Raw genomic sequence first — 56,371 nt, 5'->3', positions numbered from 1 at the left:
CGGCATCCCACGTCGCAGGCACCAGACGCGCGCTCACCTCAACCAGACGCCTGAGGAACGCATCGCCCTGCGCCCCGCGCTTCACCAGCAGACGACGCGCACAGGTGCAGCGCTGGCCAGCAGTAATAAAGGCCGACTGGATGGTCAGGTGGACTGCCGCGTCAATATCATCAGGATCTTCCACAATGAGCGGGTTGTTTCCGCCCATCTCCAGCGCCAGAATTTTTTCCGGCTGCCCGGCCAGCTGGCGATGCAGCTGATAGCCCGTCCCGGCGCTGCCGGTAAACAGCAGGCCATCAATATCACTTAACGCGCTCAGCGCCTGGCCGGTTTCACGCCCGCCCTGCACCAGGTTCAGCACGCCCGGCGGCAAACCCGCCTGCTCCCAGAGCTTCACCACCACCTCACCAGTCAGCGGCGTTAATTCACTCGGTTTGAAAATGACGCTATTTCCCGCCAGCAGTGCGGGCACAATATGCCCGTTTGGCAGATGCCCCGGGAAGTTGTAGGGGCCAAACACCGCCAGTACGCCATGGGGGCGATGGCGCAGCGTGGCCGCGCCGTCAGCCATTTCGGTATGCTGCTCGCCGGTGCGGGTATGGTACGCCTTTACCGAGATGGCGATTTTGTTGATCATCGCCGTCACTTCAGTCGCCGCTTCCCAGCGTGGCTTGCTGGTCTCCAGGGCGATCGTGCGGGTCAACTCGGTTTTGTTCGCTTCCAGCAGAGACGCAAACTTTTCGACAATCCCCTGGCGCACAGTGAACGGCTGTTTCGCCCACGCCGGAAACGCGCGGCGCGCGGCGTGGCAGGCCTGTTCAACCTGCCCGGCGCTGGCATCATTACCTTTCCAGAGCACCTCGTTGCCGACCGGATTGGTCTTCACTCGCTGTTCGCCTTCGCCCGTTACCCAGTCTCCGTTGATCCATAAAGTCATGCTGTTTTCTCCTCAGGGCAGAGTCGCACCAGGCGAACCGTATCGCCGGCATTACATTTCAGGGCATCCAGTTCTGCAGCCGTCAGCACCAGACGTTCACATTTCGGGTTGGTACGCACCAGCATGGCGCGGAAGTTGGTGTAATTTTCGTTCGCCACCAGGCACGCCGGCCAGTCACCCGGCGCGGGCTGACCTTCAGAGACGTCAACCAGTCGGCTTTTACGGATCGCGCGCACGCGGTCGATGTCGCACTCCAGCGTCGGCCCACCGTCAAAGATGTCGACATAGTTACGGTAGCGGAAGCCTTCTTTTTCCAGCACCGCGCGGGCAGGCGCCGTTTGCGGATGGACTTCGCCAATCACCGCCTGCGCTTCCGGGGTTAAGAAATGGGTATAGATAGGGTGTTTCGGCATCAGCTCAGCGATAAACGCTTTCTGCCCGGTGCCGCACAGATAGTCTGCCCGGCTGAACTCCATCGAGAAGAAACGCTCGCCCAGGCTCTCCCAGAACGGCGAATAGCCTTTATCGTCGATCACACCGCGCATTTCGGCCACCACCTTTTCGTTAAAACGATCGCGGAAAGCGGCCATAAACATAAAGCGCGATTTGGAGAGCAGATACCCGTTGCCCTCTTTACGCCACGCCGGATCAAGGAACAGCGTGCAAAGCTCGCTGGCACCGGTGTGGTCATTACAGAGAAACAGCGTCGGCAGCGCGTTATAGACGTTCAGCTCTTTTGAGGCATGAACCATGGTGCCCACGCGGTAGTTGTACCACGGGTCATTAAGACCAACGGCCACTTCGATGGCGCAGATCCCGGCTACGGTCCCCGTGTCGGTATCTTCCAGCACGAACACATAGCCCTGTTCGCTTTTTGGCAACGTCCCCTGCCAGGTTTGCAGGGCGCGCTCAATGCGCGCCGACAGCGTTTTTTCATCGGCAGGAAGCGAGGTCAGCCCGCCCCCCGTCTTACCGGCAAGCTGCATGAGCCCGGCGAGATCGCCGCGCTCAACGGGACGGATGACCATCATGATGACACCCCGGATTTCACACGTTCACAGGCCAGCGCAAAACGGTCTAAACCGGTGCTCACCTCTTCCTCGCTGACAATCAGCGCAGGGGCAAAACGCACCACGTTGGCACCGGCAATCAGCACCATCACGCCCTGTTTCGCCGCTTCCTGTGAAATAAGTTTAGCTTTTCCGGCAAACTCCGGCGTCAGTTCGCAGCCAATTAACAGCCCCAGGCCGCGAATCTCTTTAAACAGACCGGTCTTGCTGTTAATGGCGTTCAGACGCTCCACAAACCAGTCGTGACGCTGTTTAACCCCCTTCAACACTTCCGGGGTATTGATGATATCCAGAACCTGTCCGGCCACGGCCGTTGCCAGCGGGTTACCGCCATAAGTGGTGCCATGCGTGCCCACGACCATTACGCTGGCGAATTTATCGGTGGTCAGCATCGCGCCAATCGGGAAGCCGCCGCCCAGCGCTTTCGCCGTTGAGAGAACGTCCGGCGTTACGCCGTAGTGCATATACGCATACAGCTCACCGGTACGGCCAACGCCGGTCTGCACTTCATCGAAAATCAGTACCGCGTTATGACGATCGCACAGTTCGCGCAACCCCTGCAGGAACGCTTTTTGTGCGGGCAGCACACCGCCTTCTCCCTGCATTGGCTCAACGATCACCGCGCAGGTGGTGTCGTCGATCAGCTCGCGGGCTGACTGCAGATCGTTATACACCCCGTGGCGGATATCCGGCGGCAGCGGCGCAAAGTCCTGCGAGTAGGACGGCTGCCCCCCTGCGCTGACGGTAAAGAGCGTGCGGCCATGGAACGCGTTCTTAAAGGCCACAATCCCGCTCTTGTGCACACCGAATTTATCGTGCGCATATTTGCGTGCCAGCTTCAGCGCCGCTTCGTTCGCCTCCGCGCCCGAGTTGCAGAAAAAGACTTTCTCCGCAAACGTCGCGTCGATCAGTTTTTTCGCCAGACGCAGCGCCGGTTCGTTGGTATAGCCGTTCCCGGTATGCCAGAACTTCGCCGCCTGGTCGTTTAACGCCTGGCGTAGCGCCGGGTGTGCATGGCCCAGCGCGTTAACCGCAATCCCGCCCGCAAAGTCAATATACTCTTTACCCTGCTGATCCCACAGGCGCGAGCCTTCCCCACGAACCGGAATAAAAGCCGCCGGAGCGTAAACCGGCATCATCCATTCATCGAAATTTTCACGCGTAATTGACAGAGACATAGCGACCTCATCCGGTAAATAAAAGGTTATTTGAATGTTAAATAATTGAGTGTTTGCACTGTGAATGTAGATTGCAGCCTTCGTGCCAGCCAGCGATAAAAATGCATAAACGGGTGGGGGTAACAGAATATCAATAAGTTACAATATGGAGTTATTCACTTTTAGTGCATAAAAAGTGAATATTTTTACGACAAGCGGCGCTTTGCCGCATGAAAATCAGAAAGAGTATGCAGAGGCCAAATATAATTCTGGAATTGTGATCGCTCGCGAAATTTATTGGCCATTTACGCCCCTTTTAAGGGCGAAGCGCGTCAGAATGGTGCAAATATTGCACCGTTGGCATTATCTGTCGCAGTTATTGGTCAATCCCCGTAACAGACGACGCAAATTCTGCTACCATCCATGCACTATTCACCTTGCACTGGCAGCGACTATGAAATTTGTCTCTTTTAATATCAACGGCCTGCGTGCCCGCCCTCACCAGCTTGAAGCGATTGTTGAACAACATCAGCCTGATGTGATCGGCCTGCAGGAGACAAAAGTTCACGACGATATGTTCCCCCTCGAAGAGGTGGTGAAACTGGGTTACAACGTCTTTTATCACGGACAGAAAGGGCATTACGGCGTTGCCCTGCTGACCAAAGAGACGCCGGTTTCCGTCCGCCGCGGCTTCCCGGGTGATGGCGAAGAAGCGCAGCGCCGTATCATCATGGCGGAAATTCCTTCAGCGCTCGGCAATATCACCGTGATCAACGGCTATTTCCCGCAGGGGGAGAGCCGTGACCATGAGACCAAATTCCCGGCGAAAGCGAAGTTTTATCAGGATCTGCAGGATTACCTGACCACCGAACTGAAAAAAGAGAATCCGGTGCTGATCATGGGCGACATGAATATTAGCCCGACCGATCTGGATATCGGCATTGGTGAAGAGAACCGCAAACGCTGGTTGCGCACCGGCAAATGTTCATTCCTGCCGGAAGAGCGCGAGTGGATGGATCGCCTGCTGAGCTGGGGTCTGGTGGATACCTTCCGCACGGCTAACCCGGACACCCAGGATCGCTTCTCATGGTTCGATTACCGCTCAAAAGGCTTTGATGACAACCGCGGGCTGCGCATAGACCTGCTGCTGGCAAGCTCCCCGCTGGCGGAACGCTGCATTGAAACCGGGATCGACTACGATATCCGCAGCATGGAAAAACCGTCGGACCACGCGCCGGTGTGGGCGAAATTCAAGCTGTAACCCCGTGTGAACATTCGAAAAATTGTCGTACTGTGCGCCCTGCTGGGCGCCTTTATGCTGACGTGGCTCACTCTTCCTCCGGGCACGCTCTCTCTTGAAACCATCAAAACGCATCAGCAGACCTTGCTCGCCTGCGTCGAACACGCCCCGCAGCAAAGTGCGCTGATCTTTTTTGCGCTCTATGTGGTGGTTTCCGCCCTCTCTATCCCCGGTGCCGCGATACTGACTCTGCTGGGCGGCGCGCTGTTTACGCTGTGGAAGGGGACGCTGCTGGTGTCGTTTGCCTCCACGCTCGGCGCCACGCTCGCGATGCTCGCCAGCCGTTATCTGCTGCGCGACTGGGTTCAGCGACGGTTTGCCCAACAGATGAAAACGGTGAACGCCGGGATGGCGCGTGACGGCGCAGGGTATCTATTCGCCCTGCGCATGATGCCGTTGTTCCCGTTTTTTCTGGTCAATCTGCTGATGGGGCTGACCCGCATTGGGGTGCGTCGGTACTGGTGGGTCAGCCAGCTCGCCATGCTGCCCGCAACGGTTATCTTCCTCAACGCCGGCCGCGAGCTGGGAAAAATCACCTCGCTGCGCGATATTCTGTCGCCGGGCATGCTGTTAGCCTTTACACTACTGGGGTTATTACCGCTGATGAGCCGATGGCTGTTTTCCCGACTCCCCTCTTCGTTTAAAAAGTGAGGCATTATGCGCCGTGTGCGTTTTTGCGCGTTTCTGACCGGTCTGCTGCTGACCACTCCTCTGTGTGCCGCCGACAGCTGGCACGTTATCCAACAACAGGCCAAAGGCCAGACCGTCTGGTTTAACGCCTGGGGAGGCGATCAGGCGGTTAACCGCTACCTCGACTGGGTCAGCGGTGAGATGAAAACGCACTACGCGATCAACCTCAACATTGTCCACCTGGCCGATGCGGCGGATGCGGTAAAACGGATCCAGACAGAAGCTGCCGCCGGGCGTAAGACCCATGGCTCGGTGGATCTTTTGTGGGTTAACGGTGAGAATTTCCGCACGCTGAAAGAGGCTAACCTGCTGCAAACCGGATGGGCACAGACGCTGCCTAACTGGCGCTATGTCGACACGGGCAAACCGGTCACGGAAGATTTCGCCCTGCCAACCGAGGGTGCAGAATCTCCGTGGGGTGGCGCGCAGCTTACCTTTATCGCCCGCAAAGCGAGCATGCCCACTCCGCCATCAGACCCGCAGGGATTACTGGCCTGGGCCATGCAGCATCCGGGTAAAATCAGCTATCCTCGTCCGCCTGATTTTACCGGCACCGCGTTTCTGGAACAGTTGCTTCTCACGCTCACCTCCAGGCCCGATGCGCTGAAACGCGCGCCCGATGACACCTTTGCACTGGTTACCGCGCCGCTCTGGGACTACCTCGACAAACTCCACCCGCTGCTGTGGCGAGAAGGAAAAGATTTCCCGCCTTCACCTGCGCGGATGGATACCCTGCTCGCCCGCGGCAGTCTGAGCCTGTCGCTGACCTTTAACCCGGCACATGCGCTGCAAAAAGTGGCCAGCGGTGAACTGCCTGCCGATAGCTACAGCTTTGGTTTTCACAACGGGATGATCGGTAACGTTCATTTTGTTGCCATCCCGGCGAACGCCAGCGCCAGTGCGGGGGCGAAGGTGGTTGCCAATTTCTTGCTCTCACCTCAGGCGCAGATCCGCAAAGCCGACCCGGCTATCTGGGGCGATCCGAGCGTACTGCAGGCGAACACGCTGCCCGCAGATGAAGCAAAACAGCTTCAGGCCCACATGCCACAAGGGCTTCCGCGGATGCTTGCGGAGCCACACGCAGCCTGGGTTAACGCGCTGGAGCAGGAATGGCTGCGTCGTTACGGCACCCGCTGAGCACACTCATCTGGCTGGCGATGGCGGCAGTGTATCTGCCGCTTGTTCCCGCCGCCGCCATGCTGTTGACGCCGGCGCTGTCGGCAGGAAACTGGCAACGCCTGTTTGACGACCCGCAGATCCCGCAGGCGCTCGCCGCCACCCTGGTATCCACGCTGATTGCCACTCTCGGCGCCCTGTTTATCGCCCTGATTTTCGTCACCACGCTCTGGCCCGGTGAGCGCTGGCGTCGTCTGTGCACCCGTTTGCCGTGGCTGCTGGCCGTTCCCCACGTTGCTTTCGCCACCAGCGTATTGCTGACTTTTGCCGAAGGCGGTCTGTTTTATCAGCTCTGTACACGCTGCTCCCCAATGTTGGATCGCTACGGGATTGGGCTGGGGCTGACTCTCGCCGTCAAGGAGAGCGCCTTCGTGCTGTGGGCGATATACGCGGTGTTACCTGAAACCCGGCTGGGTCGCCAGAATGTCGTGTTGCAAACCCTGGGATACGGGCGGTTCCAGCGACTGTGCTGGCTGGTGATCCCGGAGATCGCGCCGGCGCTGGGTGCAACAATGCTGGCGGTTCTCGCCTGGTCCCTCTCTGTTGTGGATGTCGCCATTATCCTGGGGCCGGGGAATCCGCCTACCCTGGCGGTACTGGCCTGGCAGTGGCTGACCTTGGGCGACGTGCAGCAGCAAACGAAAGGAATGCTGCTCTGCCTGCTGATGCTCGCGCTGCTGGCCGTGCTTTCGGCGCTGGGGTTCGGTATCTGGAAGGCGTGGCGTCGCACGCTGCCTGCGCTGACAGGGGTGCGACGCACGTTCCCCCTCGCGCCGCCCGCCCGTATGCTCAGCGGAATCCTCCCCGCATGCGGCATACTTTGCGCCGGAGTGCTGCTGATGCTGGCCCAGTGGGATGATGTTAGCGCCGTGCGTGCCAGCTTATCGTTCGGCCTGCTCGCCAGCCTGATCGCCCTGATCATGATACTGCTCTGGCTGGAATGGGGGCCGCGGCGTGGTGCGCTGTGGGTCTGGCTCCCTCTCGCCCTTCCTGCGCTGCCGCTGGTTTCCGGGCAATACAGGGTGGCGTTATGGCTGGGTATCGACGGGCAGTACGCCGCCGTGCTCTGGAGCCATCTGCTGTGGGTGTTGCCGTGGATGCTGCTGATACTGCAACCCGCCTGGCGGCGCATCGATCCGCGGCTTCTCCTCACGGCCAGAACGCTTGGCTGGCGGCGGACAAAAGTCTTCTGCCTGATCAAATGTCCCCTGCTGTTGCGCCCCGCGCTGCTGGCGTTTGCAACCGGATTTTCGGTCAGCATGGCGCAATACATGCCAACACTCTGGCTCGGCGCGGGGCGTTTCAGTACCCTTACCACCGAAACCGTAGTGCTCAGCAGTGGCGGCAGCATCCCGATTCTGGCTAACCGGGCGCTGTGGCTTCTGTTGGTGACAGGGGCCGTCTTCGGCGTTGCCGCACTGTTATCCCGGCTCGCAGGCCATTATCGACGAGGATTACGTTAATGCTGAAGGTCAACAATCTCACCATTGCGCCGCTGTTCCGTGAGGTTAACTTTTATGTCCCTCGCGGTGAAATCGTCACCCTGATGGGGCCGTCCGGCAGCGGGAAATCGACCCTGTTCTCATGGATGGTTGGGGCACTGTCTGACGACTTTCAGGCGCAGGGCGAGCTGTGGCTTGACGATCGCCGCTGTGACGGGCTGCCTGTCGAGCAACGCGGGATCGGTATTCTCTTTCAGGACGCACTGCTGTTTGACCAGTACAGCGTCGGGCAAAATCTGCTGCTGGCGTTACCGGCGCGAATAACCGGACGCGCACGCCGGGAAAAGGTGCAACAGGCCCTGGATTCAGCCGGGCTAAATCGCCACTATGCCAGCGATCCGGCCACGCTGTCCGGCGGGGAGCGTGCCAGGGTGAGCCTGCTAAGGGCTCTGCTTGCCGAGCCGCAGGCGTTGTTGCTGGACGAACCGTTTAGCCGCCTTGATAAATCACTGCGGTCGTCCTTTCGGACATGGGTGTTTGATGCCCTGCGCGCACGCAATATCCCGGTGGTGCTGGTCACGCATGACGATGAAGATATTCCGCCGGGTGGCGAAGTGATTGAGATTTCTCGCTGGCAATAATGTGCTAACGCAATGTTTTACCTTTCAGGAGAGACGACAATGCCCCCCTCTTTTAATGACGTCAGGTTATTCGATGAAACGTGTTTCTCAACTGACCGCGCTGGCCCTGCTTTGCGGCCTCGCCTCACTCTCTTGCATGGCCGCTGATATGCCCCATTCGCTCACACTGGCTCAGCTTCAGGAACAGCACGGCGCGGCGATCGATACCCGTGCCAGTGCGTTTTATAACGGCTGGCCGCAAACGCTGAGCGCCCCCTCCGGGCACGAGCCCGCTGCGCTTAACCTCTCTGCCACCTGGCTGAGCGCGATGAGCGACGACCAGATTGGCCGCTGGGCAAAACAGCATCAGCTTACCCCCACAACGACTATCGCCCTCTACGGCAGTGACGCTGACAACCAGGCGGTGAGCGCCCGCCTGAAGAAAGCCGGTTATCCCCGGGTTTCCGTTCTCAGCGATGCCCTGCAGTCCCCTGAGCGTCTGCAGCGCCTGCCGCACTTTGAACAGCTCGTTTACCCGCAGTGGATTTATCAGCTTTCGCAGGGCAAACCGGTGGCAGCCGCCCCGGCCGGTGACTGGAAAGTGATTGAAGCCGCCTGGGGTGCGCCGAAGTTCTATCTGCTGAACCACATTCCCGGCGCGGATTATATTGATACCAACGAAGTGGAAAGCGAGCCGCTGTGGAATAAGGTTTCTGACGACAAACTGAAAGCGATGCTGGCAAAACACGGGATCCGTCACGATACCACCGTCATTCTGTATGGTCGCGATGTCTATGCCGCCGCCCGCGTGGCGCAAATTATGCTCTACGCGGGCGTGAAGGACGTGCGTATTCTTGATGGTGGCTGGAAAGCGTGGTCAGAGGCCAACCTGCCGGTGGAAAGAGGGATGCCTGCTGATGTCAAACCCGCTCCCGATTTCGGCGCGCCGATCCCCGGTCAGCCACAGCTGATGATCGATATGGCGCAGGCGCGCGGGATGCTGCATCGCCAGGATGCTTCGCTGGTCAGCATTCGCTCGTGGCCGGAGTTTACTGGCGAAACCAGCGGCTACAGTTACATCAAACCCAAAGGTGAAATTGCCGGTGCCCGCTGGGGTCATGCCGGAAGCGATGCCACCCATATGGAAGATTTCCATAACCCGGACGGCACCATGCGCAGCGCCGATGACATCGCCGCCATGTGGAAAAGCTGGAACATCCTGCCGGAACAGCACGTGGCCTTTTATTGCGGTACCGGCTGGCGAGCTTCAGAGGGCTTTATGTATGCCCGGGCGATGGGCTGGAAAAACATCTCCGTCTATGACGGTGGCTGGTACGAATGGAGCAGCCACCCGCAAAACCCGGTGTCGTCTGGCGAGCGCGGACCCGAAAGTTCGCGCTAGGGCGTGAGTGAACGCAGCGTCAGATACCCGCTCCAGATGCGCGTTGTGGTGGTCAGCCAGCACAACGCGCCAAATACCCACGCGAGAAGCGTGAAGTGCGCCGGAAACAGGCAGCACAACACAAACAGCACGATGGTCTCCGTCCCTTCCGTTAATCCGCCGATATAGTAAAACGACTTGTGCGCATAGCCGGGGTTATCGATATTGTGTTTCGCCGCCAGAGCGGCAAAGGCCAGAAAGCTGCTGCCGGTTCCGATAAAGGCGAACAGTAGCCAGGCCGCGGCCAGCGCATTCTCAGCGGGAGCCGCGAGGGCAAAACCAAACGGCACCAGCGCGTAGAACAGAAAATCGAGCGCGATATCCAGAAACCCGCCCGCATCCGTCAGCCCTCTGCGGCGTGCCAGTGCGCCGTCCAGGCCATCCAGCAGGCGATTAACCACAATGGCGACCAGGGCCGCCGGATACCAGCCAAGCGCCAGAAACGGTAGCGTCAGCACGCCTGCGGCAAATCCGGTCAACGTTAAACCATCGGGCGTGATGCCGGGTTTATCCAGCCAGGAGGCCAGCCGGTTAAGGGTGGGCTTTACCCGGGGATGAATATGTCGATCAAGCATGCGGCTTTCCTTTAAACGTGTCGCACAGTCCCTGCGCCGGGATATCAAGGGCGGCATTAAAACGGGCCGAAAGGTTTTGAAACGCAATCAGCGCCGTCATTTCGCTAATCGTCTCATCGGTAAAAAGGCGTTTGAGCTCGCTTTTGAGCGCCTCATCCACCTGCGGCGGCGTGGCGGTGACGGCCTCCGCGTAGGCCAGCGCCGCGCGCTCCTGCTCATTGAAAAGCGCGGCGTCACGCCACTGACTCACGGCCTGCACTTTATCCAGCGCGCCCGCGCGTTCGGCAAGACGCAGGCTGTTGGCATCAATGCAAAATGCACAGTGACAGAGCTGGGATACCCGCGTCATCAGCAGCGAGCGCAGCACCGGCGTCAGACGAGCGTTGCGTCGCTCCAGAAACCCGACAAACAGCGCCACCAGCCAGAACAGGCGCGGCATACGTCCCCACCAGCACGTGGGGTTAAGCACTGCGCCAAAGTGTTTTTTCTGCAGGGCGGCAATGGGTTTGAGGCTGGCGGGAAGGGATTCAACCGGGGCAACCCAGGGGGATGTCTCTTTCACGTAATTCTCCTGATGACTGGACTCCTGGAAAGGGCACGATAATATGGTGTTTTTCGCTATCAAGTATTGACGACCATGCTGAAAACACTCGATGTCGTTGCGGCAATCATCGAAAAAGACAATAAAATTTTACTGGCGCAGCGCCCCATGCATGCCGATCAGCCGGGGCTGTGGGAGTTTGCCGGTGGAAAGGTGGAAGCCGGAGAAACGCAGCCCGAAGCGCTGATCCGCGAGCTGCACGAGGAGTTGGGGATCCACGCGCGACCGTCGTACTACGTGGCAAGCCACCAGCGGGAAGTGTCACAGCGGATAATCCATTTACACGCCTGGCACGTGCCCCACTTCAGCGGTGAACTAACGGCGCACTACCACAGCGCCCTGGTGTGGTGTACGCCTGAAGAGGCGTTTGACTACCCCTTAGCCCCGGCGGATATTCCGCTGCTGGAAGCCTTTATTCTTTTACGCGACGCCAGACCAGTGGGTTCGTACTGATGGTGCGTTCATCGCGCTGGCACTGCAGCAGGATGCCGTCCGCTTTCACCACCGCCCCTTCTGAGTAGTTCTGATCCTGATAGATGCAGCACTGGTTACAGGGCTGCGCTCTCTGGCCGCTGGAGCTAAAGACCTCCGGCGGTACGTTCACTTCCACATCCGGACGAATGCGGTCAGCCTGCGCGCCAGCGCTCAGCATCAAACATAACGCGGTCATCACGTAACGGTTCATAGACTTCTCTTCCTGTTGTGTCCTGATAATGACTATAACGGTTAATCATCGCGGAACCTTTAATTTATCTCGTCATCGCTTTTGGTTATGACGCCGCACTGGTCATTAATTTCCCTTTCGACATAAATTTCTGCTTGCTTCGCAAAGCGGTACGGGTGGTATAGTCAAAAAAACAACACAAATCGTATAAGACACATACGGAAATTATCATAAGAGGTTCTTATATCTATGGATCAGACACGCACTCTGGAAAGTTTTCTCACCCATGTTCAGCAGCGCGACCCGCATCAGAGCGAGTTTGCGCAGGCCGTACGTGAAGTAATGACCACCCTGTGGCCCTTCCTGGAACAAAACCCACGTTATCGTCAGATGTCTTTGCTTGAGCGCCTCGTCGAACCTGAGCGCGTGATCCAGTTCCGCGTGGCGTGGGTGGACGACCGCAATCAGGTGCAGGTCAACCGCGCGTGGCGCGTGCAGTTTAATTCGGCCATCGGGCCGTTTAAGGGCGGGATGCGCTTCCACCCTTCAGTGAACCTGTCGATTTTGAAATTCCTTGGTTTTGAGCAGACCTTTAAAAACGCGCTCACTACCCTGCCGATGGGCGGCGGTAAAGGCGGCAGTGATTTTGACCCGAAAGGCAAAAGCGAAGGCGAAGTGATGCGTTTCTGCCAGGCGCTGATCACCGAGCTTTATCGCCACCTTGGCCCGGACACCGACGTCCCTGCCGGTGATATCGGCGTGGGCGGGCGTGAAGTGGGCTTTATGGCCGGAATGATGAAAAAGCTCTCAAACAACAGCGCCTGCGTCTTTACCGGCAAAGGACTCTCCTTCGGCGGCAGCCTGATCCGCCCGGAAGCGACCGGCTACGGTCTGGTCTATTTCACCGAAGCGATGCTGAAACGCCACGGCTTAGGCTTTGAAGGCATGCGCGTGGCGGTCTCCGGCTCCGGCAACGTGGCGCAATATGCTATCGAAAAAGCAATGCAGTTTGGTGCCCGCGTGGTCACCGCGTCTGATTCCAGCGGTACCGTCGTGGATGAAGCCGGCTTCACGGCTGAGAAACTGGCGCGTCTGTGTGAAATTAAAGCCAGCCGCGATGGCCGCGTGGCCGATTATGCCCGCGAGTTTGGTCTGACCTATCTTGAGGGTAAACAACCGTGGGGCGTGCCGGTGGATATCGCCCTGCCGTGTGCAACCCAGAACGAACTGGACGTTGAAGCCGCCCGCACCTTAATCAGCAATGGCGTAAAAGCGGTAGCCGAAGGGGCGAATATGCCAACCACCATCGAGGCGACCGATCTGTTCCTGGAAGCAGGCGTACTGTTTGCACCGGGCAAAGCCGCCAACGCCGGCGGCGTGGCAACGTCCGGTCTGGAGATGGCGCAAAACGCCGCGCGTCTGGGCTGGAAAGCAGAGAAAGTGGATGCCCGTCTGCACCACATCATGCTGGATATTCACCACGCCTGCGTAGAGTACGGCGGTGAGGCCTCGCAAACCAACTACGTGCGTGGTGCGAATATCGCCGGGTTCGTGAAGGTGGCGGACGCGATGATTGGGCAGGGTGTGATTTAAAGTTTATTGTGCGGCCGGGTGCCCTCTCCCACAGGGAGAGGGAGAAAAACGAGGGTATCAGACCGCGCTCTTTTTCTTTTTAAACGGCTTCTTCGCACCACCACCCGGTGCCACCATTCCTCTGAACCGCTTCACCGGCGTGCTGCGCGCCTGATCGATCAGCTGGTACAGCGTCCCCACCAGCGGCTGCATAAAGTCCTGATAACGGCACTGTTTCTCGCTGATTTGCGTCAGCACCGATTCCCAGTGCGCCGTCATATCCGGCCGGGCGGCCAGCTCCGGCAGGGAGTGGATTAATGCCCTGCCCGGCTCGGTGGAGTGAATATAGCGCCCTTTTTTCTCCAGGAAGCCGCGTTTGAACAGCAGCTCGATGATCCCCGCGCGGGTCGCTTCGGTTCCCAGCCCGTCAGTGGCGCGCAGGATCTTTTTCAGCTCTTTGTCCTGCACAAAACGGGCAATCCCGGTCATGGCGGAGAGCAGCGTCGCATCGGTGAAATGGCGTGGTGGCTGCGTCTGGCGCTCTACCACTTCCCCTTTCTCACACAGCAGCTCGTCGTCTTTAGCCACTACCGGCAGCGGAGTGCCGTCGTTCTCTTCGTCACGCTCTTTGTTGCCAAGCAGCGTACGCCAGCCCGCTTCCGCCAGAAAACGCGCTTTGGCAATAAATTTGCCTTTGGCGATCTCCAGCTCAATGACGCACTTGCGGAACACCGCGTCAGGGCAGAACTGCATCAGATACTGACGCGCGATCAGGTTATAGACCTTCGCTTCGTTCTCCGTCAGGTTGACGTTGCTGGCCCGCGCCGTCGGGATGATCGCATGGTGTGCATCGACTTTTTTATCGTCCCAGCAGCGGTTATGGGTATCCGGGTTGACGACCGGCTGCGGCAGCAGATCCGGCGCATGCACGCCGATGGCGTTCATCACCGCGTGGCGTCCGGCAAAGTGCTCTTCAGGCAGGTAGCGGCTGTCTGAACGCGGATAGGTGATGAGCTTGTGAGTTTCGTAGAGCTTCTGGCAGATATCCAGCACGTTCTGCGCGCTCAGGCCAAATCGCTTCGCGGCCTCAATCTGCAGGGCAGAAAGTGAAAACGGCAGCGGTGCGGGTTCGGATTCCCGTTTATCGTTATAGCTGGTGACGATGGCAGGTTGACCGGTGATCCGGTTGACCACGTGCTCCGCCAGCGGACGATGCAGCAGACGGCCCTCTTCATCCTGATACGATTCGCAGGCATCGCTCGGCTGCCAGACGGCGGTAAAACGCTCCTCTTTCGGGGTGACGATGTGCGCTTTCACTTCGAAGAAATCTTTGGCAACGAAGTTTTCAATTTCTTCATCACGGCGCACCACCAGCCCCAGCACCGGCGTTTGCACGCGGCCTACGGAGAGTACCCCCTGATAGCCGGCATTCCGCCCAAGGATCGTGTAGGCGCGGGTCATGTTGATCCCGTACAGCCAGTCTGCGCGCGCACGGGCCAGCGCGGACACGCACAGCGGGATAAACTCGCTGTTGGCGCGCAGGCGCGAAATCGCCCGCTCCACCGCCTGCGGGTTGAGGTCGTTAATCAGGCAGCGCTGCACCTGCTGGCGTTTTTCCGGCGCCAGCTCCAGATAGTCCAGCACTTCATCCACCAGCAGTTGTCCTTCCCTGTCCGGGTCACCGGCGTGGACAACTTCAGACGCTTCATGCAGAAAGCGCTTAATGACGTTGAGCTGTTTGGTGACGGAGGGGCGCGGTTGCAGGCGCCATTTTTCCGGCACGATAGGCAGATCGTTGAGGTTCCAGCGGGCATAGCGGCTGTCGTAGACGTCTGGCTGTGCCTGCTCAAGCAGGTGACCAATGCACCAGGTGACCACCTGCCCGTTACCGCATTCAATAAAGCCGTCGCCTTTGCGATGCGGCTTCGGCAGCACATCGGCGATGGCACGAGCCAGACTCGGCTTTTCGGCAATAAACAACCGCATCGAATTAACGGATCTCAATCATCGGTCGGCCACCGCGCGCGGTCACCAGTTCGCCGATCGCCGTCAGGGTAATACCAAACTCGGCGGCCGTTGCCTGCACCTCGGCTTCTGACTCCGGCGTGACTGCCAGCAGCAGACCACCCGAGGTTTGCGGATCGCACAGCAGGTTACGCCACTCTTCAGGCATTTCGCCCATCAGATGACCATAGCTGGCAAAGTTACGCTGAGTACCGCCCGGCACGGCGCCCTGAGCAATGTACGCTTCCACGCCTGGCAGCTTCGGCACGTCCTGATACCAGACCTGCGCCTGCACACCCGCGCCCTGACACACCTCAGAGAGATGCCCCAACAGGCCAAAACCGGTGACGTCGGTCATCGCCTTCACGCCGTCGATATTGGCGAAAGCGGTACCGGCCAGGTTCATCTGGCACATCACTTCCGTTGCCAGACCTTTATGCTCGGGTTTCAGCAGGGATTTTTTCTCGGCGGTGGTCAGCACGCCAATGCCCAGCGGCTTGGTGAGGAACAGCTTGCAACCCGCCTGCGCGGTGCTGTTGCGTTTGACGCGCTCGGTAGGCACCACGCCCGTGACCGCCAGACCGAAGATCGGCTCCGGCGCATCAATAGAGTGACCACCGGCCAGGGCAATCCCCGCCTGCTGGCAGGCAAAGCGTCCGCCCTCAATCACCTGGCGGGCTATTTCTGGCGCCAGGGTGTTGATCGGCCAGCCCAGAATCGCAATCGCCATAATCGGTTTACCGCCCATCGCGAAGATATCGCTGATGGCGTTGGTCGCTGCGATGCGCCCGAAATCGAACGGGTTATCGACAATCGGCATAAAGAAGTCAGTGGTACTGATAATGCTGGTGCCGTTACCCAAGTCATAAACCGCTGCATCGTCACGCGTTTCGTTGCCAACAAGCAGGTTCGGGTCGACAAACTTCGCCTGTTCACTGTGCAGGATGGTTTCCAGCACTTTGGGGGAAATTTTACAACCGCAACCGGCTCCGTGGCTGTATTGCGTTAAACGAATGGTTTGCTCGCTCATGGACATCTCCTGTCAATGCAATCGCGCTATGGTAGCGCTCATTCCTTAAAGAGGTAAGTATGACTGTCTGAATTCTGCGGCAGATGCTCAGAATCCAGACAGTTTAGCGCGCGTTATCAGAAACGGCTGACGAAAGGCGTAGTGTCCGGCACGCTAATGGTGCTGGAGGCTTTAAGCTGAGGGGTGCCGAGATAGAGGAAACCGACGATTTTGTCATGCTCGCCGCAGTTGAGTCCGTCGCGCACCGCCGGGCTTTTAGTCAGTGGCCCGGTACGCCAGATACCGTTGAAGCCTTGTGCAACAGCGGCCATCTGCATCGCCATCACCGCGCATCCCGCCGACATCTCCTGCTCCCAGACAGGCACTTTATGCTCCGCCTGACACTTCGCCACAACGGCGATGATCATCGGCGCACGGAACGGCGCGTTACGGGCTTTATCGATCCCTTTCTCATCCTGACCGGCGGCAACCGCCCCCTGCTCCAGTAGCTGGCTGAAGCGCTCGCGGCCTTCACCTTCAATAATAAAGAAGTGCCACGGCTGAAGTGTGCCGTGATCCGGCGCACGCATACCGGCACGCAGAATGTTCTCCAGCTGCTCACCCGCTGGCGCAGGTTCCGCCAGACGTGACGCGCTACGGCGGTTAACAAGCAGTTCAAGTGCGTCCATTGGTTAACTCCTTTCTTGAAATTTACTCACAAAATTAACACGACGGCAGATTTTGTTACAGCCTGGCAGGCGATTCCTGCTGACAAGTGGCGGTTGGGTCATTACGATAACCCAACATTACCGTCCAGTGGCGACGGAAACAGTCATTTTCTGGTTAGGGAGAATACATGCGAACCCTTTGGCGAATCTTTGCCGGTTTCTTTAAATGGACGTGGCGACTGCTCAATTTCGTCCGCAACCTGGTGATGAACCTCGTGTTCATCCTCCTGGTGCTGGTTTGCGCGGGCATCTGGATGCACATCAGTAACGCAAACCAGTCACAGCATTCGACGCGCGGCGCGCTGCTGCTCGACATCACCGGCGTGATTGTCGATAAGCCTTCCACCAGCAATCGTCTGGGAGTGATTGGTCGTCAGCTGTTCGGCGCTACCTCGGACCGCCTGCAGGAAAACTCCCTGTTCGATATTGTCGATACCATTCGTCAGGCAAAAGATGACCGCAACATTACGGGTATCGTGCTGGATCTGAAAGATTTTGCCGGGGCCGACCAGCCTTCCATGCAGTACATCGGCAAAGCCCTGCGTGAATTCCGTGACAGCGGTAAACCGGTGATCGCAATAGGCGACAGCTACAGCCAGGGGCAATATTATCTGGCGAGCTTTGCCAATAAAATCTGGCTTTCGCCTCAGGGTACGGTCGACCTGCACGGCTTTGCCACGAACGGGCTTTACTACAAATCTCTGCTCGACAAGCTGAAGGTCACCACCCACGTGTTCCGCGTCGGTACGTATAAATCTGCCGTTGAGCCATTTATCCGTGATGACATGTCTCCTGCCGCCCGTGAAGCGGACAGCCGCTGGATTGGTGAGCTGTGGCAGAACTATCTGACCACGGTTGCCAGTAACCGCCAGATTACCCCTGCACAGGTCTTCCCTGGTGCTCAGGGCGTGCTGGACGGCTTGCGCAAGGTTGACGGCGATACCGCGAAATATGCGCTTGATAACAAGCTGGTTGATGCCCTGGGAACCAGCGCGGAGATCGAAAAGTCCCTGAGCAAACAGTTCGGCTGGAGCAAAGAGGATAAAAATTACAGCGCGATCAGCATGTACGATTACGCGGCGAAAAAACCGGATGAGAGCGGTGACAGCGTTGCGGTTGTCTTCGCCAATGGCGCAATCATGGATGGTCAGGAGACACCGGGGAACGTCGGGGGTGATACCACCGCGTCGCAGATCCGTGACGCTCGTCTTGACCCGAAAGTGAAAGCGATTGTGCTGCGTGTGAACAGCCCGGGGGGCAGCGTCAGCGCCTCTGAAGTGATCCGCGCCGAGCTTGCCGCAGCGCGTGCAGCAGGTAAACCGGTGGTGGTTTCCATGGGCGGCATGGCGGCTTCCGGCGGTTACTGGATCTCAACCCCGGCTAACTACATCGTCGCTAACCCAAGCACCCTGACCGGATCAATTGGCATCTTCGGGGTGATCAACACGGTAGAGAACAGCCTGGATTACCTGGGTGTACATACGGATGGTGTGGCCACTTCACCGCTGGCGGATGTGTCGGTAACCAAATCCCTGCCACCTGAAGTGTCCGAGATGATGCAGCTCAGCATTGAGAATGGCTACAAGCGCTTTATCACGCTGGTCGCTGACTCGCGTAAAAAGACGCCGCAGCAGATCGACGAAATTGCGCAGGGCCACGTCTGGACAGGACAGGATGCGAAGAGCAACGGCCTGGTCGACAGCCTGGGTGACTTTGATGACGCGGTGAAGAAAGCCGCCGAACTGGCGAAGCTCAAACAGTGGCATGTTGAATACTATCAGGATGAGCCGTCGTTCTTCGATATGGTGATGGACAGCATGTCCGTCTCCGTGCGCGCCATGTTGCCGGAAGCGCTGCAGGCTTATCTGCCAGCGCCTGTCGCCACGGCCGCTAAAGCGATGAAAGCGGAAAGCGATAAGCTCGCGGCGTTTAATGATCCACAAAGTCGTTACGCGTTTTGCCTGACCTGCGCAAACGTACGTTAAACCCCGTCCCCTCTTCCGGTGAAGAGGGGATTTTTTTCTTTTGAAGAACAAGAAATCACTACCATGCAGAAGAAATCGATTTATGTAGCCTACACTGGCGGTACCATCGGGATGCAGCGCTCTGAAAACGGCTATATTCCTGTGTCCGGTCATCTTCAACGTCAGCTTGCCCTGATGCCGGAATTCCACCGCCCGGAAATGCCTGACTTTACCATCCACGAGTACGAGCCGCTGATGGACTCCTCCGATATGACGCCGGAAGACTGGCAGCATATCGCGGATGACATCAAAGCCCATTACGACCAGTACGACGGCTTTGTGATCCTGCATGGTACCGACACCATGGCCTTTACCGCCTCGGCGCTCTCCTTCATGCTGGAAAACCTGAGCAAACCGGTGATTGTCACCGGCTCGCAAATTCCGCTGGCGGAACTGCGCTCGGATGGACAGATTAACCTGCTTAACTCCCTCTACGTGGCGGCGAACTACCCGATTAACGAGGTCTCGCTGTTCTTCAACAACCGTCTGTATCGTGGCAACCGTACCACCAAAGCGCACGCCGATGGGTTTGACGCCTTCGCCTCACCAAACCTGCAACCGCTGCTGGAAGCGGGTATTCATATTCGTCGTCTGGGCACGCCGCCTGCGCCGACCACCTCAGGCGAGCTGATCGTTCACCCGATCACCCCGCAGCCGATCGGTGTGGTAACCATTTATCCGGGCATCTCTGCTGATGTGGTGCGTAACTTCCTGCGCCAGCCGGTAAAAGCGCTGATTTTGCGCTCCTACGGTGTGGGTAACGCGCCGCAGAACAGTGAATTCCTGAAAGAGCTGCAGGAAGCGAGCGAGCGCGGGATTGTGGTGGTTAACCTGACGCAATGTATGTCCGGCAAGGTCAATATGGGCGGCTATGCCACCGGTAACGCTCTGGCGCATGCGGGGGTGATCAGCGGATTCGATATGACCGTCGAGGCCACACTGACTAAACTTCATTATTTACTGAGTCAGGATCTGGACATCCAGTCCATTCGCAGCGCCATGATGCAAAACCTGCGCGGCGAACTGACCCCGGACGAATAAGGAGGCCTCATGAAGCAACGCGCCCTGTTACTGGTCGATTTGCAAAATGATTTCTGCGCGGGCGGCGCACTGGCCGTCGCAGAAGGTGACAGCACGGTCGACGTGGCCAATACCCTGATTGACTGGTGTAAATCGCGCGGTGAAGCCGTTGTCGCAAGCCAGGACTGGCATCCGGCCAACCATGGCAGTTTTGCCAGCCAGCACGGCATTGAACCCTTCAGTCAGGGTGAGCTCGACGGTCTGGCGCAAACCTTCTGGCCCGATCACTGCGTGCAGCAAACGGAAGGCGCCGCGCTGCATCCGCTGCTGAATCAGAAAGCCATCGACGCGGTGTTTCATAAAGGCGAAAACACGGCTATTGACAGCTACAGCGCCTTTTTCGATAACGGACATCGTCAGAAAACGGCGCTGGACGCGTGGTTACGTCACCACGAAATCACCGAGCTGATTGTGCTGGGTCTGGCAACCGATTACTGCGTGAAGTTTACCGTGCTGGACGCGCTCCAGTTGGGTTATACGGTCAGCGTCATCACCGACGGCTGTCGCGGGGTGAACATTCAACCGCAGGACAGCGCGCAGGCGTTTATGGATATGGCCGCTGAAGGCGCGACGCTGTATACGCTGGCAGACTGGCTGGAGACGCAGGCGTAGTCTTTTATGCCGGGGGGCGGCTTCGCCTTTCCCGGCATTTCCACTCCGATCCCCATAAAGTGAACTCCCTCGCATCACCAGCGAAGCGGCAATGCTATGCTTTTCAGGCTGTTTTTTCGCCACGCTTTTTCTGTGGCGTGGTTATTTTTATTCTGTCAAAGAGGAACACCTATGAAACGTTTGCCATTGCTGGCAGCTTTACCCTTGCTTTGCGCGTCAGTTGCTTACGCCGCTCCCCTGATGTCCGTGGGCTACTTCAACGGCGGTGGTGATGTCACTGCCGGAGCCGGCGGCGATATCAATACGCTTGATGTCCGCCAGATCACCCACCTGAACTATTCGTTTGGCCTTATCTACAATAACGAAAAAGACGAAACCAACGCCGCACTGAAAGATCCGGCGAAGCTGCATCAGATCTGGTTATCTCCGAAAGTGGCGTCCGACCTGGCGCTTATCCCACAGCTTCGTAAACAAAACCCGAATTTAAACGTTCTGCTTTCCGTCGGCGGTTGGGGTGCCCGTGGTTTCTCGGGCGCAGCAGCCACCAAAGAGAGCCGCGCGGTGTTTATCCGCTCGGCGCAGGAGATTGTTGAGAAATACGGTCTGGACGGGATCGACCTTGACTGGGAGTACCCGGTAAACGGCGCATGGGGACTGGTCGCAAGCACACCTGCTGACCGGGATAATTTCACCGCCCTGCTGAAAGAGCTGCGTGCCGCCTTCGGGCAGAAAAAACTGGTCACGATTGCGGTTGGGGCCAATGCGGAAAGTCCGAAAAGCTGGGTCGATGTGAAAGCCATCGCTCCCCTTCTCGACTATATCAACCTGATGACCTACGACATGGCGTACGGCACTCAGTATTTTAACGCGAACCTGTATGACTCCAGCGCCTGGCCGACCGTGGCGGCAGCAGATAAATACAGCGTCGATTTTGTGGTGAACAATTATCTGGCCGCGGGGCTGAAGCCACAGCAGATGAACCTTGGGATTGGTTTCTATGGGCGCGTGCCAAAACGAGCTGTAGAACCGGGCATTGACTGGAGCAAGCCCGATGCGCAAAACAATCCGGTGACACAGCCTTACTTCGGCCCACAGGAGATCGGGTTGTTCAGATCACTCGGTTATGACCTGACCAAAGATACCTACGTGAAGTACAACGATATCGTGAAGAAACTGCTAAACGACCCGCAAAAGCGCTTTACTGAACACTGGGACGACCAGGCGAAAGTGCCGTGGCTTTCCGTGAAGGGCGCCGACGGAAAGGATCTGTTTGCCCTCTCGTATGAGAATCCACGTTCCGTCGCTATCAAAGCGGACTATATCAAAGAGAAAGGTCTGGCAGGCGCAATGTTCTGGGAGTATGGGGCGGATGATAATAACCAGTTAGCGAAGCAGCTGGCGGAGTCGCTCGGGATCCCGCATAAGTAGTGAGGCAATCAAACCCTCTCCCACCGGGCTGAGGGTTCCCCACAAAATAATGCCTGCACGGAGGACTCCCTCTCCCTTGAGGGAGAGGGTTGGGGTGAGGGGGAACATATGGCTGTAGAGGTAATTCCGTTCACTTTACGTTCCTTGCTGCTCTGTAACAACATGACCCGTGAACGTGCCAGGGTGGCTCAGTCGCCACCACCCTGGCAACCCGGGCTCCCGGCGGTAAATCGCCGCTTCGCGGTGCCTTCGGCTTATTCCTTCCGGCTTATCGGGGACGGGCGGATGTAACGTCCCTGTAAAGCCGCCCTCTCGGCGCATCCATGCGCCTCGCCCCGGCCTGCAGGAAACGCCTCAGCGATTTACAGCCGGACCAGGGCGTCGCTGTAAGTCATTCATTTTCCTGAAACAACTTTCGTCGCTTTCGGTAAAAAAATTACTGGGGATCCCTCAACCCACCGGGAGAGGGTTGAGTAAGGGCATCAACCCGCACCGTTATTGCATTTTCATCGTCGCAATCGGCTTTGGTGTGATACCAAACTCTTCCTTCAGTTCACGCTTGCTCTTCATCACCATCTGGCCGTTGGTATCGATTGTCATGTGTTGCGCATCAGTGTTGTTGCGCGCCTGCCACAGCATGACCAGCTGCAGACTGTTCTCTTTTTGCTCCGGGGTTAAGGCAACGCCATCAGGCCATTTCCCCAGCTCAACGGCGGTGACCAGACGCTGATAAACTTCCGGCGTCATACCGTTAATCATGTCATCAATATTCACGATCTCTCCCTTTCAAAGGAATAATTTGCTGAATCGTTTTTTCAACCTTTAATCTGATCGCCGTTTTCATCGTCGCTGAAGCTCAGAGAAGCTGAGTTTACGCAGAAACGCTCGCCCGTGGGCTGAGGGCCATCCGGGAAGACATGCCCCAGGTGCGCATCGCAGTTGCCACATCGAATTTCGGTACGCACCATCCCGTGCGACGAGTCAGTTAAGTAGCGGATCGCGTCATCGCTCACCGGCTCGTAAAAGCTCGGCCAGCCGCAGCCAGAATCGTATTTCGTTTGTGAATTGAACAGGGGGGCGTCACAGACCAGGCAATGGTATACGCCATCGCGTTTGTTATGCAGTAAACGCCCGGTAAATGGCGGCTCCGTGCCGTGATTCTGCGTCACGTAAAACTGCATTTCTGTGAGGTTTTTTTTCAAATCGTCAGGGTTACGTTGGTTCGACATATGCTTACATCTCGCTGTAGAAACAGACACCTTTTAACCCGGATTCTAACAAAACATTAACACCCTTGCGTGCACTTTTGATCTAAACTTATGTGTCGCGAAAAGGCGGTCAGGCAATTGTGATCATGCTCACATATTTATCCTGCGAGGCCTTTAAAATTCCGGGCGCAGCCCCCATGTGGTTGCTAGCTCAAAGGGAAAGTGAGGCGAGTCAGTCGCACAAACGTTAGTCACAGGATTGATTTGTCGCAATGATTGACACGATTCCGCTTGACGCTGCGTAAGGTTTTTGTAATTTTACAGGCAACCTTTTATTCACTAACAAATAGCTGGTGGAATATATGACTATCAAAGTAGGTATCAACGGTTTTGGCCGTATCGGCCGTATTGTTTTCCGTGCTGCTCAGAAACGTTCTGACATCGAAATCGTTGGTATCAACGATCTCCTGGACGCTGAATACATGGCGTACATGCTGAAGTACGACTCAACTCACGGTCGTTTCGACGGCACCGTTGAAGTGAAAGACGGCCACCTGGTTGTTAATGGCAAAACCATCCGCGTTACTGCTGAGAAAGACCCAGCTAACCTGAAATGGAACGAAATCGGTGTTGACGTTGTTGCTGAAGCAACCGGTATCTTCCTGACCGACGAAACTGCGCGTAAACACATCACCGCGGGTGCGAAAAAAGTTGTTCTGACTGGTCCTTCCAAAGACAACACCCCAATGTTCGTTCGTGGTGCTAACTTCGAAACTTACGCTGGCCAGGATATCGTTTCTAACGCATCCTGCACCACCAACTGCCTGGCACCGCTGGCAAAAGTTATCAACGACAACTTCGGCATCATCGAAGGTCTGATGACTACCGTTCACGCGACCACCGCTACTCAGAAAACCGTTGATGGCCCGTCTCACAAAGACTGGCGTGGCGGCCGTGGCGCGGCTCAGAACATCATCCCATCCTCTACCGGTGCTGCTAAAGCGGTAGGTAAAGTACTGCCAGAACTGAATGGCAAACTGACTGGTATGGCGTTCCGCGTTCCAACTCCTAACGTATCCGTTGTTGACCTGACCGTTCGTCTGGAAAAAGCTGCTTCTTACGAAGACATCAAGAAAGCAATCAAAGCTGCTTCCGAAGGCCCAATGAAAGGCGTTCTGGGTTACACCGAAGACGACGTTGTATCTACCGATTTCAACGGCGAAGTATGCACTTCCGTGTTCGATGCTAAAGCAGGTATCGCACTGAACGACAACTTCGTTAAACTGGTATCCTGGTACGACAACGAAACCGGCTACTCTAACAAAGTACTGGACCTGATCGCTCACATCTCCAAATAAACTGGAATGAGTGCTTGATCCAAAAAGGCGACTTCGGTCGCCTTTTTTATTTATAAGACAGAGGATTGCTTAATGATTAATAAAATTTTTGCACTTCCGGTAGTCGAACAACTTACCCCTGTGCTCTCCCGTCGCCAGATTGATGGCGCTGATGTTATCGTCGTTGACCACCCGCGTGTGAAAGCCTCCGTTGCGCTGAACGGCGCCCACCTGCTCTCCTGGAAACCGGAAGGTGAAACGGAAGTGCTGTGGCTGAGCGATGCGACCTCTTTCAAAAAAGGAGCGGCGATCCGCGGCGGCGTGCCTGTCTGCTGGCCATGGTTTGGCCCGTCAGCGCAGCAGGGACTGCCTTCTCATGGTTTTGCCCGCAACCAGCAGTGGACCCTGAAAGCGCATAACGAAGATGATAACGGTGCCGTGCTGACCTTTGAGCTTCAGGCCAATGACGAGACCCGTGCGCTGTGGCCGCACGAGTTTACCCTGTACGCCCGCTTCAAGCTGGGTAAAACCTGCGAGATTGAGCTGGAAGCGCACGGCGAGTTTGAAACGACCTCTGCCTTGCACACCTACTTCAACGTGGGTGATATCAGCGCGGTAAAAGTGAGCGGCCTTGGCGATACCTATATCGACAAAGTGGACAATGCAAAAGAAGGGAAACTCAGCGACGGCGTGCAGACCTTCCCTGACCGTACCGACCGCGTTTACCTGCATCCGGAAGCGTGCAACGTGATCCACGACAGCGCCCTCAACCGTGGCATCGAAGTGATTCACCATCATCACAGCAACGTGGTGGGCTGGAACCCAGGTCCGGCGCTCTCAGTGAGCATGGCCGACGTGCCCGATGACGGTTACAAAACGTTTGTCTGCGTCGAAACGGCCTGCGTCACTACGGCGCAAAAAGCCAGCGAAGAAAAACCGTCTCGCTTAGGGCAGACTATTCGCATTGTGAAGCGCTAAGACGCGGTATTATTTTGACCGCACCAGCACAATGCAAACGGGGCGCAAGCGCCCCATTATAATGCAAAGCATGCACTATTTTAATGCACAATCAGAACTTGTAGGTCACACCGACAGAGAAAATACCCGCCCAGGACTTGTCGACCATTGGGCTGTCTTTCACTTCGTCGCTCAGACGCTCGTAACGGCCAGTACCGTATACGTTCCAGTCACCCAGGAAGTTGTAGCTCGCGGTCAGCTCCAGGTACGGATCCCAGCCATCATCTGCGCTGTAACTCTTCAGACCGCTACGACGGGACTCATTCTTAGAGACGCCATAGTAGTAGTCGTTGTAGTTCTCACTGTTGTACTGCACACCAATACCTGGCGTCAGCGTTAACGCACCGTTCGTGTAGCGATAGAGCCAGGCCAGATCCCAGATAAAGCCGTTGCTGTTATCCAGCGTGTCTCCCGCCAGCGCGGTACGCAGGAAGCCATACTCGGTGTTATGCACATAAGAGAGACCCGCCATCATGGTGCTCTTACGCTTGTCGAGTCGACGCAGGGCGTGGCTGTCGCTGTCACCCGGTTTGAAGTGCGTCGGATCGTAGTAGGCCATAATGGAGAGCTTATCGGCCGTATCGTTCCACAGATAGTAGCCGCCGCCGAGTCCACGGAACCAGAAGTTATCGCCTTCATAGGTGACAACCGGAACGGGATAAACATCACGATCATACTGTTTATACGGGCTGTTAATGACGCCAACGCCCGCACCTACCGTCCACTGGCTTTCCGCCTGTGCGGTGCTAACTGCGGTCGCGGCGAGTACGCCCAATGCCAGAAGTTTGAGTTTGGTCACAATCCATTCTTTCCTGTAGTCAAATAATCAGCGGGAGAAGTGTAACCGCCAGACCCGTACTTCCCCAAATTTTTTGCCTGCTAATCAGTTTGATTAACCCGTTATTTTTCATTTTTCAGATGACAGGCCGTTTTCACTTCTGTGACCGCAGGGTGAAAAATGCCCGTATGACATATAACGGCAATGGATATTTTTGGATGAGTTATTGATATGTCATTGAAATTAGATTTTATCAGCATGCAAGTTTTGCAAATGCCATCTACGCTTTAATTTAAGAAGAGTTTTCCTGCACGCCCCGCGGTTCTTAGCGTCTGACCTGGCACACAGGTTGCTGCTCTGGCAGTGAGGTGCGAGAGATTCTCTTCCGGGAGCCTCCACTACTCATACGAACGGCTCTTATCCTGTGCTAAAAAACGAAAGGACGGCATGCCATGAATATATTCGATCACTATCGCCAGCGCTATGAAGCTGCCAAGGACGAAGAGTTCACACTGCAGGAGTTTCTTACCATCTGTCGGCAAGATCGCAGTGCCTATGCCAACGCGGCAGAACGGCTATTGATGGCTATTGGTGAGCCAAACATGGTTGATACTGCCCAGGAACCACGGCTTTCCCGTCTCTTTTCGAATCGGGTGGTCGCCCGATACCCGGCGTTTGAAGAGTTCTATGGCATGGAAGATGCCATCGAGCAAATCGTCTCCTACCTGAAGCATGCTGCTCAGGGTCTGGAAGAGAAGAAACAGATCCTCTATTTACTCGGCCCGGTGGGTGGCGGTAAATCGTCGCTGGCTGAACGGCTGAAATCGCTGATGCAGCGCGTGCCTATCTATGTGCTGAGCGCCAACGGTGAACGCAGCCCGGTGAACGACCATCCGCTGTGCCTGTTTAACCCGCAGGAAGATGCGCAAATTCTGGATAAAGAGTACGGCATTCCGCGTCGTTATCTCGGCACCATCATGTCGCCGTGGGCGGCGAAACGCCTGCATGAGTTTGGTGGCGATATCACCAAATTCCGCGTCGTGAAAGTGTGGCCATCCATTCTGGAGCAGATCGCCATCGCCAAAACGGAACCGGGTGATGAGAACAACCAGGACATCTCGGCGCTGGTCGGGAAAGTCGATATCCGTAAGCTGGAAAATTACGCCCAGAATGACCCGGATGCCTACGGCTACTCCGGCGCACTGTGCCGGGCAAACCAGGGCATTATGGAATTCGTCGAGATGTTTAAAGCACCCATTAAAGTGCTGCATCCACTGCTGACGGCCACCCAGGAGGGGAACTACAACGGGACGGAAGGTATCTCTGCCCTGCCGTTCAACGGCATCATCCTGGCGCACTCGAACGAATCCGAGTGGGTCTCCTTCCGAAATAACAAAAACAATGAGGCGTTCCTTGACCGTGTGTACATCGTTAAAGTGCCTTATTGCCTGCGGATCTCCGAAGAGATCAAAATTTACGAAAAACTGCTTAACCACAGTGAGCTAATGCATGCCCCATGCGCACCGGGCACGCTGGAAACGCTGTCGCGCTTCTCCATCCTGTCGCGTCTGAAAGAGCCGGAAAACTCCAGCATCTACTCCAAAATGCGCGTGTATGACGGGGAAAGCCTGAAAGATACCGACCCGAAAGCGAAGTCGTATCAGGAGTACCGCGATTACGCGGGTGTCGACGAGGGCATGAACGGTCTGTCCACGCGTTTCGCGTTTAAGATCCTCTCCCGCGTGTTTAACTTCGACCATGCGGAAGTGGCGGCCAACCCGGTCCATCTGTTCTATGTGCTGGAGCAGCAGATTGAACGCGAGCAGTTCCCACAGGAGCAGGCGGAACGTTATCTTGAGTTCCTGAAAGGTTATCTGATCCCGAAATATGCCGAGTTTATTGGCAAAGAGATCCAGACGGCCTACCTGGAATCCTATTCAGAATACGGGCAGAACATCTTTGACCGTTACGTCACCTATGCTGACTTCTGGATCCAGGATCAGGAGTACCGCGACCCGGATACCGGACAGCTGTTTGACCGTGAATCCCTGAACGCGGAGCTGGAAAAAATTGAGAAGCCTGCCGGGATCAGCAACCCGAAAGACTTCCGTAACGAGATTGTGAACTTCGTACTGCGTGCCAGAGCGCATAACAACGGTCGTAATCCGAACTGGACCAGCTACGAGAAACTGCGCACGGTCATCGAGAAGAAAATGTTCTCTAATACCGAGGAGCTGTTACCCGTCATTTCGTTTAACACCAAAACCTCAACTGACGAGCAGAAAAAACACGACGATTTTGTCGACCGTATGATGGAAAAAGGCTACACCCGCAAACAGGTTCGTTTGCTGTGCGAATGGTATCTGCGCGTACGGAAATCGTCTTAAAACAAGTGCCCGGTAGCGTTTAACGCTCACCGGGCCGACAAAATGCAAGTTGGCAAATGCAGTACGGGGGGTATATGACCTGGTTTATTGACCGGCGTCTGAACGGCAAAAACAAGAGCATGGTGAATCGCCAGCGCTTCTTGCGCCGTTACAAAGCGCAAATTAAACAGTCGATCTCCGAGGCCATCAACAAACGCTCGGTAACCGACGTCGACAGCGGCGAGTCTGTCTCCATCCCCACCGATGACATCAGCGAACCGATGTTTCATCAGGGGCGTGGCGGCCTGCGCCATCGCGTACACCCAGGTAATGACCACTTCGTTCAGAACGACAGAATCGAGCGCCCACAAGGAGGCGGCGGCGGTTCTGGAAGCGGTCAAGGACAGGCCAGCCAGGATGGTGAAGGTCAGGATGAATTCGTCTTTCAGATCTCAAAAGATGAGTATCTCGACCTGCTCTTTGAGGATCTGGCGCTGCCTAATCTGAAAAAGAACCAGCACCGTCAGCTTAACGAATACAAAACCCATCGCGCGGGTTATACCGCAAACGGCGTACCGGCCAATATCAGCGTCGTTCGTTCGCTGCAGAACTCGCTGGCGCGGCGCACGGCCATGACGGCCGGTAAACGGCGGGAGCTGCGCGAACTGGAAAGCAGCCTGAAGGTGGTAGAAAACACAGAACCAGCGCAACTGCTGGAAGAAGAGCGCCTGCGTAAAGAGATTGCCGAGCTGAGGGCGAAGATTGAGCGGGTACCGTTTATTGATACCTTCGACCTGCGCTATAAAAACTACGAAAAACGGCCGGAGCCTTCGAGCCAGGCTGTCATGTTCTGTCTGATGGACGTCTCCGGTTCAATGGACCAGGCCACCAAGGATATGGCGAAGCGTTTTTACATTCTGCTCTATCTGTTCCTGAGCAGAACCTATAAGAACGTGGAAGTGGTTTATATTCGCCACCACACCCAGGCCAAAGAGGTGGATGAACATGAGTTCTTCTACTCACAGGAGACCGGCGGCACCATCGTATCGAGCGCCCTGAAGCTGATGGATGAGGTAGTGAAAGAGCGTTACGATCCGGCTCAGTGGAACATCTATGCCGCGCAGGCGTCGGATGGCGACAACTGGGCGGATGATTCGCCGCTGTGTCACGACATTCTGGCGAAGAAAATTTTGCCGGTGGTGCGTTACTACAGCTATATCGAAATCACGCGTCGTGCTCACCAGACGCTGTGGCGTGAATATGAACATCTGCAATCGATGTTCGAAAATTTCGCCATGCAACACATCCGTGACCAGGATGATATCTATCCGGTGTTCCGGGAGCTGTTCCACAAGCAATCGGCCACCAGCAATGCCTGACCCCACAGCCAGCGACACGCTGGCTGTTTTCTTTCCCCTTCGTCCATCCCCTTCGCAAAAAGATCTGTGCTACTGTTGGAAACTGCGTATTGGCAGATAACAGGTAAACTGACTATGTCTGATGAGGTTAAGGGTACGGCTACCCACCAGCAACTCATTTCGCTGTTAACGCAGCAAGGTGCGCGCTTTCGCGTGATGGAGCACGAGGCCGTAGGAAAATGCGAAGCGGTAAGCGAAATCCGCGGAACCGATCTGGGGCAAGGCGCAAAAGCGCTGGTCTGCAAAGTGAAGGGAAACGGCGTAAAAAAACACGTTCTGGCGATCCTGGCCGCAGACCAGCAGGCCGACCTGAGCCAGCTTGCCAGCCATTTCGGCGGCTTAAAAGCCTCTCTCGCAAGCCCGGCCGAAGTCGATCATCTGACCGCCTGCGTGTTTGGTGCTATCCCACCGTTTAGCTTCCATCCGGATCTGACGCTGGTCGCCGACCCGCTCCTGTTCGAGCGTTTTGACGAAATCGCGTTCAATGCCGGTCTGCTGGAAAAATCCGTGATCATGGATACCCGGGATTATCTGCGCATTGCCCGCCCTGAACTGGTGACGTTTCGTAAAGCGTGACCGTGATGGCTGACGCCTCTGTCAGCCTCTCTTTTCCAGAAACAGAACTGATGCGATCAAAATCACCGCAATAGCGAAAAACGATGAGGAGATAATCAGCGTTTCAACAAACATGTGATCGTTCATCTTAGCGACCCTTTGCGATGCCTGATGCCGTTTTATCCCCTGCAAATGACACGGATATGACAATCCCCTATTTTTTTTAAAACACTGTCGTCAGCCGTTTTTCCGCGTAAAGTAAGCAGGCTTACTATTCTGGCAAGGACTCCTCATGTTTGACCCTACACTGCTTATTCTACTGGCACTCGCTGCACTCGGCTTTATCAGCCATAACACCACCGTCGCCATCTCGATCCTGGTGTTGATCATTGTGCGCGTCACCCCGTTAAACACTTTTTTCCCGTGGATAGAAAAACAAGGCCTGACGATCGGGATAATCATTTTGACCATTGGGGTGATGGCCCCCATTGCCAGCGGCACGCTTCCGGCCTCAACGCTGCTGCACTCGTTTGTTAACTGGAAATCACTGGTGGCTATCGCGGTGGGGATTTTCGTGTCATGGCTGGGTGGTCGCGGCGTCACGTTGATGAGCAGCCAGCCCTCGCTGGTGGCTGGCCTGCTGGTGGGAACGGTGCTTGGCGTGGCGCTCTTTCGCGGCGTTCCGGTGGGCCCGCTCATTGCCGCCGGGCTGGTTTCGCTGTTTATTGGGAAGTCGTAGTCAGGCTGGCAATATAGCGCGCGGGCGTTTGCCCCAGCCCCTTTTTAAACATCGTAATAAAGGCGGTGGTGGAGTCATAACCAAGTGACTGCGCCACCTGCTGAACTGACTTCCCGCCAATCAGCAGCTGCAACGCCACAATCAACTGCAGCTGATGGCGCCAGCGGCGAAAGCTTAAACCCGTCTCTTTGACCACCAGCCGCGCCAGGTTTCGCTCGCTCATGGCAAAGTGGCTCGCCCATTGCGCCAGCGTCTGCCACGCAGCGGGCTCTTCCGCCATCTTTTCGCTCATCAACCGAATTTTAGGATGAGGGGAAACGGGCAGCTGTAAATGCTCCTGACGCTGAAGCGGCAGTTCATCAAACAGCACATCCACCAGACGCGAGGTGGTGGCAAGCGGCAGTTGCTCACGCGTTTTTCCCGCCAGCGACAGAATCAGCTCCCGCACCAGCGGCGATATTTTCAGGGTACAGCACCGGTCCGGCAGACTGACGGCACCAGGTTCAATAAACAAAAAGCAGAGCTGAGCGCCTGGCGTGGCCCTGTTGCTGTGGGGCATCTGCCCGGGGATCCACACGGCATACTGGGGCGGTACCATCAGCATGGCATTTTCTACCTCGCAGGTGATTGCACCACCCAGCGCCAGAATCAGCTGCCCTTTGCGGTGCTGATGGAGCGGAATATATTGCTCCTGCGCTACCACGCGGATGCGAAACGCGACCGCGGCATCGAATTGGCTATCGGGATCGTAGCCGTCGAGTCCCAGACCGTTCATCAGGTTGTCCGATATTAGCGATAAACTGTCATTTTAGCCTGATTTCAACCACGGCGAAAATCGGTATTGTGTGCGCTCGCCTGAACGTATGAGAAAACAATGACTACTGCTACTCGCAAAGGCGCGCTGCTGATCGCCGGCATTCTGATGATTGCCACGACGCTTCGCGTCACCTTTACCGGCGCAGCGCCGCTGCTCGATACCATTCGCCTTGAATATGGATTAACCACCGCGCAAACCGGCCTGCTAACCACCCTGCCACTATTAGCGTTTGCCCTTGTCTCGCCGCTTGCCGCGGGCGTAGCTAGGCGTATCGGCATGGAGCGCAGCCTGTTCCTCGCCCTGCTGCTGATCTGCGCCGGGATTGCCGTGCGCTCTCTGCCCTCTGCGGCCCTGCTGTTTACCGGCACGGCGGTGATCGGTTGCGGTATCGCGCTCGGGAATGTGCTATTACCGGGCTTAATCAAACGCGACTTTCCCGGCCAGGTTGCCCGCCTTACCGGGGCCTATTCCCTGACGATGGGCGTTTCGGCGGCGCTCGGTTCGGCGCTGATTGTTCCTCTCGCCCAGGGAGCCGCAGGCTGGCATGGCGCGCTGCTAATGCTGATGATCTTTCCCCTGCTGGCGCTGCTGCTCTGGCTGCCGCAGTGGCGCCAGAAGCAGGTCGCTACGGTGACGGGTGCAGGGGCGCTGCACAACCGCGCCATATGGCGTTCTGCCCTCGCCTGGCAGGTGACGCTCTTTCTCGGCATTAACTCGCTGATTTACTACGTCATCATCGGCTGGTTACCCGCGATATTACTCAGCCACGGCTACAGCGAAGCGCAGGCAGGCTCCATGCACGGGCTCTTACAGCTGGCCACGGCCATTCCGGGCCTTGCCGTACCGCTGATCCTGCATCGCCTGAATGATCAACGCGGGATCGCCGGCGCCGTAGCCCTGATGTGCGCAGTAAGTGCGGCCGGTTTCTGGTTTGCACCGGATTTGGCAGTCGTGTGGACGCTGGTGTTTGGCTTTGGCACCGGAGCAACGATGATCCTCGGTCTGACGTTCATCGGCCTGCGCGCCAGCTCTGCTCATCAGGCGGCGGCACTGTCCGGTATGGCGCAGTCGATTGGTTATCTGCTAGCCGCCTGCGGGCCTCCGCTGATGGGGAAAATTCACGATACCGCCGGTGACTGGCAGATCCCCCTTCTGGCCTGCGCGCTGGCCTCGGTGGTGATGGCCATCTGCGGCATGCTTGCCGGGCGCGACCGGGAGATCACGCCCCGCTAAAAACAGTGGCAGACCTGACGGTCTGCCTGTTATTTATCCTCGTGCCGCACGCAGCATCGCCTCTACTAACACCACCGGACGCCCCGCCAGCGCTGCACGCTCGTGCTGGAATAAGGTAATCACGAAGAACGGATGGGTGACTAGCTCTGCGGCACGGATTTCCCCCTGCTCGTCCCAGCCCGTCACGCGCATATCACCGCTCTCCAGCTCTTGCGCAAATTCCGGGGATACGCCGTAGTTGCAGTGATATCCCTCTTCAATTTCCGGCTTGCCGTAGGCTTTCGCAATAAGCGTGTTGTTGCGCAGTTCAATCGCATCGGTTTTTTCCACCAGCGAGCAGGTCAGCGGCGCAATCACCATTGAGCCTTCGGTGTCCGTTTCGGCGTGCGCCGCATCGCTCCAGCCGAGCACATTACGCGCATACTCAATCAATGCATGCTGGAAACCGCCGCAGGTGCCGAGAAACGGAATGCTGTTTTGGCGCGCGTAGCGTGCAGCGATAAAGGCGGCTTCGGTGTTTTTGTAGGGGCTTGCAGGAACCAGCCAGATGGCATCGTAACCCACCAGGTCTTCAGGGCTGGTCAGCTCCGTCGTCGCTAGCCAGTCGTAATCAGCGGTGAGATCCAGTACTGCAGCAGCATCATCAATGGCCAACGGGATCGCCTGGTGCGCAATCACATCGGGATTGTAATCGCCAACCAGCGCAATGCGCAGCGTCGTTTTAACCGGGAGGTGTTCCATGAAAGGTTCCTTATGCCAGAGTATTATCAGATAACATAAGGAACCTCAGACTACCGATCTTCTGCAATAATCACAATACCTTAAATTGGGAGGGGGAAATGATGATTCAGTGCAAGCGCGTCTATGAACAGGCAGCCCCGGAGGATGGTTATCGGGTGCTGGTGGACAGACTGTGGCCGCGAGGGGTGAAAAAAGCAGACCTTGTGCATAATGAATGGTGCAAGGCGCTCACGCCTTCTGACGGGTTACGTAAGGCCTTTCACAGTGAAACCATTGATTTCGCTGCCTTCAGCCTGGCGTATAGGGAAGAGCTGGCGCAGCATAAAGACGATGGTTTGCGTCTTGCAACCCTCGCCAGACAGCAAACCTTAACCCTTCTCTACGCCGCGAAAAATACCGAACAGAATCACGCAATGGTCTTAGCCGACTGGCTGCGCCATCTGTGATTAGCTGGCCGTCAGCGCATCGAAGGTTTGCGGTGCCTCATCCGGCGTGAGCGGCAGCAGATGTTCGGCGCGCACAAACGCAAAACCGTGCTGATTATCAAAGGCGTAGACATCGCCAGTTACCAGCCAGAGCGCGCGATCCGCTGTCGCAGGCAGCTGCGTCATCACGCCATTAACCGGGTTAACAAAGCGCTGGCCGGGCTGGCAAAGGCCAAACAACTCAACGGATTTACCCACATTGCGACGGCCTGAGGCCGTGCGGGCACCAATGATCAACGCCATGCTGCCCGGTTTAAGCTGAAACATACTTCTCTCACGATAACGGTGGCCAGAAACTGGCTAAGAATAATCCTAAAGAGAAGTGTATCGCAATCTTTGTCCTGCTGTCACCTGGCGGGTTGCGGATGATCGCGGCGGTAGAGCTCCCATTCATCGATCACTTCGCCACCGGGCAATTTACACTCCGTACGCACGCCCTGCGGGCTCTGGATTGGGATCTACTCTCCCCCTTTTTCCAGACAATAGACAGAGGCAGGGTTAGCCATCCCCACCCTATGCGGCGGCGGTGGGGCAACAGGTGGAGACGTTTTTGTGGTACAGGCCGCCAGGGGTAGCGCGAGAGCCAAAAGCAGAAATCTCATCGTGTTGATCCTTTTTACATCATCAGAAGATAAGGGTAACGGGTCGCCGTCGCTTTCTCCATCATTTCTCCATTTTAACTGCACTTTTCAACACTATAGTGAGGCGTGTTCTCCTTATGACCAGAGAACATCATTCCGTAATCAAGATGTCTTTGCCCCGGTCTCAACAACGGGGCCTTTTTCTCCCCTGCCTGCTTCTGGTGGATATATAAAATTCTCACCATTCATGTTTTACTATGGCTGAAGTCGAAATTTTCAGCATAACATGCAGATGCAGACGTCTTGTGCATGGGAGTCAACCTACGTCATGTCAGATATCATCCTGGCCCGAGTGTCAGAAACGCTCACCACGGAACAATCCCTTGAAAGTCTCGTTCGCCAGTTGCTGGAGATGCTGGAACTTGTGACCGAAATGGAGTCGACCTACCTGACGAAGGTCGATATCAATGCCCGTCTTCAGCATATTTTGTATGCCCGAAACAGTAAGCAGATGCAGATCCCGGAGGGACTAAGCGTGCCCTGGGGCGATACATTGTGCAAACGTGCGCTGGACAGTGACACCATTTTCAGTAACGAGGTTCCTGAACGCTGGGCGGATTGCGATGCCGCAAAAGCGCTCGGTATTACCACGTACATGAGCGTGCCGGTTCACCTGGCGGATGGTTCCCTGTACGGCACGCTCTGTGCGACCAGCACGGAAAAGAAGCTGCTCAGTGAACGCGGCGAACACGTGCTAAAACTCTTTGCCGGGCTGATTGCCCAGTATATTCAGAAAGAGTCGTTGCTTTCTCAACTTCGAGAAGCGAATGCAGCGCTCATCGCCTATTCCTTTACCGACGTTCTCACCGGTTTACCCAACCGCCGCGCCATCTTTGAAGATCTCAATACCCTGTTTTCTTTAGGCCGCCACCTTAAACGCAACGTAATTATCGCTTTTATCGATCTGGATGATTTTAAACGGATTAACGACCAGTACGGGCATGAAGCAGGCGATCAATTCCTCATTGAAGTCGGCAAACGTCTGTCAGATGGAAAGACCGAAGACGAGATTATCGGCCGCCTGGGGGGCGATGAGTTCCTGGTAGCCTGCCTGAGTAAAGCGGAAAATCAGGCTGATGAGGGCCAGATTAACCTGCTCAGGGCGCGGCTTCTCGACCGGATTGCCGGCCAATACGGGTTGGGCAGTGTGAGTATTGTGTACCCGGGTGCAAGCCTGGGAGTTGTCGAAGTTGATCCTGCCGGGATGGATCCGGACAGCGCATTACGCGTCGCGGATGTTGCGATGTATCAGGATAAAAAGGGTAAAGGCAAAACGCGCTTTCACGTTTTGGATTAACCCCGTACACTCTACGGCATTCTGAAAACCAAAACAGGTGATGGCATGAGAATAGGGATCCTCTTCCCGGTCGTTATTTTTATAACGGCGGTGGTTTTTTTAGCATGGTTTTTTGTCGGTGGTTACGCGGCTCCGGGAGCATAAATGAGAAAAACCACCCTCATTATGCTGCTCGTCGCCATCGTCGCCGTTGCTGGCACGCAATTTGGCTGGTGGTAACACCGCAACGTAAAAAGGCCGCCATCTGGCAGCCTTTTTTAACGCTTATCAAACTTAGCTTTTGATTTTTCTGTAGATAAACAGAACAACCAGCGCGCCGATCACGGCGACAGCAAAACTGCCGAAGTTGAAACCGTCAACTTTGCCAAACCCGAACAGCGTACTGATCCAGCCGCCGACGACCGCGCCGACAATACCCAGTATCACGGTAACGATAAAACCACCGCCATCTTTGCCCGGCATGATCCACTTCGCCAGAATACCCGCAATAAGCCCAAAGATAATCCAGGATAAAATTCCCATAACTTTCCTCTCTGTATGGTTTTTGTCATTAAATCAACGACACAAAAAGGATAGCACAGGATCCGGGAAAGGAAATTTGTGATTAGTATCACAGCGAGAGAGTGCGCATTTAGTATCCAAAACCGCACCACACGAAATGTGGGGTTGCAACTTAAGATGAGAAAGATTATCTTTCTCAACACTGAATAGTTGAGTTAAACGCTCAGGTATTCAGTACGACATTGCTCACATTGCTTCCAGTATTTTTGCCCACGCTTTAGTGGGCATTTTTTTGCCCGCTTACACGGCGATAAAGGCATAGCGGTTGCGTCCTGCGCGTTTTGCCTGATAGAGCGCCTGGTCAGCCGCAATAATAATGTTCTGCTGGCTGCCTGCAATGTCAACGGCACGTGCGGTTGACACCCCGACGCTGACCGTTACCCGTCCAAAGGGGCTAAAGGCATGCTCAATATGCAGTGAAAATACATTGCGGATGATCGTCTGGGCCAGGCGGATGGCTTCCTGAATATCGGCGTCTGGCAGGATCAGCGCAAACTCTTCGCCGCCATAACGCGCCACAAGCTGGTTGTTGCGGGTAAGGCTCTCTCTGAGGCTATTCCCCAGTAGGGTAAGGCATCGGTCTCCTTCTGGGTGACCGTAGTTATCATTGTATTTTTTGAAATAATCGACATCGACAATGAGGATAGAAATTGGCGTGTCGTTATCCGCACACGCGGCGATTTCAGACAGAATTTTTTCATCAAACGTGCGGCGGTTGAAAAGCCCCGTCAGCGCATCTTCAGAGGCTATTATCTTGAGCTCTTTGTTATCTCTGGTTTTTCTGGACAGATCCGAATAGAGAAAATAAGACGCGACGATAAGCGCCACGGTAAAAATAAGAATGAGTACGGCGAGCTGAATGGCCTGCTTACGCCAGGCTGCAAGTGCTTCTTCTTTACTCACTGCAACGGTGGTAACCAATCCGTAACGTTTGTTTTTCTCAAAAGCGAAAATGCGTTCGACTTTATCAAACCGCGAAACCGAGCTGGCAATCCCGGAATTTTGTACCTTCAGGTATTCTCTGAACAGGGGTGAGTCTGAAACAATCGCGCCAATGTAGTTATTTTTAAACGGATAGCGAACCAGCAACACGCCGGATTGTGTCGTGAGGCCAATGACACCAGCATGGCCAATATTAATCTGCCCGTACAGTGCCAGAAAATTTTCGATTCCAAGCGTCACCACGACAACGCCGTTAAAGTCTCCGGTCTGCGTTTCAAGCCGTCGACTGATCGTAATCACCCATTTCCCGTTCGTTCTGCTCACGACCGGCTGGCCAATAAAAATCTGCTGACTTTTATTTTCCTTGTGATAGATAAAAAACGATCTGTCAGCCCCTTTTCGCGGCCCGGAAAAACGTCCGTACAATGCCGTAAAGATGTCACCATTGACATCGTAAATAACCACATTGTTAATCTGGCTAAGAAGATTATCCTGATTTTCTATTATCCGCTGAATATTGGTCGCCTGTTCCGGGGTCATACCATAAATGTCGATCATGTCTGAAATGGTGGTGATCAGCATTTCGCTTTGACGCATGATCCCCTCAGTATAAACATCCAGGGTATGGCTCAGGTTAGCAACGCCGGTATTAATTTGCTGAATTGACTGCTGTCTGGACGTGGTAATTTGGACCGCAAGCGACAACGAGATGATCAACGAGACAATGATGACAGTAATGGTTGTTGTGTAAAAAGTATTTTTCACATGCACGAGCTTTTCCACCTTATCACGCCTGACATCCCTGGCTGACAACTCGTGTCACTGTAACAAAGGTCAGGATAAGAGGAAAATAAATTGCACTTAAGCGCACAATAAGAAGCGGTTATTATTTTGCTTCACGAAAATTTGCGTCAGGGTTATTACGGAGATCCCTGGCACCTGCCGTTCTCCCCCGTGAGTACCAGGCTTGTACCCTGCCCCGGCTGTGTTAAGATTCACCCCATCAGGGAGCTGACAGGATAACCGGAAAATGAAAAAAATCATTGCCGTTGCTATCGTATCAACGATTCTGGTCATTCTGTCTCTGTATGCGGTGAACGCGGTTATCATCAGCCAGCAGAAGGATAAACAGCGTGAGATCGCCCAGACGCTTTTGCACTATTCCGAAGGATTATCCGAAAGCATCGCGCTGGCCCTTAAAGAGGTAACAACCCGAGGCTGCGATCAAATCAGCCTTGATCGCTACAGAAAGCTAAAACTCGACAGCCCCTATTTTTCCGATATCGGTTTTGTTGAAAATGGGCAAGTCGTCTGTACTGCCTTTTGGGGTAAGCTCGCCACTCCAGTCCCTCTACCGACAGAACTCCATAAAACACCAAGAGGCTTTCTGTTAGCGCAGTTTTCGAGAAAAGATTTTTTCACTGGCAACGCGGCAATCTATAATAATGTAATTATTTTCACCTCGCGTTATGCCTACGATAAATTCACGCCGGTTACGGCAAACTATGCGCTGAGTACCACGACGAAAGATTTCGACCGGACATTTTTCTCGGTTAAGCCAGATATCATAAAACACCACTGGCCAGATTCAGCGCTTTTTACCCTGACCCTGACGCAGTGCAGCACGCGATGGGACATATGCGTTACGGTGAAGCATTACGACGCGGGCCTGGCTTCGCTCCCCATTGTGGTGTTTATTCTTCTGACGACTATTCTGTGTTTTATCTGGACCGCAATCTCGTTGTTTTTCATGCGCATTTACGAAGATCGCTTCTCACTGGAGCGAACGCTGGTTAAGGCGGTAAAAAACAATTCTATCAGCGTTAACTACCAGCCGATTATACGTATCCAGGATAAAAGCATTGTCGGGGTAGAAGTGCTGTCGAGATGGCGCGATTATCATCGCACCGATGTCTCCCCGGAACTGTTTATTCCTTTAATTAAGAAAATTGGGCTGTACCGACAGTATTATATTAATATTATTGAAAAATCGCTGTCTGAGATCGCACCGCTTGCCATTAAACATCAGCTGATGATTTCGCTGAACGTTGGGCGAACGGAGATAGAAGATGGACAGTTTATCCAGACGTTACGTCGTGAATGTGCATTTAATCACATCCCCCTGTCTTTGATAAAAGTGGAACTTTCAGAAAAAGCGGTATCCAGTGCGGATATTCTGGAAGGATTTTGTCTGGAGCTAAAAAAACTTGGGGTGAGAATATCGATAGACGATTTCGGCGTGAAAAACTCAAACCTGGACCGACTCTCTCTGCTGGAATATGACGAAATCAAAATCGATAAGTCGCTGGTGGACGGTATCAATGAACATTATAAGCAGAATATTTTTGCTATTTTTTGCGATGCGCTTGCCAGGCTCAACAAAACGCTCGTTTTCGAAGGGGTGGAAAGTGAAACCCAGTATCATTTTATTGCGGACAGGTATCCTGACGCTCTGATCCAGGGGTGGTACTTTTCAAAATCACTGACACGCAGTGAACTGGCGAAGAAACTTACGATGAGAATGCCCTTGCGGGCTACTCGTTCCCCCACTGATTAAGGAAATTCGCAATATCATCGATGCGTACCGTGCGGATCCCCGCCTCACTGGCCATTTCCTGCTGGGCTTCCTCGCTGATTTCCTCGTTGTTCGTTAACCGCGTCAGCAGCAGCTGGAAATAGTACGCCAGCGCGTCATGCTCTGACTCACTGACTGGCTCAGCGGTTTCCGTCGAATACTCGTCGACGATGTCATAATATTTAAGCGGAATATCGTTGTTCATAAACAGTCTCTCGTCTGTCATTTAGCGGGTGATGCACCGAGTATAGCGGACGCATTACGTTGACCAAAGTATTAGATAAGCAGCGCAAGTAAGGCAGCGAGAGCCGGCATAGCCTGAACATAGAGGATTTTTCGGCTGGCAGTCGCTGCGCCAAAAATTCCGGCAAGTAGCACGCAGCTCAGGAAAAAGACGGTCACAGGGACACCGCGCTCTCCGAGCCAGAGTCCCCAGAGCAGACCCGCCGCCAGAAAACCGTTATACAGCCCCTGATTCGCAGCAAGTACGCGGGTGTCTCGCGCAAAATCGGGCGTGAGATTGAAAGCCTTTTGCCCGGTTTTGGTGTTCCACAGGAACATCTCCAGCACCAGAATATAGAGATGGATTAACGCAACAATAACGATAAGTACAGTGGCTAACATGAGGCTGTCTCACACAGTCAGTGGCAAAATAAATGCCGTCCCATCGGACGGCATTTTAGTATTAACGAACCAGATGCAGGAAGTGCAGATGTTTTTCGTACTGGTCCAGTATGTCATTGATAAGCTGTTCCTGATTCCAGCCCATCACATCATAGTTCTGACCGCCCTCTTTCAGATACACTTCAGCGCGATAATAGCGGTGTTGCTCTGCCTGTTGCTCGTCATTATCCATAGCGGCAAGAGCAAAAGTTGGCGAATTATAGCCACGTAGCCTCACTTCATAAATAAAGTTCAGCTCATTGCCTAAATCAACTTCAAGCCGGAGACGATCGTCAGCCGCATCATTGATATGACTCAACGTCCCCTGCTTGTTCAGTTCTTCCTGAACCAACGTCATGGCAGGCTGGATAACGTCGTCCATAAACCGTTTCACCAGAGAACGTTTCGGCAGATAGGCAATATTGCGCAACCTTCTCTGCCACGGAATAGGGTTACGTGCGGCAGTCGGCGCAATCGTCGCCATGCTCAGACTTTCACGTTTGGTCAAATCCCGACGCAGGGCTTTTAACAGTCCGTATATTGAGATCAATAAGATCACGGAGAACGGTAATGCGCTCGCTATTGTCACGGTTTGCAGCGCGCTTAGCCCACCCGCAATCAGCAGTGCAATGGCCACAATCCCCATGAGCGAGGCCCAGAAAATTCGCTGCCATACAGGCGTGTTAGCGACGCCACCCGATGCCAGCGTATCAACAACCATCGCCCCAGAGTCAGCCGAGGTGACAAAGAAGACAATGACCATCGCCATTGCAATAAATGACAACACTGAGGAAAACGGGAAATGTTCAAGGAAATTAAACAGGGCCAGCGCGACATCCTGCTGGACGGTATTTGCCAGGTCTGTTGCTCCCTGATTCATGATGAGATAAATGGCGCTGTTACCAAACACCGTCATCCACATGAGGGTAAAACCTGCGGGAACAAACAGCACGCCCGTAACAAACTCACGAATTGTCCTGCCACGGGATACGCGCGCGATGAACATACCGACAAACGGCGACCAGGAAAGCCACCATCCCCAGTACAACAGCGTCCAGCCACCAAGCCAGTTGCTTGATTTCGGTTCGTAGGCGTAAAGGTTAAAGGTTTTACTCACTAATTCCGAAAGATAACCGCCGGTATTTTCGACAAAAGATTTCAGTAAAAGTACGGTTGGTCCAAGACACAGCACAAGCGCCAGAAGTAAAACAGCCAGACCCAGATTGAGTTCAGAGAGGATACGTATTCCCTTGTCCAGACCGGACACCACTGAAATCGTCGCTAACCCCGTAATCACCACAATCAGAATGACCTGCACCGTTTCATTGATGGGCACTCCAAAAAGGTGGTTCAGACCGGCATTAACCTGCAAAACACCGTAACCCAGCGATGTGGCAACGCCAAAGACCGTCCCTATCACCGCAAAAATATCGACTGCATGGCCGACAGGACCGTAGATGCGATCGCCGATGATGGGATAGAGTGCGGAACGCAGCGTTAATGGCAAACCGTGACGGTAGCTGAAGAATGCCAGAATCAGCGCCACTATGGCATAGATGGCCCATGCATGCAGTCCCCAGTGGAAGAACGTCAGGCGCATGGCTTCTTTCGCTGCGGCTACGGTTTCAGGGGTGCCGACGGGTGGCGAAAGGTAATGCATTACCGGTTCGGCAACGCCAAAGAACATCAGGCCGATCCCCATCCCTGCCGAAAACAGCATCGCAAACCAGGAATGGTAGCTGAAATCAGGCTGGGCATGATCCGGCCCCAGTTTGATATCACCGTAACGCGAAAGACCGAGGAAAGTAACACTCAGTAAAATCAGGGCGACAGCAAGAATGTAGAACCAGCTGGCATTGGTGAATATCTGTTGCTGCAGGAGTTTGAATTTTTTGTCGGCCAGATCCGGGAATACTGCGGCAAAGGCGACAAGAAGGAAAATTAACAAAGCAGATGTGAAGAATACCGCTTTGTTAATCTGGCTTGTAGACTTCTTTGGGATAGTATCATTTTCACTCATAATCAATTCATTCCATTATCGTAGACCGCCCCGGTTGAGAGGCGTTACCTCTCATAGAGTAGCAAAATTCAACACCCCAGGGGGACAATAATCTGAATGAATGTCAGGGTGATATAAACTGTCCGGTGACGATCGCCGCGTTATCAATAAAGCCTGCGGGGTGGACATCGGGATTTACCGATTTGCAACGTGCCGGCAGCATGTACCAGATCCGCTAACGTACGAACCTGCATTTTATCCATCACCCTGCGTCGATGTACCTTCACCGTAATTTCTGTTATGCCCAGTTCCGATGCGATTTGTTTATTTTGCAAGCCATTAATTGCCAGCTCAAAAATCTGTTTCTCACGTCGCGTCAACGCCTGGTAATTTTTGCACAGTTCAAATAACCGTTGCTGTTCCAGAAAATGGTTTGTCGCGTCGATCAATACCTCATTCACCACGCGCAAAAGTTGTTCAGGTTCGACCGGTTTGGTCAAAAAATCCCGGGCGCCTGCTTTCATTGCCCGAACGCAGGAAGGGATGGAGCCGCTCTTCGTCAGAATGAGTACCGGTATAGCGCATCCACGCGCTTTGAGTGCATCCATCACGTCAAAGCCATTCATACGCGGAAGGTTTAATTCAAGGATTAAGCATGAAGGATGATCAACGATGGGAGAGGATAAAAATTCTTCGGCATTACTGAAGTCAAACGTCTGATAGCCCGCGGCTGTTAAGAACTGAACAACAAACGACCGATATGCATCATCATCATCGATAACATAAATAACCTCTTCCATATCAATTTCTCCTGATTAAATCTTTCAGGGACATAATACGAACAGTTGCGTCCATTCCCAAAGTATTTATGACTGCTAACGTCATGCCGGATATCTTTTCCACACCAACAGTAGGTAAAATCAAACAAGCCAACCATTCGTCAACCGTCAGGCTTATTGACTGCGAGTAGCATCAGGACAATCCGAAAAAAAACTGAACTTTCACAACATTCGCTTTCGAGTGTGAATCTGTCCGCGCCACACTTTTATATTCAGAGGACGACATGATATTGACGGATGGTCAGCCAATCATCAGCTCAGTCACGCCCTTGATAAGCCAACAATAGCCGCTCATTCGCAGCCAGAATTTGAAGGGTTCGTTGTAAAAAGCCGCTTTCTGAAACTTCCGGGGGACATCCCCATCATGGCGCTAAAAGCGCGCCGGAAAGCAGTTTCATCGCTATATCCGCAAATATTTGCGATCTGTGAAATAGTCTTTCCTGGGCTTTCAAGAAGCACAGATGCAGTTTCAATACGAACCCGCGTAATGAAGTCTTTCGGACTTTCCTGGATGAGCGTTTTCATTTTACGGTTCAGCGTGCGGGTCGTCATATTCAGAGCTGCAGCAAGTTGCTTTACCGTCATTGCAGGGTTCTGATAACGAAGCAGACTCTCTGCTTTAGTCAGTAGAGGATGTCTTGAGTTAAGAAAACCTGCGGGCGCATAAATTTGCTGTGACAAAGGCTGGCTGTCAGCAACGGCCATGTCAGCTGTCAATTTTGCCAGCTCATTACCAGCATGATTGCGTACGAGGTATATAACCAGATCGACCCATGAAAGCGGGCCGCCCGCGGTTATCACATTGTCTTGTTCTGCCAGGGTTTTTCCCCATATGGGTTTTGCAAGTGGATAGCGTTCAGCGAAAGTTGGATATAACCACCACGTAGTGGTGCAGACCCGTCCGTTGAGCAAACCCGCCTCTCCCAGCACAAAACCGCCCGCACATGCTGAGGCAATACAGCTTCCCTCTGAATATTTAACTTTCAACCACTCGGCCGCATTCGATACAGCTGCTTTGTCAGCCGGAAATCTTTGCTCATCCAACTGCATACCGCTGGCAATGATCAGCTCGAAGTTGTCAGGTTCATTAAATGAGCCATCACTTTCGATGATTCGTCCCTGAACGTCCCTGACGGGCTGCCCATCCGCGGTAATCGTCCTGACGTCAAAAAATGGATCAGCCCTGGATAATTCAGGGCTCACTGTAGGGTTTAGCCTGATCACCTGATTCGCCAGCCAAAACATATCAGCCAGCCCTGCCAGCGCCGAACGCATGTTGCCCGGAAGCGCAAGTAACGCAACTCGCATTTTAACCCCAGTGCCGAAGAATGTCTTATTTCGCATGTTACCTGTCATTAATGACACTTCATACCCCCTGTCAGCATGATTACACTGCCTGAAACTGAGAAATACGGGAAATACAGTTATGCGTAAGCAAAATTTAATGTCGGTCGCGCTGCGAAAAGGAGTATTTGCTTTGTGTCTTTTATTTATGAGCAACCCGCCGCTTCTGGCACAGGATTCGGGTGTAAAAAATATCGTGCTGGTTCACGGTGCCTTTGCTGACGGATCGAACTGGTCAGCCGTCATCGCTCTCCTGCAGGACCGGGGCTACCACGTTACTGCTGTTCAGAATCCCCTGACATCCTTACGAGAGGATGTGGCTGCAACAGAGCGTGTACTTGAGCGTCAAAATGGTAACGTACTGCTCGTTGGCCATTCATGGGCAGGGGCGGTGATCACCCAGGCTGGTAATGCGAATAACGTAAAGGGGCTCGTCTATTTGTCCGCCCTTGTTCCGGACAGCAATCAGTCTGTTTCTGACGCACTTGCGCACTTCAATGCCCCCATGAAAGGTATGGAAGCCGATAAAAACGGCCTCATCTGGCTTGATAAGCCACAGTTGTTTCATCAGGTTATGGCTAATGAGCTAAGCATGAAACAGAGCCTTCTGATTTCTGCGGTGCAACAGCCTATCGCCGCTGCCGCTTTTAACGAAAAAGTGAACGCGGCAGCCTGGAGAGAGAAACCCTCCTGGTATCTCATCACAGAAAACGATAACGCGCTGAATCCGTTAGTACAGGCAAATTTTGCCCGTGAAGCAGGCGCACATATCACACGAATTCACTCAGATCATCTATCCATGATTTCTCATCCCAAAGAGGTTGCAGCACTGATTGTAAATGCTGCGCAGAGTATTCACTGACCCTTACACAACAGGACGATATGCAATGAAAATTCTCCATCTTGATTCAAGTATCAATTATGAATTTTCAGTAACCCGACAGTTGTCGGCTGAAACAGTGAAACAACTGATGGCAACCAGTCAGGGGAATCAACTGACTTACCGGGATCTTGTAAAAGACGAAATCAGCCATCTCACCGGGGAAATCGCTGCAGAATTCAGGCCTGTTACCGGACGACCCGCAACTACAACGCGTCTGGACTCTGAGCGAGAATTATCAAATGCTCTGGTCTCTGAGTTTCTTGAAAGCGACGTAATTGTTATCGGAGCGCCAATGTACAACTTTTCTGTTCCCAGCCAATTAAAAGCCTGGATGGACAGAATCGCGCAGCCAGGGAAAACCTTCAGCTACACCCCAACAGGCCCTGTTGGTCTTGCGGGGGAAAAAAGAGTCTTCATAGCCTCAGCCCGGGGTGGTTTTTATGCCGGTACGGCATTTGAAGAAATGGACTTTCAGGAGCAATTTCTGCGTAAGTTTCTGGGCTTCCTGGGGATTTCAAATGTTGTGTTTGTCCGGGCTGAAGGCGCATCTAAAGGGGAGGAAGTAAAGCTCAGAGAACTATCCCGTGCTTTCTCTTTAATACCACAAGCCATTAATACCGTTTCTGCCGCTAAGGAATAAACCATGTTGCACGCCGTCACGCTGACTTACCTGACACAACCTGATGCGATTTCTGATCATCTTGACGCACATAAACAATGGCTGCTGAGGGGGTTTGATGAAGGAGTGATTCTTTTTGCCGGCCCGCTCAGCAATGGTGCTGGCGGCTTCATTCTTTTTCAGGGGGATAACATCAGCAATATTCATAACTTTCTTCAGGATGACCCCTTTATAATTCATAACATTGCAGATGCCGAAGTAATGAGTATTGAGCCGGCGTTATGCGCGCTGGGATTCCCAAAAAAATGGGCGGAGAACGCTCGTTTCATCTGACCATTAATCACTGTAAAGCGTCCTGAAACCTATGAAATGAGTCTGTTTCATGTATTTCGAGGACGCTTTTATTTGTCATTAAACAGCGCGCCATTAAGAATAAATCTTAGAAGCATTTTTTATTTAGCTCAGTTTTGAGGCTGCCTTTTTTTAGCTTCCATCTGATTTTTTCATTCCAAATAACCTCCGAAAATACACATAAATAATTTTAAACATCTCGATGTGGACTGATAATATAAATCCCTGCATAAACAAATAGTTAATAACTGTCAGAGAAAAAACTTCAGTAATGATAACCGCTGATGCAGCACCAATCAATCCGAACCTGATAGAAAAGAAATAAGAAAGCACCAGACTTAAAACCAATATAAATATAGTCTTCCATAATAAAAACCTATACCCAGAAAATTTAATTATTATTTTTGATGAAGCCATGCCAAGTGTAGACAATAATGTTGAGAAACATAACAAAATGCAGGGTGTTATTGACTCCTTATAGGATTCCCCGTATAGATAGAGAATTGCAAAATTTATTAAAAATGTAATCACCAACATTACCGGAATAGACGACAAAATGATATTTAAATGTAACCTGGCACCTAATTTAATTATTTTTTGATTATTTTTCTCTCGAAATACAGATGGAAGACAAGAAGTCAACAATGATAATAAAATGAAACTCCAACTCGTTGCAATGCTTTGAGAAACTGAATAAATACCGACATCACGATTACCATATAAAAAAGAGATTATAAGCACATTCAACCTTGGATAGATTGATGAAATGATTGAAGGAATAACAAGAATGCTGCCCGCATAACTCAGATGGAATAATCTTTTTTTTAGTACACTATACTTAATTGTTACCATCCTTTTATATTGTTTTCTAAATACATATAATTTTAGAAAATAAGGAATGGCACTTATTATTATTAGAGGCAATCCAAAATAGATAATCGGCACTTTATATCTAACCATTAATGCCCTGGCTACTAAGCCGAAAATAAGGCCAACTACGTTTGCAATAGCATTAATTCTTGAGTTCAGTAGTGACTCGTTAAAACTTGTGTAAGTATCAATAGTATAAAAATAATACGCCAAACAGATTGACAGCACTAATGTCATACCTGTTAAATCCATTCTCATATTTAAAAACATTATGCAAATACTTGCAAAAATGATAAATATTATACTTCTCAACACAAATACAGGCATCATTAATTGTATGCCGCCAATCAAGTTTGTGCTTATCCTTTTATAGAATATACTATCGCTGCCAAACACCCCTACAACCTGAACAATTTGAAAAATTGCAGTTGCAATTGCTATTTGCCCAATTACCACAGGCCCCAGGTATTTAGCCACCAAAGCATTTATAAAGAAAAGGCCCACTACGCCGATTGTTTTTTCTGCAATCATCCACAAGAAATTTTTTTGAGTTTTGCTTAACACTTACTCAACCTCATTTAAATATTCATTTCTCTTCATCATCTTTATAAAGCAAATCTATAAATTGAGTTACATCCATACTTTTTTTATTCAACCGAATAAAATAAAAAACAGCTACCATTAGTATCAATAAAGCTATGCATAACAATAGAAACAACATATCGAGCCCCCGTGTTAATACTCAGCCCAACTTAAAAAAGAGATGATTTTTTAAGTGCCAAGCATCAATCCATATAGAATTAATGAGTTGTTTTGCGCAATACCGATAAAAAGTAAAGAGTCGTATATCATCCCTATATAGAAATAAATTTCCATATAAATGATTAACTCTAAAAATCACGCTCAAATAACATAAAGCCATCTTCGAATCGACTATTAACAATGATAGGTTGATAAAATCTTAAGAACTCAGCACTTACTTTTGATGATCTGGCCTATAAAAAATTAAATTATGTATAATTACACAAACACATATTTAAATTTAAACTTGCCATCTTCTAAAAAGGTTATATGATTACCTAACATCAAACTTTAAGAATGAAAATAGTAGCTGAGGCTTCACACCATGTTTAACCATATCTTAGAGATTGTTGAAGGATCTAACAAGTTTATGCGCATTTATGCGTCAAATGGACAACGAATAAACTTCATGCTTAATAATAAACCACATGTATACTTTCTCACTGAAGGTAGAGTAGACATTTATAGAAAAGCAGACGATATTTTAATTTTCACTGTATATGCGCCTTATATTCTAGGGATAATCTTTATGTTCGAAAAGGATGATTACCATTACTTTCGAGCTTCAACGGATGCAACTTTCACAGCAATTTCAACTGTGGAATTGGATTGTTTGGCTGATAGTAATAACTTGTGGAAACATTTTTTCTTAATGACTTGTGAAATCACTTTAAACTTTTTCAAAAGAGACCAGAGATTTTCATCAAAAAATGCCTACGATATTATAAAAAACAATTTAGAAGCCATATGGGAATTACCAGAGAATGAAAGATCTCAAATTTCAGTGTTCAAGTTCATTTTGTCCAGAAGCTCAATTTCTCGTAGTTCCTTAAATAAAGTTTTAAAAGATTTGAATGATGGTGGATATATTAACATTCACAGAGGAAAGCTTCTAAACATCAAAAACTTACCATTAAAATATTAATCATTTAGGAGGCAGAAATATCTTTCGCCATAATGGTGTTGTTTCTGATGCAATTCTTTTGTTTTCATTGATGCGATAATTAGCATAAAAACAATAAATTGAAAATGGAATCAATACCATTATCGTTAAAATAGATATTATGTTATACGTGTTCATACAACCCTTCTTTTGTTGCCAAAGCATACATATACAATTCATGCCTATTCTTCAGGTTTAATTTTTGCAAAATATTACGCCTATGAGAGCTGATTGTCTTTTTTGTTATGTTAAGCATAATAGCAATTTTGTCATCTGTTGCTCCCTCAGAAAATAAAGTTAACAGCAGGGTCTCTTTCGATGATAACTTTTTAAAATAAAGTGCATTGTGAAGATAATCTTGATTTGTTAAATCATTAAAACACTCTATATATTTATCCAAATCATAATTACATGGCAAAATTAACGTTTTTTCCGGTCTATATTTTGAAACTGCGTAACAATGTAAGAAATTATCTGTAATGATTATATCTTGAGTATGATACTTATGATAAAAAATAAGAGCTGGAAGCTTAGCGGTTTGCTCAACGTTATATGTGTAAGATTCAAATACTTTAGAATCGTAAATGAGTTCCCTGATGCCGTAATATAAAAAATAGTTATCAGTAATAACATATATTCTTATTATTTTTTTTGATATCATTTCATTCACCTTGAAAGTCAGAACAAATATCCTATCCCAATGATGAAAGTATCTATTTCTTTGTTATCAACAAGACCCAATTCATATCCTGTATTTAATTGAATATTGTCTGTTAAGTTGTAAAACAAACCAGTACCAAAAGCTGCCCCATAAATCTCATGACTTTGATCAGGTTTCATTTTTGAACCACAAGAAATACCAGCAAGTCCATAAAAATTTATATCTTGTGTGATATTAATAGCGAGCCCCGGCATAATTGATGCGTATTTGTTTTTCAAATAAGAGTTCCCGGAACCGCTGGTATTCTGTATATAAGTACCTGATGCGACCAGTGCAAAATTACCCATATCGTGTTTAAATATCACATTCATGCCATGCATCTTTTCGGCCCCACTCTCTTTGCCTGCAGCATAATTTATAGACATTGAATTACTGGCAAATACTGGCATGGTAAAAGCGCCAAAAAAAAGAAAAGCAGCTGCTAGATTAAATTTATGCATAGTTCCTCCAATAATTTCTCTTAAATATACAGAGATAAAATTGTGTTACCAGCATATAAATACACATGCAAAAGTTTTAATTGCACAACAAAATGTTTATTTTTATATATTGACTAAGGCTACTGACACGAACCAGTCATTCCTGGATAAAGTATTTTAAGGAAATGAAATTCGGGATTGTTTATTTTTGATACATGAGGAAGTAAAATGCGCATACAGTTGATATATTTACAGTAGAGAATATACCCTACCGTAAATTGTTGTGGCAGATACAGAGAGAACTGGAAATAACATCTGCTTAAAAAAGGGTTTTGATAAGCTCTTGATAACCATCCGAAAAATAATAATAAAAACGTGAGCCAATCGGCTCCCGTTGTTGTATAACCCAGCTAATAGATTACATATTCGCGATAATCGCGTCACCAAACTCTGAACATTTCAGCAGCTTAGCGCCTTCCATCAGACGTTCGAAGTCGTAGGTTACGGTTTTCGCGTTAATCGCACCTTCCATACCTTTGACGATCAGGTCTGCGGCTTCGAACCATTCCATATGACGCAGCAGTATTTCAACAAGGCGAAAGTAATTAATTGATTTTTAGAGGAATCTATCATAACTGGAGTTCTAGTCAAGCATTTTAAACCTTAACCTAACCCATTGATTAATTTCGATGAAGTTTGGGTTTTGATAACCTCTTTTTGGCAATCCTCAATTATGAAACGCATCCCAAGCCCATTAGTTCTTCTTGCCAGTTTTAACATTGATAGTTTTTGATTGTATGTCGGAAAATAAACGTTCATAGACTAATTGAATCCGAGCCTTATCGGAATCGGTGTGAGCTGCACGATTTACATACTCTAAAATTTCACGTGCCAAAATATGTACAGCATCTTCAAACTCGTGTGGCCAACTACTTCCTAACATTGAAAGCCCTTTAAGCACTCTCCTTTGGATCTCACTCATACCGGCACCATCACGGGCAATAGGTAAGAAAAAGTCTTCCAGTAGCTCCCTGTTCTGAAGTGGCGCAACATGTATTGAAGGATATGTCACTTCAGTTTCATCAGATTTATTCTGCGCATAAGCGGATAGTATTCGTACACCTCTGCCAATGACATCAATTGCGGTGCCAGGATCGTTCACTGCCGGTGAAAGGGCCCTGCAGGCTATTTCAGCCATAACACTAAGACAAAATCGGGGATCCTGAGAAAATGAACGTACATCTGAGACGATGATTGTATCAAGCAGGTCTTTACTGATTAATGGCCCCTGCCCCTGACTCAGATACAAAACTGGCATCGACGGGTGTATGAAGCTGCCTGGCTGTGCTACAAGATATACATGTCGAGGATCCTCAGTTAGCAACCTGCTGAGTTTCAGCATATCAATATATTCAACATAGCCAATTATCTCCGGATAAACTGCAACCGTTCCGTTTGGTTGTTCATTGTTCTCAAGCCATGGATATCCGCCCAGATATGGACTTTTAGCTCTTTCAACAAATGTTTCGATTGCTGCCTGTTCCACCTTTGCTGTCGTCTCACCAACCCTTCCTAGAGAGGTCAAATGCTGTATCCAACGAAGCAATGTGATGAGGATTAAGGCAATCACTACCAGTGTGACAACGAATAAAATGACTCTCCCCCTTTCTCCGTAGGCTCCCATATTAAGGGCAATGATCCCAACCAGACTGAAGAGAAAGGAACCTATGAAAGTGGCCAGTACATTTTGTGTGGTTACGTCTTCAACAACTAAACGCGTTGCTCTTGGCGTTACATTAGTGGTAGCAGATCCGTACGCTGTGACCATGATACTCAGAGAAAATGTGGTAACAGCTAACATACTCGATGCCAGTATGTTCAGAATGTTATCCACTGCTTCTGCGCCAACCTTCACTGATACCGACTCAGGGATCATTGATTTAAAAAGAATAGATAATAGGGCCGTCATTATTGCTACAATTGCGAATAACCCTGCCCTGAACCATAGTTTTTTAAATATCTGCTTCAAAATCCATTGCCAGCGTGAGATCATATTGCATTACCTCGTATAGTGGCTGATAAAAATAAAATGCCACCCCTTAGGGTGGCATATGGATATTAACGAACCAGGTGCAGGAAGTGCAGATGTTTTTCGTACTGGTCGAGTATGTCATTAATCAGCTGTTCCTGATTCCAGCCCATCACATCATAATTTTGACCGCCTTCTTTGAGATAAACCTCTGCGCGATAATATCGATGTTGCTCAGCCTGCTGCTCATCATTATCCATCGCAGCCAGGGCGAAGGTTGGCGAGTTATACCCGCGAAGCCTCACTTCATAAATATAGTTCAGTTCGTTACCCAGATCGACTTCAAGGCGAATACGATCGTCGGCAGCGTCATTGATGTGGCTAATCGTTCCCTGCTTGTTGAGTTCTTCCTGAACCAGCGTCATGGCGGGCTGGATAACCTCATCCATAAAGCGTTTCACAAGAGAACGCTTAGGCAGATAAGCGATATTACGCAACCTTCTCTGCCAAGGAATAGGGTTACGTGCAGCCGTCGGCGCAATAGTTGCCATGCTCAGGCTTTCACGCTTTGTCAAATCCCGTCTCAGGGCTTTTAACAGTCCGTATATGGATACCAGTAAGATCACTGAGAAGGGTAATGCACTCGCGATTGTCACCGTTTGCAGTGCGCTTAGCCCACCCGCAATCAGAAGTGCAATTGCAACAATCCCCATAAGCGACGCCCAGAAGATGCGTTGCCAGACTGGTGTGTTTGCCACCCCACCTGATGCCAGCGTATCCACAACCATTGCCCCGGAGTCAGCAGACGTGACAAAGAAGACGATGACCATCGCCATTGCAATAAATGACAGCACGGAGGAGAACGGGAAATGCTCCAGGAAATTAAACAGGGCTAGCGCGACATCCTGCTGAACGGTATTGGCGAGGTCAGTCGCCCCCTGGTTCATAATGAGATAGATTGCGCTGTTACCAAACACCGTCATCCACATGAGCGTAAAGCCGGCGGGAACAAACAGCACACCGGTAACAAACTCGCGAATGGTTCGACCGCGAGAGACTCTTGCGATGAACATCCCCACAAACGGCGACCATGAAAGCCACCATCCCCAGTACAATAATGTCCAGCCCCCCAGCCAGTTGCTCGACTTAGGTTCATATGCGTAAAGGTTGAAGGTTTTACTCACCAGCTCCGAAAGATAACCGCCCGTATTTTCCACAAATGACTTCAGCAGAAGCACGGATGGTCCCAGACACAGGACCAGCGCCAGCAGCAACACCGCCAGGCCCAGGTTGAGCTCAGAAAGAATGCGTATTCCCTTGTCCAGGCCGGACACAACCGAAATTGTCGCTAACCCCGTGATGACAACGATCAGGATGACCTGCACCGTTTCATTGATGGGCACCCCGAAAAGATGATTCAAACCAGCATTCACCTGCAAAACACCGTACCCCAGCGATGTCGCAACGCCAAAGACCGTGCCGATAACGGCGAAAATATCTACCGCATGGCCTATAGGCCCATATATGCGATCGCCAATAATGGGATAGAGTGCGGAACGCAGCGTTAAAGGCAGACCGTGACGGTAACTGAAAAAGGCCAGGATCAAAGCCACGATCGCATAGATTGCCCATGCATGCAGGCCCCAGTGGAAGAACGTCAGGCGCATTGCTTCCTTCGCTGCCGCAACTGTCTCCGGGGTGCCAACGGGAGGTGAAAGATAATGCATCACCGGTTCAGCAACGCCAAAGAACATCAGGCCGATCCCCATCCCTGCCGAGAAAAGCATCGCAAACCAGGAGTGATAGCTGAAATCAGGCTGCGCATGGTCCGGACCCAGCTTGATATCTCCGTAGCGAGAGAGTCCCAGGAAGGTGACGCTCAGTAAAATGAGGGCCACCGCAAGGATGTAGAACCAGCTGGCATTCGTGAAGATTTGTTGCTGTAGAAGTTTAAAATTTTTGTCGGCGACATCCGGGAATACAGCGGCAAAGGCGACAAGAAGGAAAATTAACAAAGCAGATGTAAAGAATACCGCTTTGTTAATCTGGCTTTTGGACTGCTTTGGGATTGTATCATTTTCACTCATAATTATTCATTCCATTAACTTAGATCCACTTAAGATGAAAGGCATTACCTCTCATAGAGTAGCAAAAACTAGCAGTAAATGGGGCATATAATCAGAAGTCATGTTGTGGTTATATTCTCATATGCTTTCTCCGATTTGGTCTGCTGTAATACTCTCTCATCATAATTGTTGAAAGTCACAAGACTGAGGCACGTATAAAGACTTAAATCAGCTTAGATACAGGAAATTTTTTTATAGCGTGCAAACTGCCACGTCATAAATTATTGCTACCTGCTTTCTTTCAACACCATTTGATATGAGCCGCCCGGCCTGCGCCCATTGTTCAGCAGTTAACTTCGGACGCCTGCCGCCGATCCGCCCCTTTTCCCTCGCAACCGCCAAACCCTCCCGAGTGCGTTCCACTATCAACTCCCCCTCCGTTTCTGCTAGAGCTGACATAATATGAAAAATGAAATGCCCCATCGAACTTGAGGTGTCAATGCTGTCAGTTAGGCTCTTAAAGTGAATGCCCCGCTGACGGAGTTCGTCAACCAGTAGCACCAGATTACGCATGCTTCGCCCGAGGCGATCCGGCTTCCAAACCACCAGCGAATCCGCCTCATTCAGTGCCTTAAGAAGTTTTTTGAGTGCTGGCCGGTTTGCCACTGTTCCGCTCATTTTTTCTTCGAAAATTTGTTCACATCCTGCGCGTTCGAGCGCTTGCCGCTGAAGATCCGTATTTTGGTCATTTGTTGACACCCTTACATATCCAATTTGCATATTTTTCACCCAATTATTTCTGCAAAAAAATCAGGTGACGTTATCGGCCTGGACGCTTGAGAGCAATCTATAAAACGTCGGTTTGGGAACATCGGCCACGAAGGATACTGGCACCTCAAATGGCAATGTTATTCAGGTCGGTGGTTTTGGCATCGGCGCTGATTCGTCTTTGGCTTCTCAACTGGCAAGCCTGACCGATGGTTA

At 52.2% G+C, this 56,371-nt stretch carries 55 protein-coding genes and 3 pseudogenes (1 of these 58 cut by a window edge); 27 read left to right on the top strand and 31 right to left on the bottom strand.

Translation table 11 applies throughout. The features are described from left to right. The 3 genes in view from astD to EQV24_RS00285 are tightly spaced (each overlapping or abutting the next) and all read right to left on the bottom strand, a layout consistent with a single transcriptional unit that may run on beyond the window. On the bottom strand, positions 1 to 937 hold the 5' portion of the coding sequence (gene astD / locus EQV24_RS00295; protein WP_013097030.1) for a succinylglutamate-semialdehyde dehydrogenase. 551 nt of this gene lie to the left of the window's left edge; the window shows 937 of its 1,488 coding nt (coding positions 1-937); the start codon lies at positions 935 to 937; the stop codon falls past the left edge of the window. Next, positions 934 to 1,968 (bottom strand): arginine N-succinyltransferase, encoded by a 1,035-nt coding sequence (astA, locus tag EQV24_RS00290; protein WP_014831525.1) that lies wholly within the window; start codon positions 1,966 to 1,968, stop codon positions 934 to 936. Before astA ends, astD begins: the two co-directional genes overlap by 4 nt. Further along, the gene (locus tag EQV24_RS00285) at positions 1,965 to 3,185 is read right to left on the bottom strand and encodes an aspartate aminotransferase family protein (protein ID WP_029882003.1); all 1,221 of its coding nucleotides are present in this window, start codon (positions 3,183 to 3,185) and stop codon (positions 1,965 to 1,967) included. The genes astA and EQV24_RS00285 overlap by 4 nt, the downstream gene beginning before the upstream one ends. A 433-nt stretch (positions 3,186 to 3,618) precedes the next feature. Between EQV24_RS00285 and xthA the strand changes: the two genes are divergently transcribed. From xthA to EQV24_RS00255, 6 genes are all read left to right on the top strand, one after another. Then, positions 3,619 to 4,425, top strand: a complete 807-nt coding sequence (gene xthA, locus EQV24_RS00280; protein WP_013097033.1) for an exodeoxyribonuclease III — start codon at positions 3,619 to 3,621, stop codon at positions 4,423 to 4,425. A 6-nt stretch (positions 4,426 to 4,431) separates the two neighbouring features. Continuing rightward, on the top strand, positions 4,432 to 5,115 hold the full coding sequence (locus EQV24_RS00275; RefSeq protein ID WP_038979894.1) for a TVP38/TMEM64 family protein: 684 nt from the start codon (positions 4,432 to 4,434) through the stop codon (positions 5,113 to 5,115). A 6-nt stretch (positions 5,116 to 5,121) separates the two neighbouring features. Beyond that, entirely contained in the window at positions 5,122 to 6,291 is a 1,170-nt protein-coding gene (locus tag EQV24_RS00270; protein ID WP_130626003.1) for an ABC transporter substrate-binding protein, read from the top strand. After that, a complete protein-coding gene (locus EQV24_RS00265) occupies positions 6,264 to 7,793 on the top strand; it encodes a thiamine ABC transporter permease (RefSeq protein ID WP_129327971.1) in 1,530 nt (509 codons plus the stop codon). The genes EQV24_RS00270 and EQV24_RS00265 overlap by 28 nt, the downstream gene beginning before the upstream one ends. Beyond that, on the top strand, positions 7,793 to 8,413 hold the full coding sequence (locus EQV24_RS00260) for an ATP-binding cassette domain-containing protein (RefSeq protein WP_013097037.1): 621 nt from the start codon (positions 7,793 to 7,795) through the stop codon (positions 8,411 to 8,413). The genes EQV24_RS00265 and EQV24_RS00260 overlap by 1 nt, the downstream gene beginning before the upstream one ends. Positions 8,414 to 8,486: 73 nt before the next feature. Continuing rightward, entirely contained in the window at positions 8,487 to 9,794 is a 1,308-nt protein-coding gene (locus EQV24_RS00255) for a sulfurtransferase (RefSeq protein WP_130626002.1), read from the top strand. Here EQV24_RS00255 and EQV24_RS00250 read toward each other — a convergent pair. Beyond that, complete coding sequence (locus EQV24_RS00250) at positions 9,791 to 10,408, bottom strand: CDP-alcohol phosphatidyltransferase family protein (protein ID WP_130626001.1); 618 nt, start codon at positions 10,406 to 10,408, stop codon at positions 9,791 to 9,793. The two genes, EQV24_RS00255 and EQV24_RS00250, sit on opposite strands and share 4 nt — an antisense overlap. Then, a complete protein-coding gene (locus tag EQV24_RS00245) occupies positions 10,401 to 10,970 on the bottom strand; it encodes a carboxymuconolactone decarboxylase family protein (protein WP_130626000.1) in 570 nt (189 codons plus the stop codon). The genes EQV24_RS00250 and EQV24_RS00245 overlap by 8 nt, the downstream gene beginning before the upstream one ends. A gap of 75 nt (positions 10,971 to 11,045) precedes the next feature. Between EQV24_RS00245 and EQV24_RS00240 the strand changes: the two genes are divergently transcribed. Then, a complete protein-coding gene (locus EQV24_RS00240; protein ID WP_130625999.1) occupies positions 11,046 to 11,462 on the top strand; it encodes a pyrimidine (deoxy)nucleoside triphosphate diphosphatase in 417 nt (138 codons plus the stop codon). Here EQV24_RS00240 and EQV24_RS00235 read toward each other — a convergent pair. Beyond that, the gene (locus tag EQV24_RS00235; RefSeq protein WP_013097042.1) at positions 11,422 to 11,694 is read right to left on the bottom strand and encodes a YnjH family protein; all 273 of its coding nucleotides are present in this window, start codon (positions 11,692 to 11,694) and stop codon (positions 11,422 to 11,424) included. The genes EQV24_RS00240 and EQV24_RS00235 overlap by 41 nt on opposite strands. 228 nt (positions 11,695 to 11,922) lie before the next feature. Between EQV24_RS00235 and gdhA the strand changes: the two genes are divergently transcribed. Then, on the top strand, positions 11,923 to 13,266 hold the full coding sequence (gene gdhA / locus EQV24_RS00230; RefSeq protein WP_020688396.1) for an NADP-specific glutamate dehydrogenase: 1,344 nt from the start codon (positions 11,923 to 11,925) through the stop codon (positions 13,264 to 13,266). 57 nt (positions 13,267 to 13,323) lie between these two features. On the opposite strand, the gene EQV24_RS00225 is transcribed toward gdhA, so the two are convergent. The 3 genes from EQV24_RS00225 to EQV24_RS00215 form a co-directional block, all read right to left on the bottom strand. Continuing rightward, positions 13,324 to 15,231, bottom strand: coding sequence for a DNA topoisomerase III (locus tag EQV24_RS00225; RefSeq protein ID WP_130625998.1), 1,908 nt, complete (start codon positions 15,229 to 15,231; stop codon positions 13,324 to 13,326). 4 nt (positions 15,232 to 15,235) lie between these two features. Continuing rightward, positions 15,236 to 16,279 carry a selenide, water dikinase SelD gene (gene selD / locus EQV24_RS00220; RefSeq protein WP_130625997.1) on the bottom strand — a complete coding sequence of 348 codons (1,044 nt, stop codon included), beginning with the start codon at positions 16,277 to 16,279 and terminating at the stop codon, positions 15,236 to 15,238. Positions 16,280 to 16,395: 116 nt separating this feature from the next. Continuing rightward, the gene (locus EQV24_RS00215) at positions 16,396 to 16,947 is read right to left on the bottom strand and encodes an NAD(P)H nitroreductase (protein ID WP_130625996.1); all 552 of its coding nucleotides are present in this window, start codon (positions 16,945 to 16,947) and stop codon (positions 16,396 to 16,398) included. A gap of 167 nt (positions 16,948 to 17,114) precedes the next feature. Here EQV24_RS00215 and sppA point away from each other — a divergent pair, with 167 nt between their 5' ends. From sppA to EQV24_RS00195, 4 genes are all read left to right on the top strand, one after another. Beyond that, positions 17,115 to 18,971: a signal peptide peptidase SppA gene (sppA, locus tag EQV24_RS00210; protein ID WP_020690337.1), complete on the top strand. Its 1,857-nt coding sequence runs from the start codon at positions 17,115 to 17,117 to the stop codon at positions 18,969 to 18,971. Between the two features lie 63 nt (positions 18,972 to 19,034). Further along, complete coding sequence (gene ansA / locus EQV24_RS00205; protein WP_013097048.1) at positions 19,035 to 20,051, top strand: asparaginase; 1,017 nt, start codon at positions 19,035 to 19,037, stop codon at positions 20,049 to 20,051. Between the two features lie 9 nt (positions 20,052 to 20,060). Then, on the top strand, positions 20,061 to 20,702 hold the full coding sequence (pncA, locus tag EQV24_RS00200) for a bifunctional nicotinamidase/pyrazinamidase (protein ID WP_130625995.1): 642 nt from the start codon (positions 20,061 to 20,063) through the stop codon (positions 20,700 to 20,702). A gap of 171 nt (positions 20,703 to 20,873) precedes the next feature. After that, positions 20,874 to 22,130 carry a glycoside hydrolase family 18 protein gene (locus EQV24_RS00195; protein ID WP_130625994.1) on the top strand — a complete coding sequence of 419 codons (1,257 nt, stop codon included), beginning with the start codon at positions 20,874 to 20,876 and terminating at the stop codon, positions 22,128 to 22,130. Between the two features lie 495 nt (positions 22,131 to 22,625). Here the strand turns inward: EQV24_RS00195 and EQV24_RS00190 are convergent, their stop codons facing one another. Together EQV24_RS00190 and msrB are read right to left on the bottom strand one after the other, a co-directional pair. Next, positions 22,626 to 22,904, bottom strand: coding sequence for a YeaC family protein (locus tag EQV24_RS00190; protein WP_020690335.1), 279 nt, complete (start codon positions 22,902 to 22,904; stop codon positions 22,626 to 22,628). A 41-nt stretch (positions 22,905 to 22,945) separates the two neighbouring features. After that, positions 22,946 to 23,359, bottom strand: coding sequence for a peptide-methionine (R)-S-oxide reductase MsrB (gene msrB, locus EQV24_RS00185; protein ID WP_013097052.1), 414 nt, complete (start codon positions 23,357 to 23,359; stop codon positions 22,946 to 22,948). Positions 23,360 to 23,700: 341 nt separating this feature from the next. Here msrB and gapA point away from each other — a divergent pair, with 341 nt between their 5' ends. Beyond that, positions 23,701 to 24,696, top strand: coding sequence for a glyceraldehyde-3-phosphate dehydrogenase (gene gapA / locus EQV24_RS00180; protein ID WP_013097053.1), 996 nt, complete (start codon positions 23,701 to 23,703; stop codon positions 24,694 to 24,696). A 72-nt stretch (positions 24,697 to 24,768) separates the two neighbouring features. Continuing rightward, positions 24,769 to 25,653 (top strand): D-hexose-6-phosphate mutarotase, encoded by an 885-nt coding sequence (locus EQV24_RS00175; protein WP_013097054.1) that lies wholly within the window; start codon positions 24,769 to 24,771, stop codon positions 25,651 to 25,653. Between the two features lie 91 nt (positions 25,654 to 25,744). On the opposite strand, the gene EQV24_RS00170 is transcribed toward EQV24_RS00175, so the two are convergent. After that, the gene (locus EQV24_RS00170; RefSeq protein WP_013097055.1) at positions 25,745 to 26,491 is read right to left on the bottom strand and encodes a MipA/OmpV family protein; all 747 of its coding nucleotides are present in this window, start codon (positions 26,489 to 26,491) and stop codon (positions 25,745 to 25,747) included. 431 nt (positions 26,492 to 26,922) lie between these two features. Here EQV24_RS00170 and yeaG point away from each other — a divergent pair, with 431 nt between their 5' ends. From yeaG to EQV24_RS00155, 3 genes are all read left to right on the top strand, one after another. Then, positions 26,923 to 28,857: a protein kinase YeaG gene (yeaG, locus tag EQV24_RS00165; RefSeq protein ID WP_013097060.1), complete on the top strand. Its 1,935-nt coding sequence runs from the start codon at positions 26,923 to 26,925 to the stop codon at positions 28,855 to 28,857. A 74-nt stretch (positions 28,858 to 28,931) separates the two neighbouring features. Beyond that, positions 28,932 to 30,215: a YeaH/YhbH family protein gene (locus EQV24_RS00160; RefSeq protein WP_013097061.1), complete on the top strand. Its 1,284-nt coding sequence runs from the start codon at positions 28,932 to 28,934 to the stop codon at positions 30,213 to 30,215. 114 nt (positions 30,216 to 30,329) lie between these two features. Next, positions 30,330 to 30,830, top strand: coding sequence for a YbaK/prolyl-tRNA synthetase associated domain-containing protein (locus tag EQV24_RS00155; protein WP_038419135.1), 501 nt, complete (start codon positions 30,330 to 30,332; stop codon positions 30,828 to 30,830). 21 nt (positions 30,831 to 30,851) lie between these two features. Here EQV24_RS00155 and yoaI read toward each other — a convergent pair whose 3' ends face one another. Beyond that, positions 30,852 to 30,956, bottom strand: coding sequence for a small membrane protein YoaI (gene yoaI / locus EQV24_RS23745; RefSeq protein WP_020690334.1), 105 nt, complete (start codon positions 30,954 to 30,956; stop codon positions 30,852 to 30,854). A gap of 145 nt (positions 30,957 to 31,101) precedes the next feature. Here yoaI and EQV24_RS00150 point away from each other — a divergent pair, with 145 nt between their 5' ends. After that, on the top strand, positions 31,102 to 31,548 hold the full coding sequence (locus EQV24_RS00150) for a DUF441 domain-containing protein (RefSeq protein ID WP_008500737.1): 447 nt from the start codon (positions 31,102 to 31,104) through the stop codon (positions 31,546 to 31,548). Here the strand turns inward: EQV24_RS00150 and EQV24_RS00145 are convergent. Beyond that, positions 31,532 to 32,323 (bottom strand): helix-turn-helix transcriptional regulator, encoded by a 792-nt coding sequence (locus EQV24_RS00145; RefSeq protein WP_038419134.1) that lies wholly within the window; start codon positions 32,321 to 32,323, stop codon positions 31,532 to 31,534. The genes EQV24_RS00150 and EQV24_RS00145 overlap by 17 nt on opposite strands. A 99-nt stretch (positions 32,324 to 32,422) precedes the next feature. Between EQV24_RS00145 and EQV24_RS00140 the strand changes: the two genes are divergently transcribed. Then, on the top strand, positions 32,423 to 33,598 hold the full coding sequence (locus EQV24_RS00140) for a CynX/NimT family MFS transporter (RefSeq protein ID WP_013097065.1): 1,176 nt from the start codon (positions 32,423 to 32,425) through the stop codon (positions 33,596 to 33,598). A gap of 33 nt (positions 33,599 to 33,631) precedes the next feature. Here EQV24_RS00140 and EQV24_RS00135 read toward each other — a convergent pair whose 3' ends face one another. Further along, positions 33,632 to 34,339, bottom strand: a complete 708-nt coding sequence (locus EQV24_RS00135) for a CTP synthase (RefSeq protein WP_130625993.1) — start codon at positions 34,337 to 34,339, stop codon at positions 33,632 to 33,634. A 101-nt stretch (positions 34,340 to 34,440) separates the two neighbouring features. On the opposite strand from EQV24_RS00135, the gene EQV24_RS00130 reads away from it, so the two are divergent. Continuing rightward, complete coding sequence (locus EQV24_RS00130) at positions 34,441 to 34,785, top strand: DUF488 domain-containing protein (RefSeq protein ID WP_130626400.1); 345 nt, start codon at positions 34,441 to 34,443, stop codon at positions 34,783 to 34,785. Here EQV24_RS00130 and EQV24_RS00125 read toward each other — a convergent pair whose 3' ends face one another. Then, on the bottom strand, positions 34,786 to 35,091 hold the full coding sequence (locus EQV24_RS00125) for a hypothetical protein (protein WP_013097068.1): 306 nt from the start codon (positions 35,089 to 35,091) through the stop codon (positions 34,786 to 34,788). A gap of 80 nt (positions 35,092 to 35,171) precedes the next feature. Beyond that, a pseudogene (locus EQV24_RS00120) lies at positions 35,172 to 35,426 on the bottom strand (DUF333 domain-containing protein). A gap of 307 nt (positions 35,427 to 35,733) precedes the next feature. Between EQV24_RS00120 and EQV24_RS00115 the strand changes: the two are divergent. Together EQV24_RS00115 and EQV24_RS00110 are read left to right on the top strand one after the other, a co-directional pair. Continuing rightward, positions 35,734 to 36,762, top strand: coding sequence for a sensor domain-containing diguanylate cyclase (locus tag EQV24_RS00115; RefSeq protein ID WP_130625992.1), 1,029 nt, complete (start codon positions 35,734 to 35,736; stop codon positions 36,760 to 36,762). Positions 36,763 to 36,807: 45 nt separating this feature from the next. After that, positions 36,808 to 36,906, top strand: a complete 99-nt coding sequence (locus EQV24_RS00110; RefSeq protein ID WP_014883431.1) for a YoaK family small membrane protein — start codon at positions 36,808 to 36,810, stop codon at positions 36,904 to 36,906. Between the two features lie 129 nt (positions 36,907 to 37,035). Here EQV24_RS00110 and EQV24_RS00100 read toward each other — a convergent pair whose 3' ends face one another. Together EQV24_RS00100 and EQV24_RS00095 are read right to left on the bottom strand one after the other, a co-directional pair. Further along, complete coding sequence (locus tag EQV24_RS00100; protein ID WP_008500746.1) at positions 37,036 to 37,284, bottom strand: GlsB/YeaQ/YmgE family stress response membrane protein; 249 nt, start codon at positions 37,282 to 37,284, stop codon at positions 37,036 to 37,038. A 279-nt stretch (positions 37,285 to 37,563) separates the two neighbouring features. After that, a complete protein-coding gene (locus tag EQV24_RS00095) occupies positions 37,564 to 39,036 on the bottom strand; it encodes a sensor domain-containing diguanylate cyclase (RefSeq protein WP_013097071.1) in 1,473 nt (490 codons plus the stop codon). A gap of 259 nt (positions 39,037 to 39,295) precedes the next feature. Between EQV24_RS00095 and EQV24_RS00090 the strand changes: the two genes are divergently transcribed. Continuing rightward, a complete protein-coding gene (locus EQV24_RS00090; protein ID WP_130625991.1) occupies positions 39,296 to 40,822 on the top strand; it encodes an EAL domain-containing protein in 1,527 nt (508 codons plus the stop codon). Here EQV24_RS00090 and EQV24_RS00085 read toward each other — a convergent pair. The 5 genes from EQV24_RS00085 to EQV24_RS00065 all read right to left on the bottom strand — a co-directional run bounded on the left by EQV24_RS00085 (position 40,800) and on the right by EQV24_RS00065 (position 45,697). After that, positions 40,800 to 41,045 carry a YmjA family protein gene (locus tag EQV24_RS00085; protein ID WP_013097073.1) on the bottom strand — a complete coding sequence of 82 codons (246 nt, stop codon included), beginning with the start codon at positions 41,043 to 41,045 and terminating at the stop codon, positions 40,800 to 40,802. The genes EQV24_RS00090 and EQV24_RS00085 overlap by 23 nt on opposite strands. 71 nt (positions 41,046 to 41,116) lie before the next feature. Further along, positions 41,117 to 41,464, bottom strand: coding sequence for a DUF1304 domain-containing protein (locus EQV24_RS00080; protein WP_130625990.1), 348 nt, complete (start codon positions 41,462 to 41,464; stop codon positions 41,117 to 41,119). A gap of 61 nt (positions 41,465 to 41,525) precedes the next feature. After that, the gene (gene betT / locus EQV24_RS00075; RefSeq protein WP_038979854.1) at positions 41,526 to 43,523 is read right to left on the bottom strand and encodes a choline BCCT transporter BetT; all 1,998 of its coding nucleotides are present in this window, start codon (positions 43,521 to 43,523) and stop codon (positions 41,526 to 41,528) included. 143 nt (positions 43,524 to 43,666) lie between these two features. Then, a complete protein-coding gene (locus tag EQV24_RS00070) occupies positions 43,667 to 44,302 on the bottom strand; it encodes a response regulator (protein WP_029881986.1) in 636 nt (211 codons plus the stop codon). A 330-nt stretch (positions 44,303 to 44,632) separates the two neighbouring features. Beyond that, complete coding sequence (locus EQV24_RS00065) at positions 44,633 to 45,697, bottom strand: helix-turn-helix domain-containing protein (RefSeq protein ID WP_130626399.1); 1,065 nt, start codon at positions 45,695 to 45,697, stop codon at positions 44,633 to 44,635. Between the two features lie 70 nt (positions 45,698 to 45,767). Here EQV24_RS00065 and EQV24_RS00060 point away from each other — a divergent pair, with 70 nt between their 5' ends. Genes EQV24_RS00060 through EQV24_RS00050 form a run of 3 tightly spaced genes read left to right on the top strand, consistent with a single transcriptional unit; the run spans position 45,768 to position 47,520 of the window. Beyond that, positions 45,768 to 46,547, top strand: a complete 780-nt coding sequence (locus EQV24_RS00060) for an alpha/beta hydrolase (RefSeq protein WP_100168565.1) — start codon at positions 45,768 to 45,770, stop codon at positions 46,545 to 46,547. A gap of 25 nt (positions 46,548 to 46,572) precedes the next feature. Further along, positions 46,573 to 47,208 (top strand): NAD(P)H-dependent oxidoreductase, encoded by a 636-nt coding sequence (locus EQV24_RS00055; protein WP_100168566.1) that lies wholly within the window; start codon positions 46,573 to 46,575, stop codon positions 47,206 to 47,208. Positions 47,209 to 47,211: 3 nt separating this feature from the next. Further along, entirely contained in the window at positions 47,212 to 47,520 is a 309-nt protein-coding gene (locus EQV24_RS00050) for a hypothetical protein (protein ID WP_029881982.1), read from the top strand. Between the two features lie 150 nt (positions 47,521 to 47,670). On the opposite strand, the gene EQV24_RS00045 is transcribed toward EQV24_RS00050, so the two are convergent. Next, a complete protein-coding gene (locus EQV24_RS00045; protein ID WP_243648997.1) occupies positions 47,671 to 48,972 on the bottom strand; it encodes an oligosaccharide flippase family protein in 1,302 nt (433 codons plus the stop codon). 562 nt (positions 48,973 to 49,534) lie between these two features. On the opposite strand from EQV24_RS00045, the gene EQV24_RS00040 reads away from it, so the two are divergent. Further along, positions 49,535 to 50,134, top strand: a complete 600-nt coding sequence (locus EQV24_RS00040; protein WP_029881980.1) for a helix-turn-helix domain-containing protein — start codon at positions 49,535 to 49,537, stop codon at positions 50,132 to 50,134. A 142-nt stretch (positions 50,135 to 50,276) separates the two neighbouring features. On the opposite strand, the gene EQV24_RS00035 is transcribed toward EQV24_RS00040, so the two are convergent. The 6 genes and pseudogenes from EQV24_RS00035 to EQV24_RS00005 form a co-directional block, all read right to left on the bottom strand. Beyond that, positions 50,277 to 50,813, bottom strand: a complete 537-nt coding sequence (locus EQV24_RS00035; RefSeq protein ID WP_048971511.1) for a helix-turn-helix transcriptional regulator — start codon at positions 50,811 to 50,813, stop codon at positions 50,277 to 50,279. Positions 50,814 to 50,830: 17 nt separating this feature from the next. Next, a complete protein-coding gene (locus EQV24_RS00030; RefSeq protein ID WP_045902834.1) occupies positions 50,831 to 51,313 on the bottom strand; it encodes an outer membrane beta-barrel protein in 483 nt (160 codons plus the stop codon). 397 nt (positions 51,314 to 51,710) lie between these two features. Next, a pseudogene (locus EQV24_RS00025) lies at positions 51,711 to 51,881 on the bottom strand (NADP-dependent isocitrate dehydrogenase); the annotation flags it as partial. Positions 51,882 to 52,046: 165 nt separating this feature from the next. After that, a complete protein-coding gene (locus EQV24_RS00020; protein WP_130625989.1) occupies positions 52,047 to 53,345 on the bottom strand; it encodes a DUF2254 domain-containing protein in 1,299 nt (432 codons plus the stop codon). A gap of 65 nt (positions 53,346 to 53,410) precedes the next feature. Further along, a complete protein-coding gene (gene betT, locus EQV24_RS00010; RefSeq protein WP_058609078.1) occupies positions 53,411 to 55,408 on the bottom strand; it encodes a choline BCCT transporter BetT in 1,998 nt (665 codons plus the stop codon). Between the two features lie 202 nt (positions 55,409 to 55,610). Then, positions 55,611 to 56,167 (bottom strand): annotated as a pseudogene (locus EQV24_RS00005) (recombinase family protein). Positions 56,168 to 56,371 lie beyond the last annotated feature (204 nt).

Source organism: Enterobacter sp. A8 (assembly GCF_004296595.1).
GTDB classification, from domain to species: Bacteria; Pseudomonadota; Gammaproteobacteria; order Enterobacterales; family Enterobacteriaceae; genus Enterobacter; species Enterobacter cloacae.
The sequence above is the reverse complement of the archived record's forward strand: the minus strand, read 5'-3'. Positions and strand labels throughout refer to the sequence as shown.

What these genes read in the sequence shown, in the direction of transcription:
- sppA (WP_020690337.1), top strand. Translation starts at nt 17,115, where the DNA reads ATGCGAACCCTTTGGCGAATCTTTGCCGGTTTCTTTAAATGGACGTGG.
- gdhA (WP_020688396.1), top strand. Translation starts at nt 11,923, where the DNA reads ATGGATCAGACACGCACTCTGGAAAGTTTTCTCACCCATGTTCAGCAG.
- EQV24_RS00030 (WP_045902834.1), bottom strand. Translation starts at nt 51,313, where the DNA reads ATGCATAAATTTAATCTAGCAGCTGCTTTTCTTTTTTTTGGCGCTTTT.
- EQV24_RS00155 (WP_038419135.1), top strand. Translation starts at nt 30,330, where the DNA reads ATGTCTGATGAGGTTAAGGGTACGGCTACCCACCAGCAACTCATTTCG.
- EQV24_RS00260 (WP_013097037.1), top strand. Translation starts at nt 7,793, where the DNA reads ATGCTGAAGGTCAACAATCTCACCATTGCGCCGCTGTTCCGTGAGGTT.
- EQV24_RS00215 (WP_130625996.1), bottom strand. Translation starts at nt 16,947, where the DNA reads ATGGACGCACTTGAACTGCTTGTTAACCGCCGTAGCGCGTCACGTCTG.
- EQV24_RS00065 (WP_130626399.1), bottom strand. Translation starts at nt 45,697, where the DNA reads ATGACAGGTAACATGCGAAATAAGACATTCTTCGGCACTGGGGTTAAA.
- EQV24_RS00235 (WP_013097042.1), bottom strand. Translation starts at nt 11,694, where the DNA reads ATGAACCGTTACGTGATGACCGCGTTATGTTTGATGCTGAGCGCTGGC.
- EQV24_RS00110 (WP_014883431.1), top strand. Translation starts at nt 36,808, where the DNA reads ATGAGAATAGGGATCCTCTTCCCGGTCGTTATTTTTATAACGGCGGTG.
- selD (WP_130625997.1), bottom strand. Translation starts at nt 16,279, where the DNA reads ATGAGCGAGCAAACCATTCGTTTAACGCAATACAGCCACGGAGCCGGT.
- gapA (WP_013097053.1), top strand. Translation starts at nt 23,701, where the DNA reads ATGACTATCAAAGTAGGTATCAACGGTTTTGGCCGTATCGGCCGTATT.
- EQV24_RS00130 (WP_130626400.1), top strand. Translation starts at nt 34,441, where the DNA reads ATGATTCAGTGCAAGCGCGTCTATGAACAGGCAGCCCCGGAGGATGGT.
- EQV24_RS00125 (WP_013097068.1), bottom strand. Translation starts at nt 35,091, where the DNA reads ATGTTTCAGCTTAAACCGGGCAGCATGGCGTTGATCATTGGTGCCCGC.
- EQV24_RS00060 (WP_100168565.1), top strand. Translation starts at nt 45,768, where the DNA reads ATGCGTAAGCAAAATTTAATGTCGGTCGCGCTGCGAAAAGGAGTATTT.
- EQV24_RS00055 (WP_100168566.1), top strand. Translation starts at nt 46,573, where the DNA reads ATGAAAATTCTCCATCTTGATTCAAGTATCAATTATGAATTTTCAGTA.
- EQV24_RS00070 (WP_029881986.1), bottom strand. Translation starts at nt 44,302, where the DNA reads ATGGAAGAGGTTATTTATGTTATCGATGATGATGATGCATATCGGTCG.
- EQV24_RS00240 (WP_130625999.1), top strand. Translation starts at nt 11,046, where the DNA reads ATGCTGAAAACACTCGATGTCGTTGCGGCAATCATCGAAAAAGACAAT.
- EQV24_RS00080 (WP_130625990.1), bottom strand. Translation starts at nt 41,464, where the DNA reads ATGTTAGCCACTGTACTTATCGTTATTGTTGCGTTAATCCATCTCTAT.
- EQV24_RS00100 (WP_008500746.1), bottom strand. Translation starts at nt 37,284, where the DNA reads ATGGGAATTTTATCCTGGATTATCTTTGGGCTTATTGCGGGTATTCTG.
- EQV24_RS00150 (WP_008500737.1), top strand. Translation starts at nt 31,102, where the DNA reads ATGTTTGACCCTACACTGCTTATTCTACTGGCACTCGCTGCACTCGGC.
- astA (WP_014831525.1), bottom strand. Translation starts at nt 1,968, where the DNA reads ATGATGGTCATCCGTCCCGTTGAGCGCGGCGATCTCGCCGGGCTCATG.
- EQV24_RS00140 (WP_013097065.1), top strand. Translation starts at nt 32,423, where the DNA reads ATGACTACTGCTACTCGCAAAGGCGCGCTGCTGATCGCCGGCATTCTG.
- pncA (WP_130625995.1), top strand. Translation starts at nt 20,061, where the DNA reads ATGAAGCAACGCGCCCTGTTACTGGTCGATTTGCAAAATGATTTCTGC.
- betT (WP_058609078.1), bottom strand. Translation starts at nt 55,408, where the DNA reads ATGAGTGAAAATGATACAATCCCAAAGCAGTCCAAAAGCCAGATTAAC.
- EQV24_RS00270 (WP_130626003.1), top strand. Translation starts at nt 5,122, where the DNA reads ATGCGCCGTGTGCGTTTTTGCGCGTTTCTGACCGGTCTGCTGCTGACC.
- msrB (WP_013097052.1), bottom strand. Translation starts at nt 23,359, where the DNA reads ATGTCGAACCAACGTAACCCTGACGATTTGAAAAAAAACCTCACAGAA.
- EQV24_RS00135 (WP_130625993.1), bottom strand. Translation starts at nt 34,339, where the DNA reads ATGGAACACCTCCCGGTTAAAACGACGCTGCGCATTGCGCTGGTTGGC.
- EQV24_RS00160 (WP_013097061.1), top strand. Translation starts at nt 28,932, where the DNA reads ATGACCTGGTTTATTGACCGGCGTCTGAACGGCAAAAACAAGAGCATG.
- EQV24_RS00250 (WP_130626001.1), bottom strand. Translation starts at nt 10,408, where the DNA reads ATGCTTGATCGACATATTCATCCCCGGGTAAAGCCCACCCTTAACCGG.
- EQV24_RS00040 (WP_029881980.1), top strand. Translation starts at nt 49,535, where the DNA reads ATGTTTAACCATATCTTAGAGATTGTTGAAGGATCTAACAAGTTTATG.
- EQV24_RS00115 (WP_130625992.1), top strand. Translation starts at nt 35,734, where the DNA reads ATGTCAGATATCATCCTGGCCCGAGTGTCAGAAACGCTCACCACGGAA.
- EQV24_RS00050 (WP_029881982.1), top strand. Translation starts at nt 47,212, where the DNA reads ATGTTGCACGCCGTCACGCTGACTTACCTGACACAACCTGATGCGATT.
- betT (WP_038979854.1), bottom strand. Translation starts at nt 43,523, where the DNA reads ATGAGTGAAAATGATACTATCCCAAAGAAGTCTACAAGCCAGATTAAC.
- EQV24_RS00035 (WP_048971511.1), bottom strand. Translation starts at nt 50,813, where the DNA reads ATGATATCAAAAAAAATAATAAGAATATATGTTATTACTGATAACTAT.
- ansA (WP_013097048.1), top strand. Translation starts at nt 19,035, where the DNA reads ATGCAGAAGAAATCGATTTATGTAGCCTACACTGGCGGTACCATCGGG.
- EQV24_RS00085 (WP_013097073.1), bottom strand. Translation starts at nt 41,045, where the DNA reads ATGAACAACGATATTCCGCTTAAATATTATGACATCGTCGACGAGTAT.
- EQV24_RS00255 (WP_130626002.1), top strand. Translation starts at nt 8,487, where the DNA reads ATGAAACGTGTTTCTCAACTGACCGCGCTGGCCCTGCTTTGCGGCCTC.
- EQV24_RS00195 (WP_130625994.1), top strand. Translation starts at nt 20,874, where the DNA reads ATGAAACGTTTGCCATTGCTGGCAGCTTTACCCTTGCTTTGCGCGTCA.
- EQV24_RS00020 (WP_130625989.1), bottom strand. Translation starts at nt 53,345, where the DNA reads ATGATCTCACGCTGGCAATGGATTTTGAAGCAGATATTTAAAAAACTA.
- EQV24_RS00145 (WP_038419134.1), bottom strand. Translation starts at nt 32,323, where the DNA reads ATGAACGGTCTGGGACTCGACGGCTACGATCCCGATAGCCAATTCGAT.
- EQV24_RS00175 (WP_013097054.1), top strand. Translation starts at nt 24,769, where the DNA reads ATGATTAATAAAATTTTTGCACTTCCGGTAGTCGAACAACTTACCCCT.
- EQV24_RS00090 (WP_130625991.1), top strand. Translation starts at nt 39,296, where the DNA reads ATGAAAAAAATCATTGCCGTTGCTATCGTATCAACGATTCTGGTCATT.
- yoaI (WP_020690334.1), bottom strand. Translation starts at nt 30,956, where the DNA reads ATGAACGATCACATGTTTGTTGAAACGCTGATTATCTCCTCATCGTTT.
- EQV24_RS00225 (WP_130625998.1), bottom strand. Translation starts at nt 15,231, where the DNA reads ATGCGGTTGTTTATTGCCGAAAAGCCGAGTCTGGCTCGTGCCATCGCC.
- yeaG (WP_013097060.1), top strand. Translation starts at nt 26,923, where the DNA reads ATGAATATATTCGATCACTATCGCCAGCGCTATGAAGCTGCCAAGGAC.
- EQV24_RS00265 (WP_129327971.1), top strand. Translation starts at nt 6,264, where the DNA reads ATGGCTGCGTCGTTACGGCACCCGCTGAGCACACTCATCTGGCTGGCG.
- EQV24_RS00285 (WP_029882003.1), bottom strand. Translation starts at nt 3,185, where the DNA reads ATGTCTCTGTCAATTACGCGTGAAAATTTCGATGAATGGATGATGCCG.
- xthA (WP_013097033.1), top strand. Translation starts at nt 3,619, where the DNA reads ATGAAATTTGTCTCTTTTAATATCAACGGCCTGCGTGCCCGCCCTCAC.